Origin of the sequence: Rhizobium sp. NRK18, from assembly GCF_024385575.1 — a bacterium.
Lineage (GTDB): Bacteria > Pseudomonadota > Alphaproteobacteria > Rhizobiales > Rhizobiaceae > JANFMV01.
In genome coordinates this window covers 959,681-1,017,351 of the sequence record NZ_JANFMV010000001.1, presented here as the reverse complement: position 1 = coordinate 1,017,351, position 57,671 = coordinate 959,681, and the positions used below count along the sequence as shown (strand labels likewise).

The 57,671-nt window shown below is 57.8% G+C and carries 40 protein-coding genes, 1 tRNA gene, 2 rRNA genes and 2 pseudogenes; 21 read left to right on the top strand and 24 right to left on the bottom strand.

The genetic code is table 11. The annotated features are described in order from the left end of the window. The first annotated feature begins 12 nt into the window (after nucleotides 1-12). The 6 genes from NN662_RS04685 to NN662_RS04660 all read left to right on the top strand — a co-directional run bounded on the left by NN662_RS04685 (nucleotide 13) and on the right by NN662_RS04660 (nucleotide 7,101). The gene (locus NN662_RS04685; RefSeq protein WP_261929143.1) at nucleotides 13-819 is read left to right on the top strand and encodes an SDR family NAD(P)-dependent oxidoreductase; all 807 of its coding nucleotides are present in this window, start codon (nucleotides 13-15) and stop codon (nucleotides 817-819) included. Between the two features lie 66 nt (nucleotides 820-885). Further along, entirely contained in the window at nucleotides 886-2,184 is a 1,299-nt protein-coding gene (locus tag NN662_RS04680) for a M24 family metallopeptidase (protein ID WP_261929142.1), read from the top strand. 59 nt (nucleotides 2,185-2,243) lie between these two features. After that, nucleotides 2,244-3,272 carry a thiamine pyrophosphate-dependent dehydrogenase E1 component subunit alpha gene (locus NN662_RS04675; protein WP_261929141.1) on the top strand — a complete coding sequence of 343 codons (1,029 nt, stop codon included), beginning with the start codon at nucleotides 2,244-2,246 and terminating at the stop codon, nucleotides 3,270-3,272. Then, entirely contained in the window at nucleotides 3,269-4,267 is a 999-nt protein-coding gene (locus NN662_RS04670) for an alpha-ketoacid dehydrogenase subunit beta (protein WP_261929140.1), read from the top strand. The genes NN662_RS04675 and NN662_RS04670 overlap by 4 nt, the downstream gene beginning before the upstream one ends. Continuing rightward, a complete protein-coding gene (locus NN662_RS04665) occupies nucleotides 4,257-5,654 on the top strand; it encodes a biotin/lipoyl-containing protein (protein ID WP_261929139.1) in 1,398 nt (465 codons plus the stop codon). Before NN662_RS04670 ends, NN662_RS04665 begins: the two co-directional genes overlap by 11 nt. A gap of 16 nt (nucleotides 5,655-5,670) precedes the next feature. Next, nucleotides 5,671-7,101, top strand: coding sequence for an NAD-dependent succinate-semialdehyde dehydrogenase (locus NN662_RS04660; RefSeq protein WP_261929138.1), 1,431 nt, complete (start codon nucleotides 5,671-5,673; stop codon nucleotides 7,099-7,101). A 160-nt stretch (nucleotides 7,102-7,261) separates the two neighbouring features. On the opposite strand, the gene NN662_RS04655 is transcribed toward NN662_RS04660, so the two are convergent. The 3 genes from NN662_RS04655 to NN662_RS04645 all read right to left on the bottom strand — a co-directional run bounded on the left by NN662_RS04655 (nucleotide 7,262) and on the right by NN662_RS04645 (nucleotide 10,417). Then, nucleotides 7,262-8,833, bottom strand: coding sequence for a VOC family protein (locus NN662_RS04655; protein ID WP_261929137.1), 1,572 nt, complete (start codon nucleotides 8,831-8,833; stop codon nucleotides 7,262-7,264). A gap of 176 nt (nucleotides 8,834-9,009) precedes the next feature. Further along, a complete protein-coding gene (locus NN662_RS04650) occupies nucleotides 9,010-9,669 on the bottom strand; it encodes an RraA family protein (protein ID WP_261929136.1) in 660 nt (219 codons plus the stop codon). Then, nucleotides 9,662-10,417 carry a FadR/GntR family transcriptional regulator gene (locus NN662_RS04645; RefSeq protein ID WP_261929135.1) on the bottom strand — a complete coding sequence of 252 codons (756 nt, stop codon included), beginning with the start codon at nucleotides 10,415-10,417 and terminating at the stop codon, nucleotides 9,662-9,664. Before NN662_RS04645 ends, NN662_RS04650 begins: the two co-directional genes overlap by 8 nt. 237 nt (nucleotides 10,418-10,654) lie before the next feature. On the opposite strand from NN662_RS04645, the gene NN662_RS04640 reads away from it, so the two are divergent. The 4 genes from NN662_RS04640 to NN662_RS04625 are packed head-to-tail and all read left to right on the top strand — an operon-like array spanning nucleotide 10,655 to nucleotide 14,448. After that, entirely contained in the window at nucleotides 10,655-11,578 is a 924-nt protein-coding gene (locus tag NN662_RS04640) for a tripartite tricarboxylate transporter substrate binding protein (protein ID WP_261929134.1), read from the top strand. Between the two features lie 25 nt (nucleotides 11,579-11,603). Beyond that, nucleotides 11,604-12,074 (top strand): tripartite tricarboxylate transporter TctB family protein, encoded by a 471-nt coding sequence (locus NN662_RS04635; protein ID WP_261929133.1) that lies wholly within the window; start codon nucleotides 11,604-11,606, stop codon nucleotides 12,072-12,074. Then, nucleotides 12,074-13,633 carry a tripartite tricarboxylate transporter permease gene (locus NN662_RS04630; RefSeq protein ID WP_261929132.1) on the top strand — a complete coding sequence of 520 codons (1,560 nt, stop codon included), beginning with the start codon at nucleotides 12,074-12,076 and terminating at the stop codon, nucleotides 13,631-13,633. Before NN662_RS04635 ends, NN662_RS04630 begins: the two co-directional genes overlap by 1 nt. Beyond that, nucleotides 13,630-14,448: an SDR family oxidoreductase gene (locus NN662_RS04625; protein ID WP_261929131.1), complete on the top strand. Its 819-nt coding sequence runs from the start codon at nucleotides 13,630-13,632 to the stop codon at nucleotides 14,446-14,448. The genes NN662_RS04630 and NN662_RS04625 overlap by 4 nt, the downstream gene beginning before the upstream one ends. Before the next feature lie 126 nt (nucleotides 14,449-14,574). Here NN662_RS04625 and NN662_RS04620 read toward each other — a convergent pair whose 3' ends face one another. The 5 genes from NN662_RS04620 to lsrA form a co-directional block, all read right to left on the bottom strand. After that, nucleotides 14,575-15,825: a class II aldolase gene (locus tag NN662_RS04620; RefSeq protein ID WP_261929130.1), complete on the bottom strand. Its 1,251-nt coding sequence runs from the start codon at nucleotides 15,823-15,825 to the stop codon at nucleotides 14,575-14,577. Between the two features lie 69 nt (nucleotides 15,826-15,894). After that, nucleotides 15,895-16,926, bottom strand: a complete 1,032-nt coding sequence (gene lsrB, locus NN662_RS04615) for an autoinducer 2 ABC transporter substrate-binding protein LsrB (RefSeq protein WP_261929129.1) — start codon at nucleotides 16,924-16,926, stop codon at nucleotides 15,895-15,897. Nucleotides 16,927-16,940: 14 nt separating this feature from the next. Further along, nucleotides 16,941-17,942 carry an ABC transporter permease subunit gene (locus tag NN662_RS04610; protein WP_261929128.1) on the bottom strand — a complete coding sequence of 334 codons (1,002 nt, stop codon included), beginning with the start codon at nucleotides 17,940-17,942 and terminating at the stop codon, nucleotides 16,941-16,943. Then, complete coding sequence (locus tag NN662_RS04605; protein ID WP_261929127.1) at nucleotides 17,939-18,973, bottom strand: ABC transporter permease subunit; 1,035 nt, start codon at nucleotides 18,971-18,973, stop codon at nucleotides 17,939-17,941. The genes NN662_RS04610 and NN662_RS04605 overlap by 4 nt, the downstream gene beginning before the upstream one ends. Beyond that, complete coding sequence (lsrA, locus tag NN662_RS04600; protein WP_261929126.1) at nucleotides 18,966-20,468, bottom strand: autoinducer 2 ABC transporter ATP-binding protein LsrA; 1,503 nt, start codon at nucleotides 20,466-20,468, stop codon at nucleotides 18,966-18,968. Before lsrA ends, NN662_RS04605 begins: the two co-directional genes overlap by 8 nt. Nucleotides 20,469-20,707: 239 nt before the next feature. On the opposite strand from lsrA, the gene NN662_RS04595 reads away from it, so the two are divergent. Genes NN662_RS04595 through NN662_RS04585 form a run of 3 tightly spaced genes read left to right on the top strand, consistent with a single transcriptional unit; the run spans nucleotide 20,708 to nucleotide 23,572 of the window. Continuing rightward, nucleotides 20,708-21,655, top strand: coding sequence for a sugar-binding transcriptional regulator (locus NN662_RS04595; protein WP_261929125.1), 948 nt, complete (start codon nucleotides 20,708-20,710; stop codon nucleotides 21,653-21,655). 5 nt (nucleotides 21,656-21,660) lie between these two features. Beyond that, nucleotides 21,661-23,229: an autoinducer-2 kinase gene (lsrK, locus tag NN662_RS04590; protein WP_261929124.1), complete on the top strand. Its 1,569-nt coding sequence runs from the start codon at nucleotides 21,661-21,663 to the stop codon at nucleotides 23,227-23,229. Between the two features lie 43 nt (nucleotides 23,230-23,272). Next, nucleotides 23,273-23,572: an antibiotic biosynthesis monooxygenase gene (locus tag NN662_RS04585; protein WP_261929123.1), complete on the top strand. Its 300-nt coding sequence runs from the start codon at nucleotides 23,273-23,275 to the stop codon at nucleotides 23,570-23,572. A gap of 171 nt (nucleotides 23,573-23,743) precedes the next feature. Here NN662_RS04585 and NN662_RS04580 read toward each other — a convergent pair. From NN662_RS04580 to NN662_RS04555, 6 genes and pseudogenes are all read right to left on the bottom strand, one after another. Next, a pseudogene (locus NN662_RS04580) lies at nucleotides 23,744-24,100 on the bottom strand (LysR substrate-binding domain-containing protein); the annotation flags it as partial. A 148-nt stretch (nucleotides 24,101-24,248) separates the two neighbouring features. Further along, nucleotides 24,249-25,010, bottom strand: a complete 762-nt coding sequence (locus NN662_RS04575) for an SDR family NAD(P)-dependent oxidoreductase (protein ID WP_261929122.1) — start codon at nucleotides 25,008-25,010, stop codon at nucleotides 24,249-24,251. After that, nucleotides 25,007-25,834: an ABC transporter permease gene (locus tag NN662_RS04570; protein ID WP_261929121.1), complete on the bottom strand. Its 828-nt coding sequence runs from the start codon at nucleotides 25,832-25,834 to the stop codon at nucleotides 25,007-25,009. Before NN662_RS04570 ends, NN662_RS04575 begins: the two co-directional genes overlap by 4 nt. Beyond that, on the bottom strand, nucleotides 25,834-26,700 hold the full coding sequence (locus tag NN662_RS04565; protein WP_261929120.1) for an ABC transporter permease: 867 nt from the start codon (nucleotides 26,698-26,700) through the stop codon (nucleotides 25,834-25,836). Before NN662_RS04565 ends, NN662_RS04570 begins: the two co-directional genes overlap by 1 nt. Before the next feature lie 69 nt (nucleotides 26,701-26,769). After that, on the bottom strand, nucleotides 26,770-27,930 hold the full coding sequence (locus tag NN662_RS04560; RefSeq protein WP_261931861.1) for a spermidine/putrescine ABC transporter substrate-binding protein: 1,161 nt from the start codon (nucleotides 27,928-27,930) through the stop codon (nucleotides 26,770-26,772). 31 nt (nucleotides 27,931-27,961) lie between these two features. Continuing rightward, on the bottom strand, nucleotides 27,962-29,050 hold the full coding sequence (locus NN662_RS04555; RefSeq protein ID WP_261929119.1) for an ABC transporter ATP-binding protein: 1,089 nt from the start codon (nucleotides 29,048-29,050) through the stop codon (nucleotides 27,962-27,964). Between the two features lie 183 nt (nucleotides 29,051-29,233). On the opposite strand from NN662_RS04555, the gene NN662_RS04550 reads away from it, so the two are divergent. From NN662_RS04550 to NN662_RS04535, 4 genes are all read left to right on the top strand, one after another. Continuing rightward, the gene (locus tag NN662_RS04550; protein WP_261929118.1) at nucleotides 29,234-30,055 is read left to right on the top strand and encodes a helix-turn-helix domain-containing protein; all 822 of its coding nucleotides are present in this window, start codon (nucleotides 29,234-29,236) and stop codon (nucleotides 30,053-30,055) included. Nucleotides 30,056-30,644: 589 nt separating this feature from the next. Next, nucleotides 30,645-31,934 (top strand): tyrosine-type recombinase/integrase, encoded by a 1,290-nt coding sequence (locus NN662_RS04545; protein ID WP_261929117.1) that lies wholly within the window; start codon nucleotides 30,645-30,647, stop codon nucleotides 31,932-31,934. 1 nt (nucleotide 31,935) lies between these two features. Continuing rightward, a complete protein-coding gene (locus tag NN662_RS04540; protein WP_261929116.1) occupies nucleotides 31,936-32,988 on the top strand; it encodes a hypothetical protein in 1,053 nt (350 codons plus the stop codon). Next, a complete protein-coding gene (locus NN662_RS04535) occupies nucleotides 32,982-34,214 on the top strand; it encodes a hypothetical protein (RefSeq protein WP_261929115.1) in 1,233 nt (410 codons plus the stop codon). The genes NN662_RS04540 and NN662_RS04535 overlap by 7 nt, the downstream gene beginning before the upstream one ends. A gap of 68 nt (nucleotides 34,215-34,282) precedes the next feature. On the opposite strand, the gene NN662_RS04530 is transcribed toward NN662_RS04535, so the two are convergent. The 3 genes from NN662_RS04530 to NN662_RS04520 all read right to left on the bottom strand — a co-directional run bounded on the left by NN662_RS04530 (nucleotide 34,283) and on the right by NN662_RS04520 (nucleotide 39,084). Next, complete coding sequence (locus tag NN662_RS04530; RefSeq protein WP_261931860.1) at nucleotides 34,283-34,516, bottom strand: helix-turn-helix transcriptional regulator; 234 nt, start codon at nucleotides 34,514-34,516, stop codon at nucleotides 34,283-34,285. 292 nt (nucleotides 34,517-34,808) lie between these two features. Continuing rightward, nucleotides 34,809-38,312 (bottom strand): DEAD/DEAH box helicase, encoded by a 3,504-nt coding sequence (locus NN662_RS04525; protein ID WP_261929114.1) that lies wholly within the window; start codon nucleotides 38,310-38,312, stop codon nucleotides 34,809-34,811. Then, nucleotides 38,299-39,084 carry a DUF1837 domain-containing protein gene (locus NN662_RS04520; RefSeq protein WP_261929113.1) on the bottom strand — a complete coding sequence of 262 codons (786 nt, stop codon included), beginning with the start codon at nucleotides 39,082-39,084 and terminating at the stop codon, nucleotides 38,299-38,301. Before NN662_RS04520 ends, NN662_RS04525 begins: the two co-directional genes overlap by 14 nt. 504 nt (nucleotides 39,085-39,588) lie before the next feature. On the opposite strand from NN662_RS04520, the gene NN662_RS04515 reads away from it, so the two are divergent. Beyond that, on the top strand, nucleotides 39,589-40,101 hold the full coding sequence (locus NN662_RS04515) for a hypothetical protein (protein WP_261929112.1): 513 nt from the start codon (nucleotides 39,589-39,591) through the stop codon (nucleotides 40,099-40,101). Between the two features lie 109 nt (nucleotides 40,102-40,210). Here NN662_RS04515 and NN662_RS04510 read toward each other — a convergent pair whose 3' ends face one another. Then, nucleotides 40,211-43,885 carry a hypothetical protein gene (locus tag NN662_RS04510; protein WP_261929111.1) on the bottom strand — a complete coding sequence of 1,225 codons (3,675 nt, stop codon included), beginning with the start codon at nucleotides 43,883-43,885 and terminating at the stop codon, nucleotides 40,211-40,213. Nucleotides 43,886-44,381: 496 nt separating this feature from the next. Between NN662_RS04510 and NN662_RS04505 the strand changes: the two genes are divergently transcribed. Both NN662_RS04505 and NN662_RS04500 read left to right on the top strand, forming a co-directional pair. Further along, complete coding sequence (locus NN662_RS04505; RefSeq protein WP_261929110.1) at nucleotides 44,382-45,002, top strand: hypothetical protein; 621 nt, start codon at nucleotides 44,382-44,384, stop codon at nucleotides 45,000-45,002. Nucleotides 45,003-46,217: 1,215 nt separating this feature from the next. After that, a complete protein-coding gene (locus NN662_RS04500; protein WP_261929109.1) occupies nucleotides 46,218-50,603 on the top strand; it encodes a hypothetical protein in 4,386 nt (1,461 codons plus the stop codon). Between the two features lie 27 nt (nucleotides 50,604-50,630). Here NN662_RS04500 and NN662_RS04495 read toward each other — a convergent pair. From NN662_RS04495 to NN662_RS04485, 3 genes and pseudogenes are all read right to left on the bottom strand, one after another. Then, nucleotides 50,631-50,813, bottom strand: a pseudogene (locus NN662_RS04495) (IS630 family transposase); the annotation flags it as partial. 25 nt (nucleotides 50,814-50,838) lie between these two features. Further along, complete coding sequence (locus NN662_RS04490) at nucleotides 50,839-52,716, bottom strand: AAA family ATPase (RefSeq protein ID WP_261929108.1); 1,878 nt, start codon at nucleotides 52,714-52,716, stop codon at nucleotides 50,839-50,841. 1 nt (nucleotide 52,717) lies between these two features. Then, on the bottom strand, nucleotides 52,718-53,020 hold the full coding sequence (locus NN662_RS04485; RefSeq protein WP_261929107.1) for a DUF6634 family protein: 303 nt from the start codon (nucleotides 53,018-53,020) through the stop codon (nucleotides 52,718-52,720). A 491-nt stretch (nucleotides 53,021-53,511) separates the two neighbouring features. Here NN662_RS04485 and NN662_RS21485 point away from each other — a divergent pair, with 491 nt between their 5' ends. Continuing rightward, complete coding sequence (locus NN662_RS21485; RefSeq protein WP_410010904.1) at nucleotides 53,512-53,784, top strand: helix-turn-helix transcriptional regulator; 273 nt, start codon at nucleotides 53,512-53,514, stop codon at nucleotides 53,782-53,784. Between the two features lie 258 nt (nucleotides 53,785-54,042). Here NN662_RS21485 and NN662_RS04480 read toward each other — a convergent pair. The 3 genes from NN662_RS04480 to NN662_RS04470 all read right to left on the bottom strand — a co-directional run bounded on the left by NN662_RS04480 (nucleotide 54,043) and on the right by NN662_RS04470 (nucleotide 57,368). Beyond that, nucleotides 54,043-54,119: transfer RNA gene (locus NN662_RS04480), tRNA-Met, on the bottom strand. Nucleotides 54,120-54,241: 122 nt separating this feature from the next. Continuing rightward, a 5S ribosomal RNA gene (gene rrf / locus NN662_RS04475) occupies nucleotides 54,242-54,356 on the bottom strand. A 215-nt stretch (nucleotides 54,357-54,571) separates the two neighbouring features. Continuing rightward, nucleotides 54,572-57,368 (bottom strand): 23S ribosomal RNA (locus tag NN662_RS04470). Nucleotides 57,369-57,671 lie beyond the last annotated feature (303 nt).

The following is a 57,671-nucleotide window of genomic DNA, read 5'->3' as shown; positions in this document are numbered from 1 at the left end:
AGGGAGGAAGCAATGGATCCGAACCGCCTGAAGGGCAAGAACATTCTGATTACGGGTGCGGCGCGCGGCATGGGTGCGACCAACGCGGCCGCCTTTGCCGAACAGGGGGCGAACGTCTGCCTGGGGGATCTCGATCTTGCCGAAGCGCAGAAGGTCGCCGACCAGATCAATGCGGCCGGCAACGGCAAGGCTGTTGCGGTGAAGATGGACGTGACCAAGCGTGAGGATAACGCCGCCGCGGTCGCCGCGACCGTTGATGCCTTCGGCATGATCAATGTCGGCCTCTTCAATGCAGGCCTCAACAAACCGCGCTTCTTCATGGATATCGACGAAGACAACTGGGACATGATCATGTCCGTCAACACGAAGGCCATGTGGCTCGGCATGCAGGAGACCGCCCGGCAGATGATCAAGCAGGGCAAACAGGACTATCCGTACAAGCTCATCAATGTCGGCTCGATCGCTTCGAGAAAGCCGCTGATCGACGTCACCGTCTATTGCACGTCGAAATACGGCTGCCTCGCGCTCACGCATTGCGGCGCCGTGTCCCTGGCGGAGCACAACATCACCGTCAACGGCTACGCACCCGGCGTTGTTGTGACCCCGCTTTGGGAGCAGCTCGACAAGGACCTCGTCGATATCGGGTTCAAGCAGCGGGCCGGTCAGGCCTATGAAGATATCGTCAACAACGAGCTGCACATCAAGCGCGTCTCCTATCCTGACGACATCAAGGGAACGGCTTCGTTCCTGGCAAGCTCCGACAGCGATTACATGACGGGTCAAATGATCCACATCGATGGCGGCTGGTGCATCCAGTAAGGCACCGTCTTTCGAAAATCCAACCAATTGAAACGGCTGCGCCCCGCACAGCCGAAGGAGAAAGTCATGAACCGCGCACTCACACCCAACATCCTCACACCGCAGGATCTCGATCAGAACTGGCGCTGGGAAGGCCGGCTGCCGGCCTGGGGACATACCTCCGTCGACTTCGAACGCCGGATCGACCACGACCGTCTGCGTCGTTACCGGCTGGCACGCACCCGCCAGGCGCTCAAGAACTCGCCGGCAGGTACCCTGCTGCTCTTCGACGTCAACAACATCCGCTACGTATCCGCGACCAAGATCGGCGAGTGGGAACGTGACAAGATGTGCCGCTTCTGCCTGCTGACAGGTGACGACTCCCCCTATGTCTGGGACTTCGGCTCAGCCGCGATGCACCACAAGAAGTTTTCCGACTGGCTGGAGCCGGATCACTGCCGGGCAGGCGTCGTCGGCATGCGCGGCACCATTCCGCCGGAATTCGGCCTGATGCGCAAGTATGCCAAGGAAATTGCCGGATTGATCAGGGACGCCGGCATGGCGGACATGCCTGTCGGCGTCGACTATGCGGAAACCGCAATGTTCCACGCCCTTCAGGAAGAAGGCCTGAAGGTCATCGACGGCCAGCAGATCATGTTGGCGGCGCGCGAAATCAAGAACTGGGATGAAATCCAGCTCCTGACGCAGGCTGCCTCCATGGTCGATGGCGTCTATCACATGATCTATGAGGAGCTTAAGCCGGGCATCCGTGAGAACGACATCGTCGCCATGTCCAACAAGATGCTCTACGAAATGGGATCGGACGATGTCGAGGCGATCAACGCCATTTCAGGTGAGCGCTGCAATCCGCACCCGCACAATTTCACCGACCGTTATTTCCGTCCGGGCGATCAGGCATTCTTCGACATTCTGCAGTCCTATCAGGGCTATCGGACCTGCTACTACCGGACCTTCAACATTGGCCGGGCAACCCCCGCCCAGCGCGACGCCTATGTGAAAGCCCGCGAATGGATCGACGCGTCGATCTCTATGATCAAGCCCGGGGTAACCACCGACAAGGTGGCGGCGGTTTGGCCCAAGGCCGAGGAATTCGGCTTTCCGAACGAGGAATCAGCCTTCGGTCTCCAGTTCGGTCATGGCCTTGGCCTCGCACTCCACGAGCGGCCGATCATCAGCCGCGCCGTCAGCCTCGAACATCCGATGGAGATCCAGACCGGCATGGTCTTCGCCCTGGAAACCTATTGCCCGGCGGCCGACGGTTACTCGGCCGCCCGCATTGAGGAGGAAGTCGTCGTCACCGATACCGGCGTGGAGGTGATCTCCCTCTTCCCGGCCGAAGAGCTGCCGATCGCCAACCGCTATTGAGACCTTTGCTTTGCCGGCCAGGGAAGCCCCGGCCAGCGACCAAAACGGGGACCGCAGACATGAACGCCAAAGCCGAACAGCAAACCCACAACGCGGACGACTATCTGCGCATGTATCGCCAGATGGTGCGTATCCGCGCCTTCGAGGACAATGCCAACCAGCTCTATCTCGCAGCCAAGATGCCGGGCCTCACGCATATGTATTCCGGTCAGGAGGCCGTCGCGGTCGGCATTTGCGAAGCGCTCAACGACACCGACAAGATCACCTCAACCCACCGCGGCCATGGTCACTGCGTGGCCAAGGGGGCCGAATTCAGTGAAATGTTCTGCGAGCTGCTGGGCAAGGCCGAGGGCTACTGCCGGGGCAAGGGCGGCTCGATGCACATCGCCGACCAGAGCCACGGCAACCTCGGAGCCAATGCCATCGTCGGCGGCTCCATGGGGATCGCGACCGGGGCAGCCCTGAGTGCCAAGCGCCAGAAAACCGGCGGCGTTGCCGTGTGCTTCTTCGGCGATGGCGCCACGGCCCAGGGCCTTTGGTACGAGGTCATGAACATGGCGGCGCTCTGGAAACTGCCGGTCATCTACGCCTGCGAGAACAACGGCTATTCGGAATATACCCGGACGGACGAGATTGCGGCCGGCTCCATTATCGCGCGCGCCGAAGCCTTCGGCATCGAAAGCCACCAGGTCGACGGCCAGGACGTGCTGGCCGTCAACAAGCTGGCGACCGATCTGGTAGCCCGCGCCCGCAGAGGCGAAGGGCCGTTCTTCATGGAGCTCAGAACCTATCGCTACCACGGCCATCACGTCGGCGACATCAACCGAGAATACTACCGCGCCAAGGACGAAGAAGCCGAGTGGAAGAAGAACCGCGATCCAATCGTCAATTTCGGCAAGTGGCTCGACGACCAGAAGATCGCCACCGTTGAAGAGCTTGCAGCCATCGAAGACGCGGTTCGCGCCGAAGCCAAGGCTGCCGTCGCCTATGCCGAAAAGGCCGCCTTCCCTGAAGCTTCGGAGGTCGACATGCACGTCTTCAAGGACATTCCGCATGCCCTGGACATCATAGCAGGAGAACGCGCATGACCCGTGAAATCACTCTGTCGAAAGCGGTCAACGAGGCCATCGCGGAAGAAATGCGCCGCGACGACAGCATCATCCTGCTGGGCGAGGATGTCGCCGAAGCCGGCACACCCTTCAAGGTCCTTTCGGGGCTCGTGGAAGAGTTCGGCACGGACCGCGTGATCGATACGCCCATTTCCGAACCGGGTTTCATGGGCATTGCCGTTGGCGCCGCGATGACCGGCCTGCGGCCGATCGTCGACCTGATGTTCGGCGATTTCATCTACCTGATCATGGATCAGCTCTGCAACCAGGCCGCCAAGACCCACTACATGTCGGGCGGCAAGCTGAGTGTGCCTCTGGTCGTGCGGACCAATCTCGGTGCGACGAGACGTTCCGCCGCCCAGCACTCGCAATCGCTGCACGCTCTTGTCGCTCACATTCCGGGTCTGAAGGTCGCGATGCCCTCCTCTGCCTACGAGGCGAAGGGCCTCATGAAGACGGCCATTCGCGACAACAATCCGGTCGTCATCTTCGAAGACAAGCTGATGTACAACGACAAGGCGCCGGTGCCGGAGGAGGAATATCTGATCCCCTTCGGCGAAGCCGCCGTGCTGCGCGAGGGGCGCGACATCACGTTTGTTGCCACCTCGTCGATGGTGCAGGTCGCACTGAAGGCAGCCGACGCGCTTTCCAGGGACGGCATCTCCGCCGAAGTGATCGATCCTCGTACCATCGTACCGCTCGACGAAAGGACGATCCTCAATTCGGTACGCAAAACGTCCCGGGCCATCGTCATCGACGAGGGCCACCAGAACTACGGCGTCACCGGCGAGATCGCCGCCCGCATTTTTGAAAAGGCGTTCTACCATCTAGACGCGCCGGTGCAGCGCATGGGCGCTATGGACGTGCCCGTACCGTTTTCGCCGGCGCTGGAAGACTTGACGGTACCGACCGCCGAGGCTGTCGCGGAGCGCGCCCGCAAGCTCATGCGCAAGGAGCTCTATTATGCCGCATGACGTCATCATGCCCGCCCTCGGCATGGCCCAGGAGACCGGCAAGATCGTCTCCTGGCTGAAGCGACCGGGCGATCCGGTACGCCTTGGCGAGCCCATCATGGAAGTGGAGACCGACAAGTCCACAATGGAAGTAGAGGCTCAGGCGGACGGTTTCCTGACCCGCGTCAGCGCGGAAGCCGGCGACGAGGTGCCGGTCGGCGATGTGATTGCCGTCATTGCCGAAACAGCCGATGACATGTCGGCTCCACCCACCGGAGGGGCTACGCCTCATGAACAGGACACACGGGAGCAGAAAGGTCTGCCGACCGCGCCGGTCGCTGCCGCCATTCCGCAGGGCCACGACATCATCATGCCAGCACTGGGCATGGCGCAGGATACCGGACTCATCGTCACGTGGCGGAAAACCCCGGGTGACAAGGTTTCGGCAGATGACACCCTGCTGGAGGTCGAGACCGACAAATCCGTCATGGAAGTGCCGGCCGGACATGATGGCTATGTCGCCGCGATCCTTGCAGATGCACAGACCGCCGTTCCCGTCGGCTCCGTGATTGCAGTCATTACACACGACAAGCCATCTGCCCCCATTCAGGTGTCGGGCCCGGCTCCCGACAGGGAAGTGCAGGCGGCAGCACCCGCCGTTCCAAAGCAAGCGGAGACGCAAGCACGCGCTTCATCCGCTCCTCCCCCGTCTGAGCGGACCGGTCGCATCCTCGTCTCGCCGAAGGCGCGCCGTCTGGCGCATGAAGAGGGTCTAGAACTCTCCATGCTTCTGGCAAGTGGGACGAAACAGCCATTCCATACGGCAGATCTGCAGACCTTGCGTGAGTTGGCGACGCGGGCCCATCACGTCGAGGCGATCCCTGAAGCAAAAGAACCGCAGGCCTTGCCGGACCGGACTACCGCGCCGGCGACATCCGCGTTGCACATCATAGCCAGACTTTCGGCGAGCGGTTGTGAAAGCTTCATAGCCCGCATGAAGGCCGAAGGCGGGATCGATATCACGCAAGATCAAATCTGGCTGTATTTCGCAACAGGAACGCTCCGCAGGGCCACAACGGCGAAATCCCGACCCCTGGTGGTCGAGCTGCGGGATGAGGCACAGGAAAAGTGCCGCTATCTGGACGCCGATCTCACGCGTCTGTCGAAACCGACTGTCGCGGAAGACGAAGACATGCCCGCATTGATCATTCGGGACTTCACCGCTTCGCGCATCAGTCTGGTGACCTCGGCGGCCACGGAAACACCCGTTCTGACGATCGGTCGTGACAACGAGGCATTGATCCTCTCGTTCGACTACCGAGAAGACCAGCTGGGCGAAGTCGAGGCCCTGGCATTCATGACCGAATTTGCCGAGCGGCTGGCTGATCCGCTGCAGAGCCTTATTTGATCGGGAGCATAAAAGAATGGAATTTACCAACCTCTATATCAACGGCCAATGGCGCGACGGAGCGGCAGGCGAACGCTTCGACGTTTTCAATCCGGCAAATGAAGAGGTGCTGGCTTCGGTCGCATCGGCCGAGATAGAAGATGCGGATGCGGCGCTCGACGCCGCAGAAGCCGCATTTGCCGATTGGGCCGCGAGAAGCCCGCGGGAGCGTTCAGAGATCCTGCGCAAGGCCTGGGAGCTCATGACGTCACGGCTTGATGAGTTTGCCCGGCTGATCACACTCGAAAACGGCAAGGCCCGTGGCGATGCAATCGGCGAGGCGACTTATGCTGCCGAGTTCTTTCGCTGGTTCGCCGAGGAAGCGGTTCGAGCGGACGGGCTGATCACGCGCGCACCCTCCTCCGGTGCCCGCATCGTCGTCCAACACAAGCCGGCCGGGATCGCGGTCCTTGTCACCCCGTGGAACTATCCGGCCGCCATGGGTACCCGCAAGATCGCCCCCGCCCTTGCCGCCGGATGCCCCGTCATCATCAAGCCCGCTTCCGAAACGCCGTTGACGATGCTGGCCTTGATGCCGCTTCTTGAAGAAGCCGGCGTGCCGAAGGGACTTGTCAACGTTCTACCCTCGAAAAGTGCCGGCAAACTCGTCGACCATATGCTGCGCGATCCCCGGGTACGGGTGGTTTCCTTCACCGGATCCACGGCCGTCGGTCGCAAGATTCTGCACTCTGCCGCCGAGCAGGTCGTCAAGCCGGCAATGGAGCTCGGTGGTAACGCCCCGCTGATCGTCTTCGAGGACGCCGACCTCGACAAGGCGGTTTCCGGCGCCATGCAGGCCAAGATGCGCAATCTCGGGGAAGCCTGCACCGCCGCCAACAGGTTCTATATCCATGAGACCATCGCAGACGCCTTCACGAAAAGGTTCGTTGAAGCGATGCGGCAGTTGAAAGTCGGAAACGGCCTCGAGGACGGTGTCGATGTCGGGCCACTCGTCAACGCCGATACCCGCGACAAGGTCGCTGCGTTTGTCGATGACGCCGTGGCCAAGGGTGCCACCGTCGAACTGGGCGGCCACAAGCCGGACGGCAAGGGCTTCTTCTATCCGCCAACCGTTCTCTCCAACGTCCCCAGGACGGCAAACTGCGTGCATGACGAGATTTTCGGGCCGGTCGCAGCCCTCCAGACGTTTTCGGATCAGGAGGACGTCATCCGCCGCGCCAATGACACGGAATACGGCCTTGTTGCTTATGTCTTTTCGGAGAACATGAAGCGCGCCGTGCAGGTTTGCGAGCGGCTGGAATATGGCATGGTGGGGTTGAACCGCGGTCTCGTCTCCGACCCCGCCGCACCCTTTGGCGGCGTCAAGCAATCGGGTCTCGGCCGCGAGGGTGGTCACGAGGGCATGTTGGAATTCATGGAAACCCAGTATATCTCGGCGGAATGGTGAGCCGAAGCCTTTGACCAGGCGAGGTCACGAGCAAGCGCTGCAATCAGATCGCTCCTTGTGATGATGCCGATCAGCTTTACATAGTCAAATATGGGTACGGCCCTTGGCTACATGTCGCCAGCAGAATTTGAAACCCAACTCGCCCTAGTCCGGCGATATCTCACCCCGCGCCCCGCATCCAGGCCTGCGCCAACGGTAGGTCCTGATCCGAGAGCCCATGGCCCGCATCGATGAAGTGGCTGGTAACATCACAGCTGCTCTGCTTCAGCCATGCCTCCAGCCGCCGTGCGGACGGCGCTGCAAGGTCTTGGCGACCGCTCACCATCAGCACCGAAGAGCCCGTGAGATCAGCGACCGGCGCATCCTCGAGGACCTGCATCGGCCGCAGCAAGATCGCCCGCCGGATGAGTTCCGGATGCAACGCCATCAATGCGGCTATGAAGTTAGCGCCATTGGAGAGGCCAAGAAAGACCAGTCGATTGGTGTCAAGGTGATATGCGGATACGGCACCTTCAACGAAAGCGGCAAACGCCGCGGCCTCGGCGCGGATGTCCTCCTGGTCAAAGCTCGTGGAGGAGAACCGCCGGAACCAGCGGGACACCCCTTCCTCATTTGCACGACCCCGCACGCCGAGAAGCATGGCCTGCGGTGCAATGCGGTGGGAGAACGGCATTAGGTCCGCCTCGCTGCCGCCGCTGCCATGCAGGAGTATAATGGTCTCGTCCGATGGTTCAGCGGGAACGAAGAAGCGGTGAACAAATGGCAAGTCGCGGCGCGGCATGCGCGGCTGGCCCGGCATGGAAAACTGCGGCAACATCACCTTGATATCTTCCGCCCGCGTCTCATCGTGCGGCGGCACGAAGAGCCCCTCGCCCAGGTGCCCCGGCGCCTCGTCAATGGCAAAGCCGGGACCGTCGGTCGCAAGCTCAATCAGCGTGCCGCCCGGTTCACGAACATAGAGCGAGGTAAAATACTTCCGGTCGTGGAAATTCGTCGGCGAGGAATTGCGCTTCGATAGCTCCTCCTCCGCCGCCCGCACCGCAGAGACATCGGCGACACGGAAGGCCACGTGATCAGCCGTGCCCGTTCCAGGAAGGCCCGGCACATAACCTGTGGCATCGCGGATATCGACCGCATCGGTGTCTGACAGAATGCGCTGAATGGCTCCCGACATCGGGCCCCGCCGGTAGCCGAAGCGCTGGATGAAGGCGGCGGTCTCCTCCGGCGCCTCAGTCAGGATGGTTACGGCCCGCAACCGCCGGACAACGAGATCGGGACCTCCGTCCTTCTCGGTTGTCGCGGTCGTACTGTTGCCGACTAGCTTGACGATGATCCCGTCAGGGTCCTTCAGCCTCAACACTGTCTCACCGAATTCGTGAAGCGGCCCCTCCACCGGGACGCGATGCGAAATTGCCCACGTCATCCATTCGCCGATGGTATTCTGCGGCACCGAAAAAGCGATCTCCGAGACCTGACCGTTGCCGACACGCCCAGGAGCACCATCCTCCCACACGAGAAAGGTGACGAGGGTACCCGGCTCGGCATCCGCATTCCCGTAAAAGAGATGCAGTTGCTGGGAATCTTCAAACCCGCCTGTTCGCTTTACGAGCTGGAGTCCGAGAAAGCCGACGTAGAAATCGACATTATCCTGCACACTGCGGGTGATCAGGGTTACGTGGTGTATGCCCGTGGCAAAGGAAACTGCAGTCATGCTTTGGCCCTTCAAAAGCATTAGGCTGCCCTCCTCGACGATCAAAAGGCCCAGGGGAAAGCTGTGGCGGCGTTATAGCGAATCGCGGCTGTGATGCGCATTCATCGTCTATCACGCTCCAAGGTACGTTATTTCCACGATGCCGGGCTTCCGTCTCCCGAACTGCGCTCGCACGAAGCCCGGGAAACAGCGACGCCTCAGGTCGGCCAGACCGACTGCAGCTTCTCGCCGGCAAGGATACGGTCGCGGGCAGCAGCCTCGTACTTCCCGAGAAGGTCGGCTTGGTCGGCAACTTCCTTGACGCGCTCTTTCGGAATGCAAACAACGCCGTCGATATCGCCGAAGATCACATCGCCGGGACGGATTGTAACGCGGCCGAACTTGACCGGTACCTGCGATTCCATCGGCTCCTTCTTGCCGGTCACACCGACGGGGCTCGGCTCCGTGCCGAACAGGGGGTAGCCGAGCTTGCGCACTTGAGCGAGATCGCGCACGCTGCTGTTGACGATGGTCGCCGCTGCGCCGCGTGTCTTTGCGCCTGAGCTCATCAGCTCTCCGGAGCAGGAACCGGGCGCACAGGAAGCGTCGCAGACGAGGATGCCGCCCTTGGGCGCGTTGTCGATCGCATTGTGATAGACGTCCTGCGGCTCGCCCTTGCGGTCGGACGGGCCAAACAGAACCGTCACTGCCGGCCCGCAGATCACGTCACCTTCTGCAAGTGCACCCAGGAGGCGAATGCCTTCAAGATGGCCCCATAGGCCGAGCGCCTCCATGCTGTCATGGATGTCGCCCGAGTACCACTTCTTCAGGCGCTCGATTGCCTCCCAGTCCACGTCAGAATAGTTGAAATCAGGCATTCCGTTTTTCCTCCTTGGTCGCCTTTTCTATGGCGATGCGCAGATAGTTGGCGCTGTTGTCGATCTGGGCCCGCACCAATGCCTTGGCGCCGGCTTCGTCACGGTCGCGGATCATGGCGTAGATCGCGGCGTGTTCGTCATAGGCTTCCGCCAATGATTTCGTTGGAACCCGGCTGGTCACCTGGATGACCTCACCGATCAGGCTCGCAAAATTGTCGTAGATGATGGACAGGATGCGGTTGCCCGCGGAGTGAACAAGGGCAAGATGAAAGGCTGCATCGGCTTCGACGAAGCCGGAAAAATCGGTCTCGTCACGGGCTTTGCGCATGCGGTCGAGATTATCTTTCACGGCTTGGGCGATCGGAGCGTCGCGCGAGCAGAGGATCTCTAGGATCTCCGTTTCTATCATCCGGCGCGCCACCATCAGCTGCTGCAGATATTCCGGTTCGCTTGCCAATCGCTGGCGCACGGTAACCGCAAGCGTATCGAGAAACTCGTTGACGTCCTTGCGCACGACCGTGGTGCGCTCGCCATGCCGGCGCATCACCAGCCCCTTGGTCTCCAGCGTCTGGATTGCTTCGCGCACGGCCCGGGTCGAAACGCCAAATTCCTTGGCGATGGCGCTTTCAGATTCAAGTTTGTCGCCGATTTTCAGGTCACCGTTCAGGATATTGGCTTCCAGCGCTGCTGCCACCGTGGTGTGCAGCCTGTCGCGCCGGGCAATCGTGACTGGTTCCGACTTGATCATTTGGTTCCCCGAATTTCTCGTTTCTGTTTTCAGTCTCGCGACAATCTTAGCGACCCGGTTGACGCGCTGCCAATCTTTCGCTTAGATTACTTATGACATAAGTCATATGTCAAGGGTGGCGAAAGTGGGAGGGCTATCGCTTCGCCATTTTGATCAGACGATCCAGGGAGGTAGGAAATGTCATTCTTAAACAAACTATTGCGTCGTTCCGTGCTGGGCGCCGCAGGATTCACGCTCATGCTGAGCGCAGGCTCGGCGATGGCCGAATGGCCGGAAAAAGCAGTCACAGTCATCGTGCCGTGGTCTGCCGGTGGAGGCACGGATGCCACTGCCCGCGCAGTCGCGGATGGCTTGCAGAAGAAGTTCGGCCAGCCATTCAATGTCGTGAACCGCACCGGCGGCGGCGGGCTTGTCGGTCACGCCGCGATCGCACAGGCAACGCCCGATGGCTACACACTAGGCGTCATCACCATCGAAAGCGCGATGTATGAAGCGCAGGGCCTGAAGGGCGTGACTCCGGACGATCTCGACTTCATCGGTCGCTTCAATGCTGATGCGATCGGAATCAATATTCGTACGGACGCACCCTATTCCGACGTGAAGGGCCTCATCGAAGCCGTCAAGGCGGATCCGGGCGGTATCGCGGCCTCAGGCGCCAATCGCGGTGGCCTATCGCATCTCGCCTGGGTCGGCCTTCTCCAGCAGCTCGGCATCGATCCGGTAGCAGCGAACTGGGTCGCGTCAGACGGCTCGGCGCCCGCGCTGCAGCAGTTGGCGTCCGGTGCGATCCAGGTGGTCTCGACCTCGCCTGCCGAAGCACGTTCGCTCGTTGAGGCCAATGAAGCCAAGACGGTCGCGCTGATTTCTTCCGAGCGTAGCGAGCTCTATCCCGATCTGCCGACCACGGATGAAGTCTTTGGCATCAAGTGGTCGCCGCTGCCGTTCCGCGGCCTCGCGGGTCCAAAGGGACTGCCCCAGGAAGTCGTCGAGAAGGTATCCGCGGCTCTCAAGGAAATCACCGAGGATGCGGAGTTCAAGAAGTTCATGTCTTCGCGAGGCTTCTCAGTCGCCTATCAGGATCCGGCGACCTTCGAAGCGACCGTCAAGGCCGCCCATGACGGTCTCGGTCAGACGATGAAGGCTGTCGGCCTGGCGCAGTAAGCGCTGACAACCAGACGAGGTCATTATGAAAATCAGTGAACGGCTGACCGGGCCTTGTCTGGTCGCATTCGGCGCCGGCGTCATCGCCGCCGCCACTCAATTGCCACAGGTGCCCGGTGTCCGATTCGGTGCTGACCTCATGCCTGAAATCACCGGCGTCGCGCTCATCATTCTGGGCGCGGCGATCGGATGGGCCGGATGGACCAAGCCATCGCAAGACCGCGTGGTCGATGTCAGCGAATGGGATGTTGTCTGGCGCAAGAAGGCCGCTGCTCTCTGGTCGGTGGGTGCGCTGATCGCATCGACCTTCCTTTTTCAATCGGTCGGCTTCCCGCTCCTCGGGCTCGCCTTCATGGCGACGCTGATGGCACTCATGGGTGCGAGGCCTCTCACGGTCGCCGTCGTCGCACCGGTCTTTGTGCTCGCCCTTTTCCTCGGCTTCACCAAGATCATGCATGTCGAACTGCCCGCCGGTCCGCTGGGAGGGCTGCTGTAATGTCCTATGAAACTCTTGAACAGGCCCTGGCGATGGTCATGGTGCCAGGCGTGCTGGTCCCAATACTCGCAGGTGCCGTCTACGGATTGTTCATCGGCGCCCTTCCAGGCCTCACGGCTACAATGGCGACGGCTTTGCTGGTGCCGCTCACTTTCTATATGGAGCCGCTTGCCGCCATCGCCCTGATCGTCTCATCCACTGCTATGGCAATCACTGCTGGCGACATTCCTGGCGCACTTCTGCGCATTCCTGGAACGCCGGCGTCGGCGGCCTACACGGAAGAGGCATACCAGATGACCCGGACCGGCAAATCCGGACAGGTCCTTTCGATCGGCTTTTTCTTTTCCGCAACCGGCGGACTGATCGGCGCGACAATACTTCTGATTACTGGGCCGGCGCTCGCACGTATATCGCTTAATTTTTCGAGCTTCGAATTCTTCTGGCTTGCCTTGCTGGGCCTGATGACCTGCGCACTGGTGAGCAGCAATGATCCTGCCAAGGGTGCGGTGTCGCTGGTGTTCGGATTGCTGATCTCGACCGTTGGGCTCGACGTCACCACCGGTCAGCCGCGTTTCACCTTCGGCATACTGGAACTGACCGGCGGCGTCAGCTTCATCCCGGTCATGATCGGCATGTTTGCCTTTTCCGAACTGCTGCGCGGCTTTTCGGCACTGGAACGTGAGCAACCACCTGCGCCAAAGGTCGGTGACGTCAAACCCTATCGCGGCATGTTCAGGCTTCTCGCCACCTATCCCTGGAGCGTGGTGCGCGGCACTTCACTTGGTTCTGCGATCGGCGCGCTTCCCGGTGTCGGCGGTGATCTTGCTGCCTGGATCGCCTACGGCATGAGCAAGCGCTTTTCCAAGACGCCGGAAAAATATGGAACCGGCCACCCCGAAGGTCTGATCGAGGCGACTTCATCCAACAATGCCGGCCTGTCCAGTGCCTGGATCCCGGCGCTCGTCTTCGGCATCCCCGGCGATGCGGTGACGGCGATTGCGGTCGGGGTCTTGTTCATGAAGGGCGTTTCGCCGGGACCGCGGCTCTTTGCCGAAAACCCGACCATGCCGACGGCAATCATCATGACCTTCTTCGTCGCCAACCTGCTGCTGTTTCCACTCGGCTATTTCGCGATCAAGGCTGCCCGTCACGTGCTGTCGGTACCTCGTGCTGTCATCGTGCCGATGATCCTGCTTTGCTGCTTCGTCGGTTCCTATGCCGTCAACAACACGTTGTTTGACGTCTGGACCATGCTCATCGCCGGTGTCATCGGCTATCTCATGGAGCGCAACGGCTTCCCAATCGCCCCTGTCATCCTCGGACTCGTGCTAGGCCCGGTGCTGGAACGCAACTTCATCATGTCGATGCAGATTTCGCGCGGCAACCTGCTCGGCTTCTTCGAGCGACCCGTTGCCTGCGGACTTGGCGTCCTGGTCTGCGCGATCCTCAGTCTCGCAATCTATCGCACCTGGAGCCGACGCCGCAAACGCATTCGCGAAAGGCTTGGCATGGAGCATCCGATCGACCCGGCCCATTCAACAAAAGGAAATTCCCCATGAAGAACGCATTCTCTGTCAAGGATCGCGTGGCGATCGTCACCGGCGGTCTCGGACAGCTCGGCACCCAGTTCACTGTCACGCTGGCCGAGGCCGGCGCCAAGGTCGCGATCTACAGCCGCCGTCCTTTCTCCCGCGACCAGATCATGGAGAAATTCGGCCCGTTGGCCGACAATATCCGCGTTTACGAGGCAAGCGTTCGCGACAAAGAATCGCTCGCCAAGGCCACCGACCAGTTGATCGCGAACTGGGGTGTCCCGCATATTCTGATCAACAATGCCGGCATCGACAGCAAGCCCAACGGCGACGCTGACCAGAACGCACCTTTTGAGCAGTATCCGCAGAAATATTGGGATGAGATCATCGACACCAATCTGACCGGCGTCATGCTCACAACCCAGGTGGTGGGAACCAAGATGGCCGAAGCCGGCCGCGGCTCGATCATCATGGTCGGCTCCATGTATGGCATGGTCTCGCCCAATCAGGCACTCTACGCCTACCGCGAAGCGCGCGATGGCAAGCCCTTCATCAAGGCGATCTCCTACGCCGCATCGAAATCAGGGCTTCTCAACATGACCCGCTATCTCGCCACCTATTGGGCAAAAAAGGGTGTGCGGGTGAACCTCGTCACTTTCGGTGGCGTCAAGACCGGTTCCTTCGACAAGGAATTCATCGACGCCTTCCTCGAACGAGTTCCAATGGGTCGCCAGGCGGAGATCGAGGAATTCGGCCCGATCGTCCAGTTCCTCGGCTCAGATGCCTCAAGCTACATGACCGGCGCCAACCTCGTGCTGGATGGCGGCTTCACCTCCTGGTAGCATCAGACCAACTTCATTCGAGCCGTCTCTTGATGAATGAGACGGCTCGTCTCGCAGTCTAAACGGGAACGATGACAGAGCCAGGCAGCAACGGTGATCTCTCATCGTGACACGATAGCCCTGAAGTTATCTGCCGACATTGAGTTTGGCCTGCTCGAGGGACCAGTATTCCATGTCGAAGAGATCTGCTTCCGCAATTGGCGTGTAACGACCATAGGCTTCTGCGGCATTGATTGCGCGGGTGGCCTGCTCGCAAAGGTCGCCACCAATCTTGGCGGCCTTTGCACTCGTTCCAAGCGAGACTATCCCGTCACCTTTGACCAGGACGACACGCGGATACGGATCAAGCATTGTCTTGGGCTCGGCCGCTCGCGCCGCATTGCGGTCGAAATAGGCTCGATAGCGCTCTTTGTAGTCCTCCAAGGCAGATGCGATCTTGTCCTTGTCAAACCCCGGCTCAACGATCAGGGGCCAGGGCTTGATGCGGATGACGTGGTCCGGAGTCACTGTGCCACGCGATGAAATAGCCGCGACCTCGGCCTTGGAAGCATGTTCCCGTATCGCTGGTGTGGAGCGATAATCCATGCAAAGGTCAGTCGCAAAGGGGGAACCGTTCCTCCTGAGGACAGCCTCGAGATTGGCGAGAAAGGCGGGGTCGGCCGCTCCATCACTTTCCTGTGGCGCAGCGATACTGACACCATTTTCGGCAAGTTCACGTTCCGCCATGGTCACGAATTCGATCATCAGTTCGTAAGAGGCCCTAGCCGTGTCGGCGAAGGTAAAAAGGCCATGATTTTCAAGCCACAAGCCTTCACAGCCCGGATTTGCGCGATAGACCTTGTCACCCTCGATGGAGAGATCAAAGCCCGGCATGACATAGGGCACAAAGGCGACCCGGTCTCCGTAGATGCGCTGGACCGCCGACTTCATATCCGGTTGGTCGGCAAGCGCGAGAATGGCTGTCGCATGCGTATGGTCTACAAATCTGAATGGCAGAAAAGCATGTAGCAACGCTTCAACAGAAGGATTGGGTGAGGACGGATCGAGCAGGTTTTTCCTGAGCAAGGCCACCATGTCCGGATCGCTGAGCTTTTCTCCATCGCGCACGGCCAGCAGGGGCTTCAGCCAGACTGCCGGCAGGCCCGGAGCTTCGATCGTATCGAGATCCCAGCCACTACCCTTGATGTGGATTATGTCGGCCCCGCTTTCGCCAGAAAGCTTGACCGAGGTATTGCCGCCACCGTGAAGAACGAGATCTGGATCTCCGCCAATGATGCGCGAGGTATAGACCCGCAATCCAAGGTCGGGATCCTGCCCGGCAGCTACCGCCGCTTCCATATAGGTCCTTGCATCATCGTCATTCCAGCGGCTTTGCATAAGTAGATTCCTGTTTCTTGACTGAAAAAGCGGGCGGCCTACACCGCCCGCCTCTGTTTCGAACCTCGATCAGAAGTCGAAGTTGCCGATGTTGTCCTTGGTGAAAACCGTTCGTTCGGGCAGGAGAATGATGCCGTTATTGTCGGCTTCATAGTCGTAACCCTGCACCTTGTTCTGGGAGACCTCGACCGTGCCGATATTCGGAATGTCGAGCTTGTCACCGACCTTCATCGGGCCGTTCTTGAGCACATGGTCGGCCACATAGACGGCAATCTTGCCCTGCTGAGTGACGTCCCAGAGGCCAAAGCGCTGGATCGTTCCGCGCTCGACATAAGGCCGCATGACATTCGGCGTGGAGAAGCCAACGATGGTGACGCCGTCGGCCCGCTTCAGGTTCTCCGCAGCCTGTGCGGCCGCCGGCAAAGCGTTGGCGTCAGGTGCGATGATCGCATCGAGATCCGGGTAGGTCTGCAGAATGCTCTCGGCGGTCTGCAAGGACTTCTGCGCATCGTTATAACCGTATTGCGTGGTAACAATTTCCCAGCCCGGATGCTCCTTGGCGATCTTCTCCTTGGCGGCGTTGGCCCAGGCATTCTGATCGGTCACTGTCGGGCTGGAATAGAAGAAGGCAACCTTTGCCTTTTCCTTCGTTACACCCTTTGCCGCCATGTCGACCAGCAGTCCTCCAAGCTGATCCGGCGTACCCTGGTTGATATAGTAGCTGCGGCATTCCGGATTGACGTCGCTGTCCCAGGTCATGACCAGCACACCTCGCGCCATTGCGCGCTTGAGTGCCGGGCAGAGCCCGTCTGGCGAGACCGACGAGACGATGATCGCCTTGTAGCCCTGGTTGACGTAGTTGTTGATGAACTGCACCTGACCGGAAACGCTGGGTTCAGTCGGCCCATCATAAGTTACCTGATCACCGAGCTCCTTGCCTGCAGCGACTGCTCCAGCCCCGCCACTGGTGAAAAAGCCGACGCCCACCAGCTTCGGAATGAATGCGATCTGCTCTCCAGCAGTGGCAGCGCCTGCCACGAGCATGGAGCCTGCGACCAATGCCGCACCAAGCATGCTCTTCTTGAAAATCTTGCTTTCCATTGTCTTTCTCCTCCTTAAGAAGCTGATGCCCGGCTTGCGTTTTGCTGCCGGGAGACAGCGATGAAATCGGCAAGCATTGCAGTCCCGTGACGCAATGCGACCGCTATGACCAGCAACCCTCCCGAAAGCGCGCTGGAAATCTGGCTGGGGACACCGACGGCCTGCAGTCCCTGCTGCAGATAGCCGATGACAAAAGTGGCAATCAGGGTGCCGATAATGGACCCCTGTCCGCCATAAATGGATGCACCACCGAGCACGGCGGCGGTAACAGCCGGCAACAGTGTTGCTGAACCGAGGTCAACACGGGCGGAACCAAAATAGGCCGAGAGAGCGAGGCCCGCGATCGCGGCGCAAACGCCTGTAATGACGTAGGTTATCGTCTGGACACGCGTAACCGGTATACCCGCAAAGCGCGCGGCGCTTTCCGATTGGCCGGTCAAGAACACTGAACGACCAAACCGGGTAAAATGCAGGAGCACGACGAGTACTGCGGCAAGCAGCAGGAAGAGCCACGACGGAGCGGGAATGCCGATCATCTCGGCATAGCCGAACGCATTGAAGGCGTCCGGAAAATTGCCGATCCCCTCATATCCGCCTGCGCCGACAAGGCCGGACACGACCGTCGCAGCGCCCTGGAAAAGGTAGAGACTTCCCAATGTCACGACGAGTGGCTGGATCTTCGATAGATGAATGACAGCCGCGTTCAACAGCCCGCAAAGGCCACCGACGATCAGGGCGAGCGAAATCGATACCGGTAGGGGCATGCCATAGAAATTGGCAATGCCGAAGACGATTGCGGCAAAGCCGATGACGGACGCGAAGGAGACATCGATGCCGCCGGCGATGATGACCAGGGTCAGTGGCAGCGCGACAATGCCAATCTGGACGAAGTCTGAAATCCCGTAGATCAGGTTCGACAGGTTGAGAAAGCGCGGATTGAGGATGCCGAAAACGCCAAGCTCCACAACGAGCATCAAGACAAGTGCGCTTTCCCAGCGAAAGATGAACTTCTTCATTGGCTTGCCTCCGCATTCCTGGAAGTCGTCGAACTTGTTACCGTTGTCGGCTGCATGCGCTCATGAATGGCGTAACGCTTGGCACGGATGCGGCGACCCACCAAAAGCCGGATGCGTCCATCGAGAAGGATCACGGAGAGCAGGATCGCGCCGGCTATAAAGTCGTTCCAGTAGGCCGGGATTTTCAGGAAGACGAGCGCGCTATCGATCGAAGTCAGGAAGATGACGGCGGAAATTACGCCGCCGACAGAACCTGTGCCTCCGAGCAGACTCACACCGCCGAGGACATTGACAGCAATTGCCTTGAGCTCGATCCCGTTTCCGGCCTGGTTGGGAATGAAGCCGATCTGGGCAGCGAAGGTGAGCCCGGCCAGCGCGGCACAAACCCCGGTGATCACGAAGGCGGCGAATTGAACCAGGCGCACCGGGATGCCGAGATGGTGCGCGGCGGCCCGATTGTCGCCAACGGCGTAGAAGGATCGACCGAAGCGCGTCGCACGCAGCATGATCCAGACAAGGGCGAGCATGATGAAGACTACGAGCGTCAGCATCGAAACTCCGAAACCAGAATTGGCGGCCAGCCCCTTCAGTCCCTGCGGTAACTCCTCGATCCATTTGCCGCCGGTCATTGCCAACATGATGCCGCGATATAGGCCGAGCGTTCCCAGCGTGGCGACAATCGACGGGATGCCCAGATAGGCGACGAGCACCCCATTGATGGCCCCTGCGAGAATTCCTGTGGCGAGGCAGAGCGCGATGGCCAGCGGTAGGCTTGCGCCGGCTGTCAGGCTGAGGCCGAGCACTGCTGCCGAAACCCCGAGCACCGAGCCGCTCGACACATCGATGTTGCGGGTGATGATCACAACCATGGTTCCAAGAGAAATCAGCATGAGAACCAGGCTGTTAGACAACACGACCGAAGCCGTTGCCGTAGACAGGTATCCGGGCGCAATGGCCCCTGCTCCAAGCGACACCAAAAGGAGCACGACAAGCAGTGTGAGGACACGATTGCGCGCAAACAAATCAACCATGTGCTGCCTCCCCGGCACCAAAGGCCAATCTAGCGATCGCATCGACAGCAATTCCGGATCTTATCTCGCCGGCGACACGCCCGAAGGCCATAACCTGCACACGATCTGCCAGCGTCTCGATCTCGTCGAAGTCGGAAGAGATAAGGATGATCGCAACGCCTTCTGCCGCGAGCTTACGGATCAGGGCATAGATATCGTTGCGGGCTGCAACGTCGACGCCACGTGTCGGCTCGTCGAGTATCAAAACCTTCGGTTTGGCTGTTAGACATTTAGCCAACAGAACCTTCTGCTGATTGCCACCGGAAAGGCCGCGCGCCTGCTGGCCAGGACCGGTACAAACAATCCCCATGCTCGACCGGTACGTATCGAACGATCGACGCTCCCTTGCCGGGTTCAGAAAGAACGGCAGTCTGTGAAGAAGATAGGATGAGGCATTCCAGAACAGAGGCGCGTCCAGAAACAGGCCGTGCTGTTGACGATCTTCCGGCAGATAGACCAATCCCTGGTCGACGGAACGTCTTGGCGTCCGGCGGGAAAAATCGGCACCCTCGAGAGTGACCGTCCCCCGCGATTGCCGCCGCAACCCAAATAGCGTTTCTGCAAGCTCTGTGCGCCCGGCACCAACGACACCGGCCAGGCCGAGAATCTCGCCGGCATGAGCGTCCAGGTCAACGTCGGCAAACCCTTCGCCGCTGAGGTTTCGGACGGAAAGGCGTGCCCGCCCAATATGTGAAATGGCCTTCTGATTTCGAAGTGCTGCATCCTGACCGGATACATCCACACGGCTCATCGCATCGACAATCTCGGCATCCGTAAATTTCTCGAGCGGACCGGACAGAACAATCGCTCCATCGCGAAGGACGCTGATCGTGCCGCAGATTTCCCGAATTTCGCGAAGCTTGTGGGAGATGAAAAATATTCCGACCCCCTGTGCCTGAAGCTTGCGAACCCGATCAAACAGAGCCCGGGTTTCGAACGGCGTTAACGCGGAGGTAGGTTCGTCGAGGATCAGAACCTTTGCATCGCGGACCATGCCACGAAGGATTTCGATGATTTGACGCTCGGCGATTTCAAGGCCCGCCGCCTCGCTATCCAGGTCCAACGACACGGATAGTTCGTTGATCAGCTGTTTGACACGATAGCGCATGCTTCGGGCCGACGTCTGGAGCCCCAGACAGATGTTTTCCAGCACGGTCTGGTTCGGGAAGATATGCGCTTCCTGCGGAACGAAATAGAGGCCGAGCTTTTGCGCTGCCGCCGGCGAGGCGACCGCCAGCGGTTTGCCATTGATTTCGATCGAACCGGAATTGGCGGGGATGACCCCCGACATCACCTTCATGAGACTGGATTTCCCGGCACCGTTGCCGCCGAGAAGCGCATGGACCTCACCGGCCTGAAGGGTCAGCGTCACGCCTTTCAGCACCGGCACGGCACCATAGGACTTCCAGATATCTGTCAGCTTCGCGGCCCTCCCGGCCACCGGCATCGCGGACATTCCTCACCCGTTCATATGTTTTCACTGAGCATCAGGTGATCATAGGCTTAAGGCTACGTCAATATGATCACTGAGCATCAAACTTCTAAATATCGCATATATTGCAACGCAATAAGATAATTGTAGTGCAATATCAATTGATTGTGCGATTCGATATTTTTTGATCCTTATCGTCCGTTGACGGATCAAATGTTTTTAAGATATTCAAATGTTCACAACGAGGCTGAAGGGAAGCAGCAATGGGCGTGGAAAGCGGCGAATGGAGCTACGCGGATACGGATGAGGAAATCCTCACCCGTATTGCCTGGTACTATTACAATGATGGCCTGACCCAGAACGAAATCGGCGAAAAGCTCAACATGTCGCGCATCAAGGTGTCGCGCCTTCTGGAAAGCGGTCGACGCTCGGGCATCATTCAGGTTCGCATCAACTCCCGCTATCAGGGCTGCCTTTCGCTCGAACGAGAAATCAAGGAACGATACGGCCTTCTGGAAGCGTATGTCGTGCCGAAATTACCGGACCAGGACCCAAGCGATCGGCTCGGTCAGGCAGCCGCGCAGTTCCTGATGCAGCGCCTTCAACCCGGCGATCTGCTTGCCGTCGGTTGGGGCGAGACCGTTTCCAATACAATCCAGAGACTGGGGCACGTAGCCAATGAACGCAATATCGGCCTGGTCAGCCTGACGGGGGGTGTCAGCACCTATGTCGACGGGATGCGCACGGCCAATTGGGGCAGCAGCGTCCATCTTGTCCCCGCCCCGCTCGTTGTTCGCGACCCTTCAGTTGCAGCCAATCTGATGCACGAGCCTGCCGTCGCCAATCTTCTCGATATGGCGCTGAACGCCTCCTATCAACTGGTCGGTATCGGCGAGATCTCGTCATCGTCGACTGTCGTGAAGGCTGGCTACGTTTCCCCAGACGAGGTTGAGCCGCTGCGTCGCAAGGGAGCCGTCGGCGACATTCTTTGCCAATTCTTCAATGATCGCGGAGAGGTCCTGGATCTGCCGTTCCACGACCGGGTCATCGGCGTCAAGCTTGCCGGACTGTCACGTGCTGAAAAGGTCGTGGCGGCGGCCGGCGGACTTCACAAGGTGCAGGCCATACATGCGGCACTTCGTGGCCGTTTTGCCGGCATTCTGATTACAGACGAAACGACGGCCGACGGCCTAATGAACGTCAAGGATTGATCATTATGACGGCATCGCGACCGTATCTTTTGGCAATCGATGCCGGCACCGGCAGCGGACGAGCCGTCATCTTCAATCGCAACGGTCAACAGATCGCAAGCGCGCAACATGAATGGTGGCACAAGCCCGACCCGCGATTTGAAGGATCGATGGACTTCGATGTCGACGGCAATTGGGGACTTTTGTCAAATGCCATTCGAGCGGCAATCGGCAAGGCTGGCATTTCGCCATCGGATATTGTTGCCGTCAGCGCAACGAGCATGCGCGAGGCCTTCGTTCTCTATGATGCGGACGGCAAGGAAATCTGGGCCTGCGCCAATGTCGACAGCCGGGCAGGCAGGGAAGTTGGTGATCTCAAACGTGAACTGCCCGATCTCGAAGCGGCACTCTACGCACAATCAGGGCAAACATTTGCGCTGGGGGCACTGCCCCGCCTCCTGTGGTTGAAGCGTAACCTGCCCGACATTTACGAACGCATGCACCGTATCGCCATGCTTTCGGACTGGGTTTTGGCGCGCCTGTCCGGCGTCATTGCCAGCGATCCATCGAATGCAGGCACGAGCGGGCTTTTCGATCTCGAAAGCCGAAACTGGTTGCCAAGTGCGATGGGCCGCGCCGGCCTGAAGGATGACATCTTTCCCGACTGCGTCGAGACAGGAACGGTGATCGGGCGCGTCACTCCAAAGGCGGCCGAAGAGACCGGCCTTGCCGCAGGTACTCTGGTGGTCATGGGCGGTGGCGATTGCCAGATCGGCACCGCCGGAACCGGCCTCGTCAAGGAAGGCGATTGCGCCGTACTTGGAGGAACCTTCTGGCAGCAGATCGTCAATGTCTCGCCAAAGGTTACCGACACCGCGATGGATCTGCGCATCAATCCGCATGTCGTGCCGGGCCTCAACCAGGCAGAAGCCATCAGCTTCTTTGTCGGCATCGTCATGCGCTGGTTTCGTGACAGCTTCGGTGCCGAGGAGGTTGCAGCCGCCGGCCGCGATGGTGATCCCTACACGCTCCTAGAACAAAAGGCAGCAGAGGTTCCTCCTGGCGCCTATGGCATCATTCCGATTTTCTCCGACGTCATGCATTACGGCAAATGGTATCATGCAGCGCCTTCCCTTCTGAACCTGTCGATCGATCCGCAGAAATCCGGAAAGGCGGCAATATTCAGGGCACTGCAAGAAAATGCGGCGATCGTCGCTGCCCGCAATCTTTCAAACATATTCGCGCTTTCCGGCAAGACACCGGACAAGATCGTGTTCGCGGCCGGAGCGTCCAAGTCGGCGCACTGGGCGCAGATCCTTTCAAGCGCTACAGGCCTTCCGGTGGTCACACCGGTCGTCAAGGAGGCAACGGCCTTCGGATGCGCGGCGGCGGCAGCCGTCGGCGCTGGCCTTTATCCAGGCCTGGCGGACGCCGCAAACGACTGGATTCGCTGGGACAGACGGTTCGAGCCGATCGCAGATCACAAACTGGTCTATGACGAGGCTGGCGAACGCTGGGCTCGCGCCTATCAGCTCCAGCGCCAACTCGTCGATGAAGGTGTGACCACTGCCATGTGGAAAGCGCCCGGCCTCTAATCTCTCTCGATCCGATTTCAAATCAAAATGCAGGAACAAAAATATGCTTATTCAGATGGTCAGTATTGCAGTCAAGGAAGGCCACACCGCGGAATTTCTAGAAGCCTTCCGCATCAATTACGAAGGCACGCGACAGGAACCCGGCAACCTGCGCTTCGACGTATTGCGTGATCCCTCGGACGAAAACAGCTTTCTGATCTACGAGGTCTTCAAATCGGAAGAAGCGCTCGATGAGCATCGCAAGACCGCCCACTACAAGGAATGTGTTCGCCTGATCGATCCGATCCTTGCCCGGCCAAGGACCAAGACCTTCTACAATGCGGAGATGGCAGACTTTCTCTGAATCGTCGAGGATCGATGCCGCCTCCATGGGGCGATCGTTGGACAGTGCCGACAATTCCCACCCATCGGAGGTAGCATGATCACATGAGGAGGTATTCGCCCTTCTGTTCGCAAAAACTCCTGCCAACCGTGTCTGCAAGAGCCTGAACATTTTAATGCCAGACAACATCGATTAGCGATACGAGCGAGCGGGGCGCGAGGCTAGCCTGAGGAACACCAACAAGACGCTGGGCCGGCGGACCACCGGCCCCGCCGGGTCATCCTTCGACCAGGCAACTCCAAGCTCGATCCGACGATCGATCCCCCTCACCTTCTTCAGCTCGAATGTACAGTTGGGAAGATCGAGAACCCATTCTGGTGCAAAACTCACACCAAGACCCGCTGACACAAGCTCGATCCCCGAGAAGGTGTCGTCAGAGCTGTAGGCGATGTAGCCTGAAAGATCATGTTCCTCTAAGAGTTCGGAAAAATACCACTCCGTATAAGATAGATTGTTCCCGGCAAACGCGATGATCTTCTGATCGCGCAGATGCAGTCTTGTAACGCTACAGTGCCGTTGCGGATAGTCACCCCCCTCGCTTTATGGGCGAACGGCTGATATGGGCCCGCCACTGGCTTTCCTCCTTCGTCGCCTGGCACGTCACGCATGAAGTCAGAAACGGCTTGCGGCGCCGAGATTATTTGACGGTTTCACCGCCATCGACAACCAGGATCTGACCGGTCAGATAGGAGGATCGATCGGAAACGAGAAACAGGATCGGCTCAGCGATTTCCGAGACATCCGCCCATCGGCCCAAGGGCACTTGTTGGGCGACATAGGCTTCGATCGCGTCACGGCCGCCCATCTGACGTATAAACGGCTCGTTGAACGGGGTATCGACCCAACCTGGGCACAGGGCGTTCACACGTATACCGAACCGGGCATAGTCTCCCGCCATCTGACGTGTCATCGCGATTACCGCATGTTTGGTGGTCGTATAAGCAATCATTCCGCGGTCATAAAGAACGCCGGATGATGAGGAAGTGTTGAGAATGACTCCCTTCCCAGCCTCCTTCATGTGAGGCACCACTTGGCGCGACATCATGAAGTGCGCACGGACATTGAGGTCCCAGGACTTGTCGAAACCCTCTACCGCTACCTGTTCAAGATCACCGGCAACCTGTGCCCCTGCGTGGTTGTGTAATATGTCGATCCGGCCGTGCCGCTTCACAATATCCGCGACGGCGTCCACAACAGCATTGTCATCTGTCACATCAAGAACCCGCGCTTCGGCCGACCCGCCCTCGCCCATGATCAGATCAACGGTTTCCCTGGCCCCTGCCTCAGAGATGTCCGCGACTATGACATGCGCGCCCTCTTTCGCGATTATCCGCGCACCTGCCCGGCCGATGCCTGAACCAGAACCCGTGACAATTGCCATGCGGTCTTTCAGTATCATGGTGTTTCCTCTTTTGTGTTTTTGCTTTTGTCCCGCATCAGAAAACGAGCGGTCAGGATCAGGACGAGCGAGGCAACAAGCACCATCGTCGCAATCGCATTGATCTCCGGCGTGACGCCCCGCCGGATCGAGGCAAAGATGTAGATCGGCAAGGTGGTGTTCGCGCCCGCGACGAAGAAGGCGATGATGAAATCGTCGAAGGAAAACGTGAAGGCGAGCAAAAAGCCGGCCAGAACCGACGGCATGATCTGTGGCAGCACGATCTCGCGAAAGGTCGTGAGCGGCGACGCGTAGAGATCGCTGGAGGCCTCGACGATATCCCGTCCAAGGCCTGCAATACGCGCTTTGACGACCATTGTCACAAGCGCCATGGTGAAAAGCCCATGGGCGGCGATGATAGATCCGTAGCCAAGCGCAAGCCTGGGCGGATGTTCGCCGGGCCAGATTGCAGCGATTGCCGGATTGAGGATACCGAAGAGGGCAACGAGCGAAACCAGTGTCGCAATACCGATGACGACCCCGGGAACCACGATCGCAGCGGCGAGCAATCCATCGAAGAGAGCCCGCATCCTCGGTCCCAGGCGTTCAAGACCAAGGGCTGCCATCGTCCCGAAAGCCGCCGCCAGAAGCGCACTCGTAAAGGCGATGATGAGGCTGTTTTCCAACGCTCCCATGAGAAGGCTGTTTTCCAGCGTCTTGCCATACCATGCGACGGAAAAGCCCGAAAACTGAGTGGCATTGCGACCGGCATTGAAGGAGAAGATCACGACGAGCGCGATCGGCGTATAGAGAAACAGATAGACGGCAACGACCAGAGTTCGCATTAGACGAGGTCCACTTGACGAGTGCCGGCAATCCGCCAAGCGATGCGATTTGCAATCAACAGCACGATGACGACAACCGCGACAAGGGAAACAGCGATCGCAGAGCCGAATGGCCAATTGCGCGATTGCAGAAAGAGATCGACGAGTGCATTGCCGATGAAGAAGACCTTTCCGCCTCCGAGAAGCTGCGGGATCAGATATTCGCCGAGGAGCAGAATGGTCACCAGGGCCACCCCGGTCATGACGCCTGGCAGGGAGAGCGGCACCGTCACGCGGAAGAACGTGCCGACGGGCTTGGCGCCAAGGTCGGCTGAGGCCTCCAGAAGCCGGCGGTCAAGCTTTTCAAGACTGACATAGATCGGCATGATCATCAGCGGCAGATATCCATAGACGATGCCCAGAAGCACAGCGCCCGGCGTATTGATCAGCCGCAGATTTTCGATGCCGATCAATTCGAAAAGATGCGGAATACCGCGCGCACCGAGAATGTACATCCAGGCATAGGTGCGAACCAGCAGACTGGTCCAGAACGGCACCACGATGAGGGACACCAACAGCAAGCGATGGCGGGGCTTCACCTTCACGGCAAGGTAATAGGCGACAGGATATGCGACCAGAAGACAGGTGAAAGCGCCGACGGGCGCCAGTACGAGCGTGTTGACAAAGGCCGCCGATCTCGCACCGAGATTTGCAAACTGCTCAAGTGTGAAAGCAGGCTGATAGCCGCCCGCAGGACCGCGCTCGCCAACAGAAAAGACGAGGATGGCAATAAAGGGCAGCACCAGGAACAGAAACAGCCAAAGTCCCGCGGGCCCTATGAGCAGGGCCGTGATCAGCTTTCTTTTTGTATCGGGTTTGACCGCCATCGCACTGCCTGGATCTATCGCGTGATATTCCGCCCCGCCGCCTTAGGAGACGGGGCGAAGGCTTTCAGATCAGGCTGACTTGAAACGCGCCATCAACTCGGCACGGCCTGGATCGGTGAGTGTTACGGCAGCCCCGAATTCGAGCGGAGTGAGAGCAGCCTCATCCGGATAGACGATTTTGTTCGAGGTAATCTCTGCCGGCAGAAGCGCAATCACCCGACTGTCGGTCGTTGGTGCACCATTGGCGATGTGTTCCTTGACCGCATTGGCCGGGTCCATCAGGTAGTTCAGCAGCGCATAGCCCGCCGCCTTGTTGGGTGCATCCTTGGGGATGGCGTAATAGTCCGTCCAGATCTCTCCGCCATCTGTGCCGAGGACATAGGCAATTTCCGGCATGTCCCGATTGAGCTGGGCACCGTCGTTGGTCCAGCACATCGTGATCCATGCATCCGTAGAACGCATGGACGGCTGATAGTCGGAATTGATCGCAAAGAGGTGCGGCTTGACCTTGATCAGCAGCTCTTCTGCCTTGGCGAGATCGTCCGCCGCGATAGAGTTGAAATCGAGGCCAAGGGATACGAGAGCACTGCCTATCGTCGTCAGCTGGTAGTCATGCACCATGCCACGACCATCTGCTTCCGTTTGGATGATCTCGAAGAAATCCTTCCAGCTCGAAAGCTTCGTTTTGATCTTGTCGGTATTGACCGAAAAGCCGGTTGTTCCCCAATTCTTCGGCACGGCGTAGGTCTTGCCGTCAATCTGGCCCTCTTTGGTGAAACGCGGATTTTCGGCCGAACTGCTGAAGTTCGGCAACCTGGACATATCAAGTTCATCGATCAGGCCGAGTTTCTGGTAGGTCGAGATCGTGTAGTTGGTCGGCACGAACAACGACCAGCCTGAAGCGCCAGCCTGCAGCTTGGCGAGCATCTCCTCGTTTGAACCGAAAACATTGACATCGACCGTGACGCCGGTCGCAGCCTTGAAATTCTCGAAGGTTGCCGGATCATGGTAGTTCGGCCATGTCGCGATCGACATCTGGCTTCCAAGATCTTCGGCATATGCCGGCGTTGTCAGGGCGCCCGGGACGCGGGACATGACGGCCGTCGCAAGACCTAGGCCGGTAACGCCAAGAAAATACCGGCGGCTGACGGATCCGCGCTTCAAGCGCATAAACTCGTCCATGAAGCCTTTCGGAGTAATGGGCAGATTGTCCTTGTAATCCTTGCTCATGCTAATGTTCCCCTGTTCTGGTTTCTTCATGCTAAAGATTAAAGATGTGCGCGGCCGTCGGCTCGAACCCCAGGAAAACGCGGTCTCCCGGCGCGGCAAGCTCTTCTGCGCCGGCATCGTGGCGGTCCGCCGTGACAAGAAATTCGCCAATCCCCCGGACAGAAACCGCGTACTCGGCAGACGATCCCAGGAATATGCGGTGGGTGACCGTCCCTTCGAGCGATGGACCAACGGCCATGGGTGAGCGCTGGAGCCGCATCGCTTCCGGGCGAACCGCGACCGTTACCTTCCCTGGTTCAATCCGCTTATCCCGACCGACGGCGAGCGCGTTGCCGTTTGCGAGCCGAACCGTCATCCCATCGCCCTCAGCGACCGCTTCAATCCGGTTTGTCTTCCCCACGAAATCCGCGACGAAGAGGTCGGCCGGATGGTCATACACCTCCTTGGGTGAACCGAGCTGTCGGATGCGTCCGGCACTCATCACGCAGACGAAGTCCGCCATGGAAAGCGCTTCTTCCTGATCGTGAGTTACGAGGACGAAGGTAATACCGAGCTCGCGCTGCAAGGTCTGCAATTCGATCTGCATGGCCGTGCGCAGCTTCTTGTCGAGAGCGGCGAGAGGTTCGTCGAGCAACAGCACGGATGGCCGGTTTACGATAGCCCTCGCAAGCGCAACGCGCTGCTGCTGACCGCCTGACATCTCGTGAATACGGCGCTTGGCAAAGCCGTCAAGCCGAACCATCGCCAGCGCTTCCGCCACGCGACGCCAGATTTCCGCTTTCTCGATCTTGGGGCGCATCTGTCGAAGCCCGTAAGCGACGTTCTGTTCGACGTTGAAGTGCGGAAACAACGCATAGTGCTGGAAGACCATGTTGACCGGACGGTTATAGGCCGGAATGCCATTCATCTCCCGGCCGTCGATCAGGATCGTTCCTTCGCTCGGCTGCTCGAAGCCACCAATCATCCTCAGACAAGTGGTCTTGCCGCAGCCGGACGGGCCGAGCATGGCCATGAACGCGCCTTTCGGCACAATAAGATCGATGTCGGTTACGGCTGTCACAGAACCATAGTTCTTGGTGACCGAACGGAACTCGATGTCGTTCGATGAAGCAGATGTCATGTCTGTTCCCCGTGGCCTTACGATTTGGCAATCTCTTGCTGCCTATGCCACCGTTGTTAAAGGAAGACTAAGCTCGCTGCTTCTGGAAGGCATATACCCCGAAAGAGGTATTTTTCTCATAATCGCTTTGAGGAAGGTATATACCAGTACAGAATTGGTCGGGGGCAGAAGGAGGTGGGCGTCGTGGCTATCGATTACGAAGCACTCTTTCGCGCATTTCAATCGATCGTCGGGAGAGAGACGATGACCGATGACGAGATCGGATCCACATTCAAGGATCTGATGTCGGCGCTCGTTCACTTCGATCACGTCGTGGTCTTCGCCTACAGGGGCAAGGAACGTCCGATCGACCTCTTCCGCACATTCGACCCGGATGAGAATGTCGTCTTCGTGACCCTGTACCAGGCGGGCCCTTACCTTCTGGATCCCTTCTATCATACGGCAGTCGAGCGACTGGAAGGAGTTTTCCGGATGCGCGAGCTGGCACCCGACCGATTTTTCTCGAGTGAATATTACCGGACTTATTACATTCAGACCGGACTTGCCGAAGAAATCGGGTTTTTTGTCCCGCTCCCTGAGGAGATTACCGTGGTCCTCTCGTTGATGCGCAAGCAAGACAGCGGCCCATTTCTAGCGAAGGAATTCGCACTGTTGAAGGGCGCAGAGAAGACGGTTGCGAAATTCGTACGCCGCTACTGGGGCAGTCTCGCTCCAAGGTTCGAAGTGCAACGCCAGTCTGGCGCCAACTTGGGCAAGAGAGGCAGCAAGGGAGAGATCGAAGAACAGGCCGGCGACGCGGTTTGGCGGGAACTCAACCTGACAAATCGCGAGACGGCAATCGTTGACCTTGTCCTGCGTGGTCATTCGTCAGAGTCCATCGGACTCAAACTGAACATTTCCACCGGCACGGTGAAGGTTCACCGGCGCAACGTCTATCGCAAGCTCAACATATCGTCGCAGACACAGTTGCTGTCCATATACCTGAAGATGCTCAACCGGCACTAGGCGCGAGGACACTGCAACAGTGCAGAACGGTCGAACCCATGCCCAGCCATTATTCTTCATGCTGATTGGAGGTGCGCGATCTCATTCCGCAAGTTGATGGCCCGGGCTCTGAGTTCGCGGTGATGATAGGATGAACTATTGTCGCAGGCCATATGAAAGAGAGGGGCGCCGGGATCATAAATGGAGACGAGACGCTGGCCGTGCCGACTGCAGCAGGAAGCATGCCGCACTAATGCCAACCAGGATAAGGCCAACCAGATGAGGAGCAATGCTACCTCTTGAGCTACCTGGTACCTGATGCGTAGGCCTGCCTGAACGCAAAAACCGCCCCTAGCGAGGAGCGGTTATGTATTTATTCTGGATTGGTTGCGGGGGCAGGATTTGAACCTGCGGCCTTCAGGTTATGAGTTTAGCGACCTGACATTCCCATACTGCGTCAGCCTGGGTCAAGCAGTCTCATTCCGCGACCTAACCAACTGTATTCATTTACTTTTCAGAACATCGCTGCTTTCCTTGATTCACTTCGGCATCCCTCCGCCGGAGGGGTTGTCGCCCATTCCGCCGCCCAAAATCACGTAAAGGAGCAATAATGCGTACCCAACATCTCACTGACAAAAGCATTACAAGTCTTGCCTTCGCGGCCAGTTCCAAAGCCCGATACGAAATCAACGACGCCACCGTATCGAGCCTCTATATCCGGGTCGGGACCAAAACGAAGACCTTCTTTATGATGGCCCGGTTCGGCAAGGAGAGTAACCCCTCCCGACGTACAATAGGAAACTACCCGAGCATCAAAGTTGCGGACGCGCGCCGCATAGCGGGTGAATGGATGGAGCTTCTCGCAGCAGGTACAGATCCCGGAGTCGAGGAGGCAAAGCGTAGAGAACTGGAGATACAACGACGGAGAAGTACATTTGCCTCAGCCATGGAAGACTACATTGCATACCTCCCGACACGGGAAAGAAGCAGAGCTACCGTCCAGGAGGTGGCATTTATCCGCAGCAATATCCTGAACCCCGAGCGTAATCGGTGGATGCACGAGCCAATCTGGTCCGTCACCGACAAGAATGTCAGCGAACTTGTCGAAGCGATACGGGCTCGCGGGGCGAGTGCACAGGCATATCGATGCCTCAAGCTCCTTAGGACGTTCTTCTCTTGGACGATGCTGCCGAGCCGACGCGAAGCCCTGTCATTGGATCGTAATCCGATCCACGAATTAACCCCCCGCCTGATGAAACTCCGAAAGAAGTCCCGCTCGCGCCACTTCGAATTTCTCGAGATCAAGGCTTTCCTCAGAACAGCAGCGTCGTTCCCCTATCCTTATGGTCCCTTTACAAGGTCGCTGATCGAGACCGGACAACGCGATGGAGAGGTAGCCACGATGCGATGGTCCAACGTTGATCTCGACAGACAGCTATGGACCATACCGGCCGGAACCGCGAAGCCTGAAGACGACCATCATGTTCCGCTATCTGAAGCGATGGTCCGCCTGCTACGTACAGTCAAGTCCGCACAGGAGGGATGGGGCGACTACGTGTTCAGCGCATCACATGGTCAGAGACCGATCCGCAACATCAGCAGACACAAGACGTCATTCCATCGCAAATTCGTCGAGACCTTCCGAGAGCTTGCACCCGAGCGAGTGCTCCGGAACTGGAGGTGGCACGACGTAAGACGCACCGTACGCACACAGCTTGAGCCGATAGTTTCGCGCACAGAAGTGGCCGAGGCCGCAATAGGTCACGGCAAGATGGGTATCGAGCGCGTGTACAACCTCTACAAGTACCGTCGCGAAATTAGGGCAGCCTTCAACGTATGGTCGGACACCCTCCGAAAGATGGAAGAAGGAAGTCTTTCCTTCGAAGCTTGGGAGCATTGACATGGGCGCTCTTGAATCACGCAAGATCAGCAGGGAAGAACTCCACGAACTCGTATGGAGTGTTCCAGTTCGGCAAGCCTCAAGATTGCTTGGCGTCTCCGGCTCCTACGTAGGCAGGATCTGCACCGCACTCGACGTACCCCGTCCAGGACGCGGCTGGTGGGCACAAAAAAGAGCCGGATGCGCACCGGCTCCAACTCCACTCCCGAACGCAAATCTCGGCCATCCACTTTTTTGGGAAAAGGGTCCCGGCAGCAATGCGATATTCACCTATTACAAAGATCGCGATCTTCGGCAGAAGTCGCGGGAAATAGGTTGGCATCCTCTGGCGTTGATCGCGCAACGCAGCTTCTCGAAGGCGAGGCCTGGCCGAGGCGATCTCCTCGTGGTGCGCGCAAATGGTGCGATCGACCTGTCGATCACCGCCAGCATGCTCGACGCGGCCATTCAGCTTGCGAACATGTTGTTCATCGCACTTGAGGCCAGCGGCAGCAGCGTGGCCGTCGCGGTGAGGCAGCCCTTCATAAGGCCGGCCATTGGCCTCCAGTCCTGCCTCGCAGATTGGCAGCGTGAAGTATGTTCTCACACACGACCGCCCCGCTGGCCCACCATCGCGACGATTGCCGGAGTGCCGACGGGACTAGCAATCGTCGAGCTTCATCACGAAGCCGAAATGCAATATATCGGAGACGGGCAGTTCGCTGAAACATGTTCTCCCAAAGGCAAGCGCATTCCTCCGGTCACTGGGATCACTTGGAAGCAGGAGCGGCTGGTCTCAAGCAAGAAGTTGAAGATCGTCGCCTACTCTCCTGTGCACTCGTCCCCATGGCGCCAGGAATGGCAAATCGACGACCCTCGAACGGCGACCGATGACATCAAAGAGATTATTCTAAAGCTTGAAATCCGTGCTCAAGGGCAAGAGGCCAATAGGGCCTCATGCAAGCCAGCTCTCCCGAAGATCCTTAGCCATTCGCTGACCGCAGTTGAGCTGGTGGCGGTCGACTCACTCGTCGCAATTCCATCCAGCCACACCAAAGAGGAACCGTCATGCTGAAAATGGAGCTCACAGACGAGACCGTCCAGGCACTTCCCTATGCGGAGGCCGGCGCACGCATATCCTTCCAGGACGCGTCGGTCGAAAACCTGATGCTAACAGTTGGAGAAAGCAATAAGGTTTTCTTCTACTTAGCGAATGTGTCCGACGGAAGTTGGGCCTGGCCTTTAGGCAGTTTCAACACTATTCGCACTCAAAAGGCACGAGAAATAGCCCGACGGCTTCAACAAGCGTTATTATTTGACACCAACTCACTGAGTAACGCCGCCCCCTGTGAAATCGGCATCGGATACCAGATTCCGACTTTCGCCGAGGTGGTTCAAACCTACATTGCACAACTACCCAATCGTCGCCATAACCGAGGCGCGGAGCGGGATGCCAAGTTCCTGCTCCACTACCTCGTAGACACCAACGTCAACTCTTGGGCGGCCAAGGCGATCACAGAGGTGAGTGAGGAAGACATCCTAACACTAATCGGCAGCCTGCGTGACAGGCCAGCCCTTGCCAACTGCTGCCTTCGAAAGGTGCGGACGTTCTATGTTTGGGCAATGCAGCCGCCACAACGGCATTACTTTCGACTGACGTCGAACCCCGCGGCAAACCTTCTACCACGTTTCGTCGCGCCATACAGAAGCAGGCCGAACATATTCTTCGACGAGGAGCTGCATGCATATCTAGTTGCCGTCGAGGCGCTTACCCCTCCGTACAGGGCTCTCGCAGAGGCGCTTGCTCTCACTGGACATTGCCTCTCGGATTTGGCCACAATGACGTGGGCAGAGCTGGACCTATCGGCAAATACTTGGACACCTATGAGGCCCAAGATTTTCCCGTCCTCCACAATTCCAATTTCGGATACATTGAGCACGCTGCTTATGAAATTCAAAACCGATTCCACAACAAGTGTAGGAGAATTTGTCTTCAGCACAACAAAGGGCTACAGCCCAGTCTCGCGTTTTGCAGAAATGAAGTCGTCGTTAGATTGCCACATGGCTGAAATACTCGGCCAACCGCTGGAATGGAAGTGGACAGATCTGCGTCGTTCAGTAAGATCAATGCTGTTACACGCTGACTTAAGTCAGACTCAGGCCGCTTACGCCTTCGGCTTTGCTTCCCCTTGGACTAAGGACCAACGTAAGCATGCGCTGTTTTGGCGATCCCCCAATAAAGCAGTACGCGCTGCGCTGAACAGACACGCAAAGACGTTGGCAAGGATTCGACAACAGTAGGCGTCGAGTACTTGGATCATTGTTCGATCTCAGACCTTGCTTCGAATTCATGTGTTCCGGAGGGCAGCTCACTTCGCTTTAGAAGGTGAGTGGCGAACCATAGCCACTCCTGGCCCGTGCTCCGATGTGCCGTCAATGAAGGCTACGCCGCCTGTTTCAAGAGCGGCTCTAACCTTGTCGATTGATTCCACGAGGATGTTAGGCTCGCACTTCTCGATCCTAACGATTACTTGTCGGCTGACCCCGGCAGCGCTGGCGAGTTCTTCCTGGCTTAGACCGAGCAGTGCTCGCCCCGCTCTCATCGCCGTCATTATTTCTGATGTCGAATCCATAAGTGCATTTAAGGCTGCATGCGGTCAACGTTGTCAACAATTGCTCCAAGGATTCGATTGGCGATCATTTAAAGCACAAACTTGGGTCAATCTCTCGACCTACTCGGACACATTTGTACGTCGGTTCCGTGCCGATGAAGGCCGTTGCATGAAGCCTGCAAGGCAGCGAGCCATTGCTCCGCGGCACTAGTCAAACGTTCCATTTGCAGTCTGACGTATCGGTGATCAGTGACCTAAAGGATAGGACCCGGAACCCGGTCCATCAGACACCTACATTCGGCCAATCCGACTTGCCTCTCCCGACACGAAGCACCTCCACCGCCCTTGTGTTGCCGGGTAGACGACCCGAGAATAGACTGGGCTTCGGATCAACAGCCGCCTGCTTAAAGGCGGCAATCCACTGGTAGTCGGGCGTCGCCAGCCAGGTCCGCCCATCCCCCTCGTCGGTGATAATCCGATAGAGACCGCTGGGCGGGGCGTCTGCGATATCAAGCAGACGACTGTAGTGTTCGACCGACCATTTCTGGATGCCGCCACTGAGTGCTTCCGTTCGGAAACGCGCCCAAAGTGCGGACGTATCTGGAGTTGGCCAGTCGCCAGCGTCCGTGTAGGCCGTGATCTCGTCGGATTCGAGCCAGGCCCGCATCTCGGCGGGCGTGACGAAGGCAGGCTTGGCATCCTCGATTGCCGCCATGGCCGCACGCCGTGACGGAAGACCCGCGCGGATCAGCATCGACATCATGAATTGCGGGACGCCCGTTTCGACCGCCGCTGCAGCGCCGCCCGCCACCGTCTCCGGCGACCAACCGAGGGACATGCGGCGGGTACGGACAGCTTCCAGCGCCCAGACCAAGCGATAGGTGAAGGCCTCTTCAACGGCCCGCATGTTCTGCGGCCCGATTTTGGCGACATCCTCGCCCGACACCCAACTGCGCAGGATGGCCTTCCAATTCGCCGGCAGCGCATTCGCCTTGTCGGGAATGAAAGGCCGCATGAATAGCAGGCGTTCCCCGAGACCGCCGAGCGCATCGACAAGTTCGTCGATGTCGCCGCTCAGCGCCGCCTCGTCAGCCCGGTCGAGGAGTTCGGCCAACTCGTCAGCCATGGCGTCGATGGTGAGGCCAGCCTCAAGCCCGACGCCCATCGCGAAATGTCCCCGTCGCGCCTGCGCCGTCGTGGTCTTCCAGATGAGATCGGCGCGCGCCTCGAACACCTTCTTGTGCAGCGGGGCGACGTCTTCGTCTTCGCGGGCAATCTGGCGAGCCCAGAGCGATCCCTTGAGTGCCTCGTCCAAGAGCTTCGGCAGGTCGGCGCGATCAGAATCGAGCGCTTCGATCAGGCCGAACACGGTCGCATCGAGGCGCTCGACGATTTGCGAAAGCGGCTCCTCGTCAATGGTTTCTTCCTCGTCATCGCCGCCTTCTTCATCGTCGTCGCGATCGACACCATATTCGACGGCACCAGCCAGGCGCTCGGCAACCGCGGCTTCTTCCTTTGGCGATCTCCACGCTTCGCGGGCATTGGCGAGATATTCCCAGGCATCATCGCGATCCAGGACACCTTCGCGCGACAGACGATCAAGAATCTCGGCGACGATCTGGATCAGGCCGCTTTTCAACGTGCGAGCCTTGGCGGAGGCGACCAGCTTTCGCCACTCCTTCTTTCGCCAGTCGATGTTGTCAAACATGACGTGGACAATGAGGCCTTCGACATCCACGAAGGCGCGCCCGGCGCGGCCGGCGACGTTCGCGAACTCCTCGCCTTTGATCTTCTCGGCCGCTCGATACAACGCGGGCACCAAGAGCACGGCGGCGTTGAGATTGAGACCCTGCGATAACGTCGGCGACGCGACAATGACTTTCAGGACACCCTCAGACAATAAGGCTTCCAGCTCACGCAAGAACGGGCTCGGGAGCCGGCCGTGGTGGATGGCAACGCCCTGCTTCAGGCAGGTGACGGCGGGATGGTCTTCGCCAAGCCACTCTTTGCCGACCTCCAGAGCGCGGGCGATCGACCCTTCGTCCTCGAGCAGGGTATCCAGGTAGCCGCGATTGCAAAGGTCTACGACCTGTTTGCCGTAGCTCTCGACCCAGTTCGCCTGCGTCGAGAAGATCAGGGTCCGCTTGCCTCGGCTTGCGAATTCCCACGCAGCGAACAATGCGAGGTGCGAGTTCTTGCGCGGATAGGGCTTCTTCTCCTTCCCGCGCGCAGGTTTCTCCAAAACGAATTTGTCGAGGAAGGGACCATCGTCATCAAGGTCGAGCCGGAGCAGCGCATCCTTGCCGCGCCAAGTAAGCGCGCCGAACCGCTGGCGCGTTGGACGCCAGTCGGACCGCACCGGCTCACCCGGCTCGTCGGAGCGAATCCAGGCAGTGAGGTCATTCAGTTCGTCGCCGCTTGGTAGGATGGCGGAGAGACAGACGATCCGGCGGCCTGCCGCATCGGCGCGCCGAAGCAGGCGCTGCACCAGCGTCTCATAGCGGATCTCACGTTCGCTCGGACCGATCATGTGTCCTTCGTCGAGGACGATCAGGCCGACGTCATTGATAAGCGATTGATCGCTTCGTAGTGCGAAGTCGAGCTTTTCGGGCGTCGTGATGATGATCTCGCGGCTGCGCAAAGCGTCTTCATCACCAGCCGAAAGGCCGCTGGCGCCGTAGAGCGAGGAAACGCTGAAGCCGAGCGGCGCGAAGGTCTTTCTGAAGGAGCGCTCGGTCTGGGCGGACAAGGCGCGCAACGGCGTGACGATCAACACCCGGCGCGCCGACGACAAGGTCATCAGCGCGGCGATCTCCGCCACCCGCGTCTTGCCGGCGCTGGTCGGCAAGGCGACGACCAGATCGTCGGTGACGTCCGTGGAACGCTGAGCCGCTTCGCGCTGCGAGGGCCATAGCTCCACCTCGGATGTCTTGCGCGCGTAAAGCGACGAGATGAACAGCCGACGCAGGTCCGGGTATTTTTCCTCCGTCCCCTCGGGCGGTTCCGTCGGCAGGTTCTGGTGCAGCGAATGCTGCCAGAGGTCGTCGATCAGGTGACGGCAGAGGTTCGATATCCACCACAGCGGAACATTCTCCGCGTTGTCCGCCAGGCTAACCGCAGTGGCTAGCAACGTCCGTGCGCTATCGATCGGCTCGAGCTCACCCGTCTCGAGCGCAAAGTCAAAATACGCCAGAGCTCTGCAGATCGTCGTGTTGAGCATGGTGGACAACACCTCATCGACGTCCGGGTCTTCGCCCCGCAGAGCCTCGGCAATCTGCTCATCGCCGTGAGCCTCGTCGTCCAACCAGTCGCGAACGAAGCCGCGCAACTGGCCGAGATCGCGCAGGATCAGGTATCGGATCGCTGTTTCGCCCGGCGAGGTGTTGAGGTCGTCGGCGGTCTCGTTGAAGAGCGAATAGGCGACGGCCGAGAAGCCGGCCAGGTGATAGGCTGCGGCGGCGATAGTGCGACGGAAGCCGCGATCAGGCGACTCCGGGTCGCCATTGCGCACCAGTGCCTCGAAGGCATTGGCAGCGCGCTCGAACGCCTTGCTGGTCAGCTCCGAAGCGCCAGTCTGAGCGCGCAAGGCCATGGCGCCCCGAAGCAGGGCAAAGCCGTGTTCGGCAAGATCGGTTTCGATTGTCGCACCCAGGGGCGGAGCATTGGGTGGCAGCACGCCCTCTTCGCGCATCAGCGACCAGGCCGCACCACGATAGAGAAGGCGTCCAAGGATGCCATCGACGGTCGCAGTCGCCAGGAACGCGGTCAGTTCGTCAATCGTCTCCAAGATGTTCCGCCTCCTGGTACATGGCCGCAATGAAGTCCTGGTGGTCTTCGACGTGGATGTTCACGACGTAGTGGTCCCGGTTGGTCCCAGTGGCGTCGAGATCTTTCTTCAGCGATGCGTGCGGGCCGTTGCCCGACACGGTAAAGAGCATATGGTCGATGCGATCGGCGCGGAGGGACTTCAAGCCCACCTCGTCACGGAGGCTGCGGCCCAGCGTATTGTCGTCATGATCGGCGCTCTCCAACAGGCGGTTGGCGACAAACAGCAGGGAGTCGGGCGTGCAACGGCCGCTATCGCGATTGAGTACCTTACGCGCGCTCGTGACCGTGGCCTTCCCGAGCACCTTGTTGCTCTTGGCTTCGCCCTTCAGGAGCCAGAGCTTCTCGCCGGCCTTATCGTATCCGGCACCGATGAAATCGTCGCCGCGCATGGCCATGTTGCGGCCGTCCTTGTAACGGAGGCGACGCACAGGCACGCGCAGGCCAATCTCTTCCTCAACCAGCTCCGCCGCAAGAATTTCGCCGAGATCTCCGGAGCGGCCTTTGGCGGTTTGCGGCATCGCCTCACTGAGGATCGTAGCGGCGACCTTGTATCCGAGCCGCTCGACGTCCTCGGCGATGCGTTCGAGCCGGTCGTAATGCGAGCGGATGGTCTCGGCCAGGTCATTACGAATCTCGTCGCGGCCACCATCTTTCTCGACATAGGTCCAGTAACGCTTGCGCTTGTCCTTTTTCTTGGTGGCCTTACACCACCTTTCATATAACTGCCCCACTCCACCCCCTAAACTCGATGCTTCCGCCCACCGCACGATTGATGGGCATGCTTACGCGTCGCTCGCCTTACGAGCGGCTTCAAGTCGCGATTCCTGTTGGTTTATGCGAAAATAGACCGAAAGCGGCATAGATTCACGGACTCATAAACGAAACCTATCGTGGCAGATCGCCGCGATTCAATCGAAAATTTTAACAGCTCCACATATCCCCATTTCGTCACTGAATGGAGCTGCAATTGAAATTCGGTCGGGGAACTTGCGATGACCGATGTGGCGGCGCTTAGCCGTAAGCCTTCTGGGCTTCAACCGTTCAGCCCTCTTGAACATTGCCTTAAACCCATTGGGTAATTGCGCTCTTTAGATTATCAATGAGTGATGAGGGATGATTTCACACAGGCGACTGCCCAGCGCTTGGCTAAACGTGTCGGTTTTAGATGCTCAAATCCAGACTGCCGGAAACCGACCAGCGGCCCTGGAGCTGACGGCGGAACCGTAAGTCTTGGCGTGGCCGCACACATCACTGCTGCTTCGGAAGGCGGGCCGCGTTACAACGAGCACCTGACAAGCGAAGGCCGGCGAGCCGCCGAGAATGGAATATGGCTTTGCCAGCAGTGCAGCCGCCTCGTCGACGCGGACGATTCGGCCTATGACGTTGTCAATCTCGTCGAATGGAAAACGTTTGCCGAGGCCGCAGCAGCGGTTGAACTTCGAGGCTATGTGGTTCGAAAGGGTCGAGACTTTGCTGGTCTGGAGGCGAAGATGCCGGAACTCATTCAAGAAATGAGGACCGATCTGCTCTCAAAGCCGTTTACTAGAGAGATCATCGCCCTCTCCAAGCGGGTTAGCTATAATGCCGGTCCAATTCCCTTCTTCTGCTACTTTCACGAGGACCATGACGATCTCCTCGCCAAGCTGCAGATCTGCGAGCACTACGACGCGATTTACGATGTTCGTCGAAACGACGTTCCCCGTTGGAATCTTGCTGAAGACTTCGCGGAGTACTTGCTCGGGCGGTAGGCCCGCGGCGTCCCCGTTTCCTCCAAACAAGTCGCTTTTTGATTAGCGCGTGGGACAGCTCACGGTGGATTGATATGAGCCGCCGTTCCACCTAGCAATCATGCGACGATCAGTCGAAGCCCCTTCGATTGATCGCGAAGAGCGTGTCGGCGATCAGGTCCTGGCAATCCGCTTCGTACTCGAATGGCGCCGATGCAAGGAGCTGCACGTCCTCGACATTTCCGATCGACCGCAGGACGTCCGCAGCTACCTCCGCCGCTGCCAGGTTGCGCGACTCTATGAGCCACGCACGCAATCGATCAAGCACCACCCGCCGGTCCAGACGCTCTCCGAGTGTCCTTTCGAGTTCCTCAATCCGGAAGCTGAAGGGTCGTTCGGAGGCGACCTTCTCGAACTGCTCGTTCAAGGTTTCCGTCCTCCAAGTTCGATCGTCGTACTCGTCGTCAAACTCCTTCCCCAGCGTGAAGAAGCCGAGCTTGTCACAGACCATGCGCAGTTCTCGCCGCCCAAAGTCATCGAGATGGTTGCGGTACGGAAGCATCCGCCTGAGTTGATCCTCGCGCGTCGCTCCGGGATGACCATCCATGATGCCTGCGAAGAACATCCCCGCGAAGCGGAACAGTTGCGTTGGATCCTCCGCCTCGGCGACTGTGCGTTCGGCCAGTGCTTCCAGGGGAGCGCCGCCAATAAACAGTGCGGCTTGTACATACGAGCCGTGCTGACCTGCGAGGGGCCAAGTGTCGATCAGAATGCGTTCAGCGAGGGATGAAGCGTCACGCGTGAGCAGATCCGCCGCTACCCTGGCCCATCCGTTGCCCCTTTCAAGATCTACTAGGACCGACGCGTTCGATCGCAGCATATCCGGTAGTTCCTCCAAGATCGCGGGGCAGACAACCTTGTAGGCGTGAAGCCACCAGTGGAACGCTTGCATCGAGATCCGTAGCCTTGCTGTAAGCTGCGGCACGCAGGACAGATCACCACGTTCCATACGCGCTCTCAGAGCGGTGTCACACAGATCGCTGTCGGTCTCTAGTGTAGCTAAAGAAGAAAGCTCGTCGGCCGATGCACTTATCGCCCATAGTCGAAGCCCGATCCGTCTTTCCTGAAGTTGTGCGGTCGGGTCTCGCCAAAGGTTCAAGAGTGCTTGACGCGATGCGTCTGACATCGTCGCTCCACCTCGGATTCGACGGCCCCAAGACTCGTGCAGGCTGTTGACCACAAAGCCTCCGCGACCGTTCACCGCAGCCTCGAATACGATCTTGAAAAGAACGGTTCGCGGGTGATCGATCTCACCGAGCGTCCAAACGAGAGCGTTTTTCAGGGCAGGGTCCTTGGCACGTCTGAGCAGATGGTCGAGGGCGGCGGCCGGCGGCCGAATAGCAAAGCCGAGCCGCAGTTCGTCCATGCGGAATGTTCTGCGTTCAAGTGCATCCCCGTCCTCTTTGTTCAGCAGCTCGGTCCATCGATCGAGCGCAGCGTCGAGCACTTTGCTGACCGACGGACGGCCATAACAGTGAGCTGCAGCCCAGATGTAGTCCGCGAGGAACGGGTCGCGTTCCTCGCGCTTTTCCAAGTTCCACCGATTTGCAATTGCATCCCCCAAGTCCTCGCGCCCACTGATACCGGCGACGCAGAGTACGCTGCTCTTCGCCGATCCAGTGATCCTTGGATCCTGAATGAGCCGTGCCATCGCGGCGACGAAGCCTTGCTCCCGTTTGGCAGCGGTATGCAGAATGAGGGCGTCACGTTCCGGGTAGCGGGTGGCTATTCCAGTGGAAGAACACAGCCGAAGCGCCCCACGAAGGTCCCCATTCCGCAAGCGAGCGAGGTCGGAGAGGTGGTTCTGTTTCGGAAACCTGCTTAGAAGCTCGAGAACGCCATCGGCCTCGACTTCAGCAAGGGTTCTCTGCACCATCCACCGGAGCGTCTCGTTTGCGCGACCTTGGCTTTCGTTTGAATCCAGCCAAGCAACGAGATGAGGATGAAGCGCTGCCATGTCCTCTCTCGAAGCTGCTCGTGCGTAGGCGCTAAAGGCAGCCAGCGGGTTCAATCGGATGAGGCGTTCACCGTTCGCGACGGGGTCGCTGCTGCGCGCTGACCCGGCACCAATCCATTCGGCGTAGAATGGCTCTTCCAAAACATCCTTGATCAAACTGCCACTGTCGAACTGTCGGCGAAAGCAGTCGCTTAGAAGCCAGTCGCGAACACGATCGTGTCGAAAGCGGAGTCTTCCGTTTCCCGACGGGGCGATCGAGACGAGTTCCCCGAAGTCGAGTAGATCGCACGTGATCTGGTCGTAACCGGCCGGCGTTGACCACGCGATGATCTCGTTCAGCGTAGGCGACATTATGCGCTGCTGGAGAATGGCTTCCGTCAGCGTGACGAGTGCCCTCTCGACCCTATTCCGGATCGTGGGACGACCTGCAGCAAACTGATCGAGTTTCCGCGCGATGTAGTTCTCAATTACGCAAGCCGGATCCGACACCTCGGAGGGATCGTGGAGGCCAATCAGGAGGGGATCGTGTCCAAGTAGCTCTGCGATGGAGCTAGCTTCCGCCGTGGTAAGCTTCCTTTCCTGAGACGCCGAACGCCGTAGAACTGCTTCCGTGGCTTCATGCGGCGCAAGCGGCGTGATCTCCAGCCTGTAGGGCTCAAGCGTCTTGACCCGTTCGACCGCGACGGAACCAATCGTGCGGTTTTGGACCGGGCACACCAAGTGCCATCCTACCCGGGCAGCACCCTCTCCTTTCGCGCCACTTTTGCAAGATAGCCACCCGACGATGCGTTCAAGAAGTCTCAGCGGATCGTTGGCATTCGCTAGATCCTCAACCACAAGCCGGAGTTGGCGACCTGGGGTGAGGATTGAAGAAAGGGAGGCATAGGACTCTAACGCGGGGTACAGGGCCCGAAGTTCAGCGATGATTGCCTCGTCGATCCCGCGAGCACCCTCGAGCGTCCGTTCCCGCAGCACGAGACATGCAATAGTCTTGTCATCCAGTGCGGACCGTAGCCAGTCGTGTGCAGCCACGCTCTTTCCCGAACCGCTTGGTCCGCAAAGCAGTGTCAGAGGTCCCTTTCGCGCTCGTAGGGAGATCTCCGTTCGGGTCGAGACCCGTGCTGACTTGTCATCCGAGAGTGGATAATCGTCGACGGAACGAGCACCAAGTTCGCGCAGGAGATCCCAAGACAGCATCTCCTGTACGACGCCAAGCATCCGCCGTCGCACCGATTGGCCTTCCGGCGTATGGTCCAATACATGCGCGATCGCCGAGCGAGAAAGAATGCGTATGTCGAGGCGATGATCAGCGCCGAAACTGATAACATCGCGTGCAAGTTCCTGATCCGGCTCTTCATTCGTCGTCAAGAAAAGAATTACGCTCGTCTCGGGATTACGTGACCGCTCCGCCCCAGCGATCTCATTAGCCTTGAGGACATCTCCCGCCGGCTGGGACGCCTTATCGCTCTTTCGCGCCTTGACCTTGGAAGGGTCGTGCAACCACTTGCCCCGCAGTTCCTTCGCGGCCGCAATCGTATGCTGGACCATAACGACCCGTAGCGACCCAGAAGCGTAAGTCAGAGTGATGCCATCTACAGGCGCCTTGCGCGTCTTCCCATCGACGTTAGTACCGAGTTCGATAAGCTCCGCGCACTCGGGATACTTGATGCGAATGACGGCGCTCGCGATGCGCTCGAAGAGGCCGGCGTCATTAAGACCCGCGAGCGCTTGCTGCGTCGTCAGCGGAGCCGAGGATTGTCGGTGGCCTACCGGTTCGCTCCGATTCACGAGTACACCTTGGTACTGGGGTGGCCGGACATAACCTGCATCGTGAGCTTATCGAGCGAAGATAGGGGCCGGATCATAGGCAAAACTCCAAAGACAAACTGGCCATGGCAAGAAGACAACCTTGAATGGCCTTGTTCGACCTCTTCGGGTGCCGTCAGTACCCTATTTGTCTGTTTACTCACCATTCATTTTGTGTGTCCAGCTACTCGTCTTAGGCAGTGTTCCTGGACCGCCGCAACCATCGTCCAATCGACGGAGGCCTAACGAACAACGAAGCTGTCGACGATGTAAAGCGGACATTCCACACTCGGCCCATTCCACCCGCCAACGTCGAAACAGTTAATGTCTCCTATTGGCGCTTCGGTGATGGTAGATTACAATTTCATTTGGCGAGCATTTAGGCTTACTTTTCGAACGGAATGATATCCACTTGGTCGCTTGTGGCGGCCCAGGAATCAGCTTGAGACCCTCTCGTTCACGCGTACAAGGCAGGCGTATGAGTTACCTTGATCACGACGCTGCTGACAGCTTCTATCTTCTAACAATCCGCAGCTACGATGTTCGTCTCATAGGACGATCGGAGCTAGAGCTAAGGCTCGCTTGTCTCTGCGGTATGCTCGATCCGGCAAATCCACTGTTTAAGCCGTTGCGCGACAGCATCCCACCGTCCCTTCGGCACGAAGTCGAGCCGATTGATGATGAAGATCAGTCGGAAGTTACGATCACGCATGAAGAATACACTGAGCGTGAAATTCAACATGCGGCAAGCGGGCGCTCGTTTCCACCGCCCCCAGTGATGCACCTTGTAGTGCATGGCGTGGATGGTATGAAAAAGTGGGTGTTCCACGAGTTTGATGCGGATCCGCATCCTTCGGTACCGCATGGGCACGAACATGGGAATAAGCATCCAAAGTGCGACCCTTACACGGGGCGAGTCTACGACGCACATCGCAAAGAGATTACGAAGGATCGGCTGAGCCGACAGACACGGATATCCCTTTGGCGCAACCCGAAGTTCCGTGAATTCGCATTAAAGGCAATCAGTTGGTACGGAGAGCAGTATCCTTACTATTCCTTCCGCGTGCCCCATCCCAGACGTCTGCCCAAGTTCCGCTAAAAGACGGCCCTGTAAGCATGCCATTTGCCACCGCCGAGTTTATGAATCAGAGACGGTATTTGGGACAATTTCTTGCCTGCGCGATCCGGACGACATGCGAATGACGGAGGTCATGTCTACTTCATCAACTCCCATTGCCGTTACCCAAAGCTCCTGTAGCCGCCTCAGCATTTAGACATCCTCTGCGAATGGAAAACGGTGGCCATTTGGCTGCAAAGCTGAAATGCTTGAAGGGTTGGTCGTTATGTTCGAAGCGATGTCCCGTGATCCCCCTACCCCCAGAATTTGAGAATGTTGAAGCAAAGCTCGCGGCCCGATTAATCACCGGCCTTGAAGCTTCTCAAGCCATTTATGCAGCGCGCTTACGGCTAGGACCCCCATGGCACTGGAAGTCATGGAAGGCTGCTCGGACGCGGGTACTAGGCTGCGCTTGCGAAACCTGTGGAGCTGGCAAGGACGCAATTCTGTATGTGCAACACACCATTCGACTACCCAAAATCAGTACCCACAAAGAGCTAGCGAAGAATAATCTCGCAGCCAGAGACGTAGCACCTGTAGACACACAGGGCCTACATCAACGCTTGTATGCGATCCGGGATCGCGAGCAGCCGGAAGAGCGTGATTGCTGTCCGGAATGCGGCAGCCTATCGATTCAGTACCGTAAGAAGGCCGCGACCTGGATCTGCAACAGCAAGTCCACAGGACGGTACTGCGCGCACGTGTTTACGGTCCCAGCCAAGAAGAGCGCGCTGACAACCGACCAAAAAAAATCCATTCGGAGAGAAAAGCATCGTGTTTGGCGGGACACGATGCTGAATCGCGAGGATGACTGGATGCGGGACGCAATGCTTGCTTGGATCGCTGAGATGAGGGTTTACCTGTCTCTGAAGCACACAAAAACATTGTGCAAACGTTGTGCATTTCTTGAAGACATGACCGATCTTAAACCGTGCCGGTCTTGTGGATTCGCGTTCCCAAGGACGGAGCAGGTTTGCCCTGACTGTGAAGAACCGGATATCACTCAGCCGATGGTAGGCTGAGCTGCAATTGCTGATGGACTCTGGCGGGTGAAAGGACTGACTGGCCTCCGCTGTCGGCACTCATTGCAAAGAGAATACGCATCCTTCAAGTCGATAAGATGCGCCTTCTGGTAGAGTCCGTCCATTTACTGACCGCGCCATACGGCTCTAAATAAGGAGAATCGCGGAGGATGGTGTGGCAACGATCGCCTTGAACAGGAGATTTGAAGAATGGTCGCTGAGGAGCGAGAGCAATCCTGATCTCGATCAATTTTTCAGCGCCTCTACTGACGCACTCACATGGGACGACCTTCTAAGGCGACATCGTGTGGTCATCTTGGCAGAAGCAGGCAGCGGCAAATCCACGGAGATGGAGGAGCAGGCTCGGCTAAACCGAGACGCCGGCCGGCGAACGTTCGAATGCACATTGCAGAGCCTATACAACAGAGGCGAATCTGCATTCGGAAAGGCGGCGAGTGGCCTGCAGCAATGGAAAAATTCGACAGATCCCGCCTGGTTCTTCCTGGATTCCATTGACGAGGCAAAAGGCAATGACATCCGACTAAAGTGTGTGCTCGAGGTAATCGCTCAATGCATTGAGGGCGCGGAAGCTCGCGCGCACATCATCCTGTCAGGCCGCTTCTTCGATTGGGAAACGAGGAAGGACTTTAAACTGCTCCAGGACTTTCTCGCCATGCCGGCTCCAGCAGCAGCAGTGCGCCCGATTGATCCAGACCAAGTGCTCATCAACATCATCAGCGAGCGCCGCGACGATGAAGCAAAGGAACCAGCAGAAGAGCCGCTTATCGTTCGAATGGGAGCACTGGACGATGAACAGGTACGCCAGTTCGCCAGCGGAAAGGGAGTGAGGGACGCAGATGCTTTCGCCAGGGCCCTCGAGGAATCCGATCTGAGCCTGCTCGCTCAAAGACCTCTCGACCTCGATTGGCTCGTCGAATACTGGCAGATTCATCATCGGTTCGGCCCGCTAGCTGAAATGCTGGAGCGGTGCGTAAAGCACCGACTTATCGAACCCGACACACATCGAGAACGCAAAGATGCATTGACCATTGATGACGCCCTTAATGCGGTCGAGAGAATAGGTGCCGCTCTAGTGCTGCAGGGCCTACAGGACATCAAGATCCCTGATTCAGAATTGAATCTTGAGCCATCCCGAGCAGCCTTGGATCTCAAGGCCCTGTTTCCCGACATGCCAAACCCAAAGCGCTCCAACCTGATCGGAAGGCCCGTCTTCCAACCAGGGAGCCCTGGCTTTGCGCGATTGCACAACGATAACGAAGGGCAAGTCAGAAGCCTGCTGACGGCGCGCTGGCTGAAACGTCTGCTGAGTGAGAATTGCCCAGCTCTAACGGTGCGAGACCTATTGTTCAGCACGACGTATGGTGTGGATGTTGTCATTCCATCCATGCGACAAACGGTGGCATGGCTGGCGCTTTGGAACCACGACGTTGCTCGGGAGGTGCTACGACGCGACCCACGTTTGCTCATGGATGCGGGAGATCCCGCTTCCCTTTCAACGGAAACCCGCGAGGCGGCGTTGCGAGGAGTGGTGCAAGGCGCGTTGGACAACGAAGATTTCGACATCCCCAACCGCACCAGCCTCAAACGCTTTGCTCAAGCCGACCTCGCGCCATGTGTCCGGGAACTATGGTCGCTCCACAGCAAAAACCCTGTAGTCCGCGAAGTGCTGCTGTTGGTGATTGGTTTAGGCGGGATCAAAGAGTGTTCAGATATTGTTGTCGCCGCAGCCTTCGGCGCCCACAAAGACCGCTATACGAATGTGTTCGCCGGCAGGGCATTGCTGAAAGTGGCCTCCCCTGAGGAGAAGCGGCGCTATGCGGTCTACGTGCGTGACAATGCGAAGACCCTTGTTGCCACACAGGTTTGGGATACCCTCATCGAATGTGTACCGACCGTGATTTCGGTACAGGAGTTGATGCAAACCATCTTCCGGATGGCGCCCGAGAAAAACGGCGATATTGGACTTGTGTACCGCGGTCCTGAGATCGTCGATAAGGTCTTAACGAGCCCCGATCTCGAGCAGATTGTGGCAGCGATATTTTCCAAGCTAGAACATCGCATCGACCCCGAGGATGGAGCGGACGACCACAAGGATGAGGCGTTTCTGCCCATGCTGGAGGCTGCTGGTAGAAAGATCCTGGCGCTCAACCCAGACGATGCCGCTCCCGATGCCGCGATCGATGCAACGATACGTCTCGGCCAAGAGCGAAGATACAGACATCCCCGTCGAGGGAAGAAGGGATATCAGGATATCTTTGCGTTGATGGCGGCCTCACCGCAACGCCGTAGGCTCGCGCTTTGGCGAGCCATGGCCGTCCATGCTGCCAATCCGGGACGGAATGGAGGCCCAATCACCGAACCATGGCAACTTCAATTCCGGGGCCATGTCCCCGATCTCCTTGGTGAAGACTTCGGTTGGCTTGCCGAAGACGCCAACGGCCGCGACGACGCCAGTGAGCGTCAGGTGGCGGCGAACGGCGCCATGGAGGTCTGGCGACGTGGTGGCGAAGACCCGCAACAGCTTGAGCGGATGAAATCTATCGGCTCCACATTCCCCGAAGTAGCAGATGTGATTGAGCAGTGGACGACGCCCAGAAAGCCATCAAAGGAACAGATTGAGCATGAGAAAAGAATGGCCCGCCTTGACCACCGGGACGCTCTGGCTCAAGCCGAACGTGATCAATCGTGGAAGGATTTTGCCGCCCGGTTAAGGTCAAATCCCACACAGTTGCAACAGCTTTACCCGCCATCTCCGCAAGGCGTGGATGCTCGGCTCTACAATCTCTACAAACTGTTGCTTTCGATCGAAGGCTCCAGCAGCCACCACGCGATCTCTGACCTTTCTCCTTTGCTACCCATATTCGGCGAAGAGGTAGTGAGGGAGCTTGCCAGGGCATTCATCACGTATTGGCGAATGTGGACGCCAAAGTTAAAGGCGGAAGAGCCAGCGAGTAAGCGCAACCAGATTCTTGCCGTCGATTGTATCGGGATCACCGGTGTATCGATTGAAGCCACGAACGATCCGGAGTGGGCAGCAAAGCTCTCAGGAGCGGAAGCCACCTCGGCTTCGGTCTACGCGACGTTGGAACTCAATGGTTTCGCGCCGTGGATCAAAGATCTCGCCAGAAGCCAACCGGATGCATTGCGTGACGTGCTAGTGAGGGCCTTGTCTCGTGATCTGGCTCCCCGCAATCAGAATGATGTCAGATTTGACATGCTCGATGACCTCTATCGTGCCGACAAAAGCGTGGCGGGCCTAGCTTGCGATTTCCTGCTTGATCTGCTGAAGAGAAGGAAGCAGATGAGCGGGAGGCTGCTGCAGAAGACACTTGGCATCCTAACCCGCATAGAAGCCTCCCAACTCGATGTTCGCGCGATCGCCGAAGATAGAATTCCCGCCTGCAAAATTCTCGACACACAAGCTCAGTACATCGCTGCATTGTTTAGACTCGCGCCCGGGAAAGCCATCGAAAAGCTGCATACGGTCCTACAGACGCAATCGCTAAAGCAACAAACGGCATTGGTCCAAGCCCTCCTGCCGAGACTTGTCGGTGATCAATGGCATGGCGACGAGCGAGCGGTGTCGGAAATCCCATTCGAGCATTTGGAAAAACTTAATCTGCTTGCGTTCGGCGTTCTGAAGCCGGAGGACGATAATCGGCACGAGAGCGGCAAGGTGTATTCGCCCGACGAACGTGACGCGGCCGAAAGCGCGAGAAGTGCACTCTTCAAGCGTCTGTGTGACACACCCGGATTGGCGACCTACGAGGCCCTTAAACGGCTTCGAGACACGACCAAGTTTCCAATCCCACGGCGACGAATGTCAGAGTTGATGATGACCCGGCTGGTTCAAGACTCGGAGCACGAGGCCTGGGAGCCGCTCGATGTGGTCAACTTTGAGAAGGACTTCAGCACATCGCCACGCAATGCCCATGATTTGCAGAGGCTCGCCGTTCAGCGTCTTAAAGATATCGAGCACGCCCTGACCCACGCTGACTTCGCTCAGGGCAGGACCTTCAAGAACCTTACACACGAAGTGGATGTGCAGAACTGGGTCGCCAACGAGCTTCGCAACAAGCAGGGACGCGGCTATTCACTGGAGCGTGAAGCGCATGTGGCGGACGAGAAAGAACCCGATGTCCGACTGAGGGCCAAAGCGACGGACGCCAATGTCCCCATAGAGGTCAAGGTGGCAGAGTCCTGGACGTTGAAGCAACTCGAGGTGGCCCTCTATCAGCAGATGATCGGCCAATATCTACGCGATCGGGAAAACCGCTATGGCATCCTATTGTTCGCTCATCAGAAGCCCCGTCGCGATGGCTGGCAGAAACCCGATAAAACTTATCTGAACTTCTCAGAGATAATAGATCACCTGAGAACTCTGGCGCATGAAGTTGCCATGCAACGCCCCTATTCGCCCCAAGTCGAAATTGTCACCCTCGACGTTAGCTCGGTGGCAGCCGAATCGAACAAAAAGAAAGCACCCACCAAATCGCCAGAAAAACCCACGGCGAAGAAACCCAAGCGAACATCGGGCTAGATCAAGATCTGCTAGAGCATGTCCACTTTACTCGGGGTCATATCCGCAGGATTTGAAGTAGTTGGCGCATTCTTGCGGCTCGAACATTGTTACGATCTGGCCAACGGTATTCCATAAGCCCTCGACGGTCCGCTCGGCTTTGGCGCGCAAGACTGCTTTGAGCTTGGCGAAGGCGTTCTCGATGGGGTTGAAGTCTGGACTGTAGGGGGGAGCGACTGTCTTCTTGTGCTCGACCCTAGTCGACCGCCCGTGCGCTTTCGCTAACCAGACCTGCATCTCTTTCGATCATAACTTTCCCATGTGCCACAGCCTCGGAAGCGAGTGCGATGAGCTGGTCCTTCTCACGGGAGAGGATGCCAAGCACGCGTGCGTATTGTGCGCGCAAGATCTTCATCGCCTCAGCCTCAAGTGTGGGAAGCATTCGTTCGTCGTCCAGTTCCTCTGGCGTGGCGAAGAAGAATGGCGTCTCGCCCAGACCGTACGATCCTACCAGTCGTCGAGCGATCGCTGTTGCATGTTCGACGTCACTACCGACTAGGCCTCCGGAGCCCAGGGATCGGTCGCCGAAGACGACCGCCTCGGCAGCCATTCCGGCGAGGGACATCGCAATTCGATTTAGAAGAACGGTTTCTGTTGGCAGGTTATATTCGAACAGATCATACGAGGTTCGGCCTCGCATATATGAACCCGGTGAAACGTCGAAAGTATCCCTTATCTCTATCGTTGCGGAACGCGCGCAGTTAAGCGTCAGTGCGATCAAGGCGTGGCGGGCTTCGTGGACGCCCAGCCTGAACTGCTCTTCGGGGGCGTAGCTTTTCCTCTCCGGCATGACAGCGCGCAAGTCGCTCAACTGGAGTTCCCGCTCCTCATTCCTTGCTAGCCGACGGCCCGATCGAACGAGTCCTTCGAGTGCCGCCGCTGACTTCCCTTCGAGATCGTCGGCAAGCTCGGTCAAGGATTCGAAGGGTAGAGCCCCGCCAGCATGGTAGTGCAAGATTTCAGCCCGAGTCGTAGCGTCTGGCAGACCCAACTTGAAGTGTTTCTCGATGCGACCTGCCCGCAGAATCGCGGGATCGATCCACTCCGGAAAGTTTGTGGCGCCGATGACAATCACGCCCTCTCCTGGCGCATTCATCAGGCTGAGGAACTCATTGATGACTATTTGCCAGTACGTCTCGTTCGGGCGCCCGGTCGGTCGGCTCGGGCGCGAGCCAATGCTGTCGAACTCGTCGATAAAGAGTACCGCTCCGCCACTCGCTTTGGCTTCATCGAAACTCCGTCTCATCGCCGCAAGCATGTCATTCAGGTAACCTTGAGTTTGCCACACACCGACCGTCGTCTGGACTAAGCGGAACCCGAGGGCCGTGGAAAGGGCGGATGCGAGATACGTTTTTCCTACACCCGGCGGACCGGACACGAGCGCACTCTGCCCGATATCCCGCCAACTCAATTTCCCTTCTCGCCACAGTGCGATGTCTTTGACCAATCCCCGGGCCCAAACCTTTTGCTCCTCGAAGCCTGGCAAATCGAATAGACTCGGCCCTTCTTCGTCCGAGTGCTTCAGATCAAGCAGCGCTTGCTCATCGCCAGCAGACCATTCCGACTTCATTACCCCAGCAAGCACTGTGCTCTCCGGCTTGCCAATGAGGACACTCACCTGCTCCTTGCTCAATGTCGGCAAACCAAGGATGCGTCGGGTCGCGTGGACATCTTCCGCCAAGGGCGGGCTTAACGACAGGATACGCTTTGCGACGAAGCGCACTTCTTTGGGCACCTCGTTTATGTGGGTCGCCAAAAGCACACGCAGACCTCGCAGTTCAAAAATCGAAGGCTCGTGATCAATCGTTTTCTTCCGCTTAGTTGACGTGGCCAGTCGCACGGCTTCGCGATGCAGCCCCCATTCGTCTCCGTCGACATTCAACAGGACGTGGCACGCCTTCTTATATGAAAGCGGTCGAAAGTCGGGCGGAACGGTTGCAATGACGAATCCATCTCCCGGGCGAAAGTTGACACCATCTTCTTTGATTAATCGTCGAAGTGCGAAATAGGCCAGGAGGCCGCTCGGATCCTTCTTCAAATCTCGGAAGCGTTCACGGAGTTGATAGCGCTTCATGTCAGTGCCCCTGCTTTTGGCGCGGCGTACCAAGGCGGTACCAGCGACTGAGTGTTCGGGCGAGACCGATGTCAGGGTTCATGTAGATAACCTGGCTGGTGACGACCTCGTTCCCATCCGGAAGCAATGGATGACCGGTGACAATCCCTTTCATCGCATGGCACCAGCCGAGCACAAGTCTGTGGTGCTCAAGAAGCGGCGCCGTTGTCAATATTTCTGCGGTGTCTAACGCCCCGGCCTCCAAGTGCTCCAGATCACGGAGTGCGCGCCGTATAATGGCCGGGTCATCAAATAGGAATGTCATTTTCCGAGTCCTTCACAAGCACACCCTCTCCAAACCTAAATGGACAGCCGTATGGTCACAGCCTTCAAAGTCAGAAAAACATTCCCGCGCGGGAACAGCGCCTCTGCATCACGAAGGCCCGCCAGATTGAAAAACGCAAACAGATCTTAGCGCGCCTGAATCCTCAAATATACTACACAGGTTTCATTTTTACTTTTAGGAGCGACGACGAATCTTCCGCATGATAGGCTGACGCCACACAAGCCTTCACGCACAATGAATCCATCCCGATGAACTCCTTGCTCACTTCATGAGCACTGTGTCTACATACTCCCTGTTTGTCAACTTTTTTCTAGCGGAAAGCCGGAACAGATGTTGCGAGAAAGCCATCGAAGAAGAGAACGCACTCAGTATTGTTGACAATAGAAATTATGTATATATCATTACTCGCCATTTATTTATGGACATACGGCATCATTTAGGCTACCAATCAAGCTTAAGAGAGGCATCGCATGGATTACGCGTCGCAACAGCGGCTCGAAACGGTTCAGTTTGTCTGGAGTTACTGGCTCATGCTCTTGTTTGATATTCTCAAGGACCCCATAGGTTTCTATACATTCGACGATGTGTGCCGAATAACTGGCCTGTCGAAAAAAACGATCTACCGCTACATGGACAAAGGACACTTCCCTCGACCTGTTTCTGGCAGACCACGGAAGACCTTATGGTGGATCGCCGACGTCCACGAATGGATACGGAGAAAGCTTCAGGAGAAGGTCGCGTGACGAGGGTCGGTTGGCATACTACCTTTCGTGTTGCCGGTGGAGGAGGTCGCGCCGACCCGCGAGACTCCGCCAAATGCCACCTGCGTGTGCGACTTAGAGAAAATACAGCAGATTGTCGCCCAGAACGATGCCCAGAAAACGCAAAAAGCGCCCCTTGGGGCGCGGCTTTCAGTCTAAGGTATTGGTTTTGTTGGTTGCGGGGGCAGGATTTGAACCTGCGGCCTTCAGGTTATGAGCCTGACGAGCTACCGGGCTGCTTGGTTGCGGGGGCAGGATTTGAACCTGCGGCCTTCAGGTTATGAGCCTGACGAGCTACCGGGCTGCTCCACCCCGCGTTATTGGTTTGACCGATGAGGGTCTTGTCTCAAAAGCAAAAGGCCGCTTGTTATGCGGCCTCTGGTTGGGCATGAGGCCCTTGGGGTTTGTGAGTGAGAAGATAATGTTTTGCCATTTGCAGACCTGGCAGCGACCTACTCTCCCGCGTCTTGAGACGAAGTACCATTGGCGCTGGGGCGTTTCACGGCCGTGTTCGGAATGGGAACGGGTGCGGCCGCCCCGCCATAACCACCAGGTCGGCAAAGGGCAAAACAACCATGCGAAGCATGGTTGTTCTTGTTTGTCGGCTTTGGCAGACCTTTCCTTCTCGCCTTGTCGGCTCGAAGGGGTGCCAAAGCGGCCATACGGATATGGCAACCATGCTTTGCTGGATTTGAGAAGCTGGACTTTTTTAATCGCGTTGATGTCTTGAAGCGCTGTTGCGCTTCAAGATGATCATTGATCAATGAGAACGATCAAGCCGATCGAGCTATTAGTACCGGTAAGCTTCATGCATTGCTGCACGTCCACACCCGGCCTATCAACGTGGTCGTCTTCCACGGCTCTGATAGGGAACACTCGTTTTCAGGTGGGTTTCCCGCTTAGATGCCTTCAGCGGTTATCCCTTCCATATATAGCTACCCTGCTATGCCGCTGGCGCGACAACAGGTCCACCAGAGATATGTCCATCCCGGTCCTCTCGTACTAGGGACAGATCCTGTCAATATTCCTACACCCACGGCAGATAGGGACCGAACTGTCTCACGACGTTCTGAACCCAGCTCACGTACCGCTTTAATTGGCGAACAGCCAAACCCTTGGGACCTGCTCCAGCCCCAGGATGCGATGAGCCGACATCGAGGTGCCAAACAACCCCGTCGATATGGACTCTTGGGGGTCATCAGCCTGTTATCCCCGGCGTACCTTTTATCCGTTGAGCGATGGCCCTTCCACGCGGGACCACCGGATCACTATGACCGACTTTCGTCTCTGCTCGACTTGTCAGTCTCGCAGTCAGGCGGGCTTATGCCATTGCACTCGACGACCGATTTCCGACCGGTCTGAGCCCACCATCGCGCGCCTCCGTTACTCTTTAGGAGGCGACCGCCCCAGTCAAACTACCCACCATACACTGTCCCGGATCCGGATGACGGACCGCGGTTAGACATCCACGAAGATAAGGGTGGTATTTCAAGGATGGCTCCACAAGAACTGGCGTCCCTGCTTCAAAGCCTACCACCTATCCTACACATGCCTTGGCGAATGCCAGTGTAAAGCTATAGTAAAGGTGCACGGGGTCTTTCCGTCTGACCGCAGGAACCCCGCATCTTCACGGGGAATTCAATTTCACTGAGTCTGCGTTGGAGACAGCGGGGAAGTCGTTACGCCATTCGTGCAGGTCGGAACTTACCCGACAAGGAATTTCGCTACCTTAGGACCGTTATAGTTACGGCCGCCGTTTACTGGGGCTTCGATTCAGAGCTTGCACCCCTCCTCTTAACCTTCCAGCACCGGGCAGGCGTCAGACCCTATACGTCGTCTTGCGACTTCGCAGAGCCCTGTGTTTTTGATAAACAGTCGCTACCCCCTGGTCTGTGCCACCCTCATCTACTTGCGTAAATAAGGGTCACGCTTCTTCCGAAGTTACGCGTGCAATTTGCCGAGTTCCTTCAACGCAGTTCTCTCAAGCGCCTTGGTATACTCTACCTGACCACCTGTGTCGGTTTCGGGTACGGTCTATACGGTGGAGCTATTTCCTGGAACCGCTAAGCAGCCCTGACAATCCAATAAGTCAGAACTACACTCGCAATCCGTCACTACCACCAGGCCCACGAATATTAACGTGGTTCCCATCGACTACGCGTTTCCGCCTCGTCTTAGGGGCCGGCTAACCCTGCTCAGATTAACTTTAAGCAGGAACCCTTGGTCTTTCGGCGAGGGGGTCTCTCACCCCCTTTATCGTTACTCATGTCAACATTCGCACTTCCGATATCTCCAGGACCCCTCACGGGTATCCCTTCACAGACTTACGGAACGCTCCGCTACCACGTGGATAAATCCACATCCTCAGCTTCGGTGCATGGCTTTAGCCCCGTTACATTTTCGGCGCAAAGACCCTTATTTAGACCAGTGAGCTGTTACGCTTTCTTTAAATGATGGCTGCTTCTAAGCCAACATCCTGGTTGTTTTGGGATCCTCACATCCTTTCCCACTTAGCCATGACTTGGGGACCTTAGCTGGAGGTCAGGGTTGTTGCCCTCTTCACGACGGACGTTAGCACCCGCCGTGTGTCTGCCGAGTAGTACTCCCCGGTATTCGCAGTTTGGTTAGGATCAGTAAGACGGTGAGTCCCCATAGCCCATCCAGTGCTCTACCCCCGGGGGTATTCGCTCGACGCTCTACCTAAATAGATTTCGCGGAGAACCAGCTATCTCCGAGTTTGATTGGCCTTTCACCCCTAGCCACAAGTCATCCCAATCTATTGCAACAGATGCGGGTTCGGTCCTCCAGTTGGTGTTACCCAACCTTCAACCTGCTCATGGCTAGATCACTCGGTTTCGGGTCTAATGCAACATACTAAGGCGCCCTATTCAGACTCGCTTTCGCTACGCCTACACCTACCGGCTTAAGCTTGCATGTTACACTAAGTCGTTGACCCATTATACAAAAGGTACGCTGTCAGGCTTGCGCCCTCCAACTGTTTGTAGGCATCCGGTTTCAGGTTCTATTTCACTCCCCTTGTCGGGGTGCTTTTCACCTTTCCCTCACGGTACTTGTTCGCTATCGGTCATGCACGAGTACTTAGGCTTGGAGAGTGGTCTCCCCATGTTCGAACAGGATTTCACGTGTCCCGCCCTACTCTAGGACAATGAGTATTCTACGCGTACGGGGCTATCACCCGCTACGGCCAAACTTTCCAGAATGTTCCGCTTTATCGCTCATTGCCACTGGCCTGGTCCGCGTTCGCTCGCCACTACTTGCGGAGTCTCGGTTGATGTCCTTTCCTACAGGTACTTAGATGTTTCAGTTCCCTGCGTTCGCTTCTTTCACCCTATTTTATTCAGATGAAGATACCTTATTTCAATACTTGGAACATTGCCGCGCCAAAGACACAGCAACATTCCCAAGTATTTAAGGTGGGTTCCCCCATTCGGAGATCCATGGATCAAAGCTTATTCGCAGCTCCCCACGGCTTATCGCAGCGTATCACGTCCTTCATCGCCTGTGCATGCCAAGGCATCCACCAAATGCCCTTAAGACACTTGATCGTTCTCATTGCCAATGATCATCTTTTCTAGTGGGTTTGGAATTCCTTGTCCTTCTCGCTTGCACTCGAAGGGGTTCCAAACCGCGCCATCCGGACATTCAAAAGAATGTCCAGCATGCGGATACCTTTTACATCCGCATAACAATCATCGACGCGATCAAAAACACGAAGCAGCGTCACCGCTTCGTGCCTTATAATTTAGACCAGCTTCTCGAGATAATGTCCGGTGACGCGCGGTCAGGCAACGCCAATAAGATTTCTAAGGGTTTGGAATTCCTAACCTCCTCGCGTTACCGCTCGAAGG

What these genes read in the sequence shown, in the direction of transcription:
- NN662_RS04640 (WP_261929134.1), top strand. Translation starts at nt 10,655, where the DNA reads ATGCTGAGCGCAGGCTCGGCGATGGCCGAATGGCCGGAAAAAGCAGTC.
- lsrB (WP_261929129.1), bottom strand. Translation starts at nt 16,926, where the DNA reads ATGGAAAGCAAGATTTTCAAGAAGAGCATGCTTGGTGCGGCATTGGTC.
- NN662_RS04610 (WP_261929128.1), bottom strand. Translation starts at nt 17,942, where the DNA reads ATGAAGAAGTTCATCTTTCGCTGGGAAAGCGCACTTGTCTTGATGCTC.
- NN662_RS04485 (WP_261929107.1), bottom strand. Translation starts at nt 53,020, where the DNA reads ATGACATTCCTATTTGATGACCCGGCCATTATACGGCGCGCACTCCGT.
- NN662_RS04625 (WP_261929131.1), top strand. Translation starts at nt 13,630, where the DNA reads ATGAAGAACGCATTCTCTGTCAAGGATCGCGTGGCGATCGTCACCGGC.
- NN662_RS04490 (WP_261929108.1), bottom strand. Translation starts at nt 52,716, where the DNA reads ATGAAGCGCTATCAACTCCGTGAACGCTTCCGAGATTTGAAGAAGGAT.
- NN662_RS04650 (WP_261929136.1), bottom strand. Translation starts at nt 9,669, where the DNA reads ATGCCTGATTTCAACTATTCTGACGTGGACTGGGAGGCAATCGAGCGC.
- lsrA (WP_261929126.1), bottom strand. Translation starts at nt 20,468, where the DNA reads ATGTCCGCGATGCCGGTGGCCGGGAGGGCCGCGAAGCTGACAGATATC.
- NN662_RS04505 (WP_261929110.1), top strand. Translation starts at nt 44,382, where the DNA reads ATGAGTTACCTTGATCACGACGCTGCTGACAGCTTCTATCTTCTAACA.
- NN662_RS04680 (WP_261929142.1), top strand. Translation starts at nt 886, where the DNA reads ATGAACCGCGCACTCACACCCAACATCCTCACACCGCAGGATCTCGAT.
- NN662_RS04685 (WP_261929143.1), top strand. Translation starts at nt 13, where the DNA reads ATGGATCCGAACCGCCTGAAGGGCAAGAACATTCTGATTACGGGTGCG.
- NN662_RS04545 (WP_261929117.1), top strand. Translation starts at nt 30,645, where the DNA reads ATGCGTACCCAACATCTCACTGACAAAAGCATTACAAGTCTTGCCTTC.
- lsrK (WP_261929124.1), top strand. Translation starts at nt 21,661, where the DNA reads ATGACGGCATCGCGACCGTATCTTTTGGCAATCGATGCCGGCACCGGC.
- NN662_RS04605 (WP_261929127.1), bottom strand. Translation starts at nt 18,973, where the DNA reads ATGGTTGATTTGTTTGCGCGCAATCGTGTCCTCACACTGCTTGTCGTG.
- NN662_RS04535 (WP_261929115.1), top strand. Translation starts at nt 32,982, where the DNA reads ATGCTGAAAATGGAGCTCACAGACGAGACCGTCCAGGCACTTCCCTAT.
- NN662_RS04575 (WP_261929122.1), bottom strand. Translation starts at nt 25,010, where the DNA reads ATGATACTGAAAGACCGCATGGCAATTGTCACGGGTTCTGGTTCAGGC.
- NN662_RS04655 (WP_261929137.1), bottom strand. Translation starts at nt 8,833, where the DNA reads ATGCTTTTGAAGGGCCAAAGCATGACTGCAGTTTCCTTTGCCACGGGC.
- NN662_RS04675 (WP_261929141.1), top strand. Translation starts at nt 2,244, where the DNA reads ATGAACGCCAAAGCCGAACAGCAAACCCACAACGCGGACGACTATCTG.
- NN662_RS04660 (WP_261929138.1), top strand. Translation starts at nt 5,671, where the DNA reads ATGGAATTTACCAACCTCTATATCAACGGCCAATGGCGCGACGGAGCG.
- NN662_RS04620 (WP_261929130.1), bottom strand. Translation starts at nt 15,825, where the DNA reads ATGCAAAGCCGCTGGAATGACGATGATGCAAGGACCTATATGGAAGCG.
- NN662_RS04585 (WP_261929123.1), top strand. Translation starts at nt 23,273, where the DNA reads ATGCTTATTCAGATGGTCAGTATTGCAGTCAAGGAAGGCCACACCGCG.
- NN662_RS04630 (WP_261929132.1), top strand. Translation starts at nt 12,074, where the DNA reads ATGTCCTATGAAACTCTTGAACAGGCCCTGGCGATGGTCATGGTGCCA.
- NN662_RS04540 (WP_261929116.1), top strand. Translation starts at nt 31,936, where the DNA reads ATGGGCGCTCTTGAATCACGCAAGATCAGCAGGGAAGAACTCCACGAA.
- NN662_RS04635 (WP_261929133.1), top strand. Translation starts at nt 11,604, where the DNA reads ATGAAAATCAGTGAACGGCTGACCGGGCCTTGTCTGGTCGCATTCGGC.
- NN662_RS04595 (WP_261929125.1), top strand. Translation starts at nt 20,708, where the DNA reads ATGGGCGTGGAAAGCGGCGAATGGAGCTACGCGGATACGGATGAGGAA.
- NN662_RS04570 (WP_261929121.1), bottom strand. Translation starts at nt 25,834, where the DNA reads ATGCGAACTCTGGTCGTTGCCGTCTATCTGTTTCTCTATACGCCGATC.
- NN662_RS04530 (WP_261931860.1), bottom strand. Translation starts at nt 34,516, where the DNA reads ATGAGAGCGGGGCGAGCACTGCTCGGTCTAAGCCAGGAAGAACTCGCC.
- NN662_RS04645 (WP_261929135.1), bottom strand. Translation starts at nt 10,417, where the DNA reads ATGATCAAGTCGGAACCAGTCACGATTGCCCGGCGCGACAGGCTGCAC.
- NN662_RS04670 (WP_261929140.1), top strand. Translation starts at nt 3,269, where the DNA reads ATGACCCGTGAAATCACTCTGTCGAAAGCGGTCAACGAGGCCATCGCG.
- NN662_RS04555 (WP_261929119.1), bottom strand. Translation starts at nt 29,050, where the DNA reads ATGACATCTGCTTCATCGAACGACATCGAGTTCCGTTCGGTCACCAAG.
- NN662_RS21485 (WP_410010904.1), top strand. Translation starts at nt 53,512, where the DNA reads ATGGATTACGCGTCGCAACAGCGGCTCGAAACGGTTCAGTTTGTCTGG.
- NN662_RS04560 (WP_261931861.1), bottom strand. Translation starts at nt 27,930, where the DNA reads ATGAGCAAGGATTACAAGGACAATCTGCCCATTACTCCGAAAGGCTTC.
- NN662_RS04565 (WP_261929120.1), bottom strand. Translation starts at nt 26,700, where the DNA reads ATGGCGGTCAAACCCGATACAAAAAGAAAGCTGATCACGGCCCTGCTC.
- NN662_RS04665 (WP_261929139.1), top strand. Translation starts at nt 4,257, where the DNA reads ATGCCGCATGACGTCATCATGCCCGCCCTCGGCATGGCCCAGGAGACC.